Here is a 57,671-nt window from a genome sequence, read left to right as displayed (position 1 = left end):
TACTCGGTATGCAACTTTCGCAGCGCCTTCATCACTTTGCCGAACTGCCCCTGCATCCTCAGCGCACTGCGCAGCGCGCCGCCCTGCAGACCGGTCATCACGCGATAATACAGTTCACGCAGCATCGCTTTTCCCAGAATTTCTGCATCCTGCGGGCACGCCATTATCTGTAAAAAACGCAATACGGACGCGCGCATAGCTTCATCCATCGGGCTGGACACCATACTTTTTGGCGATTCCAGCGGCTGATACGGATATGCTTCCAGCTGCAACAAAATATCTGCCGCCAGGCTGAAATCGAGCCGCATGTAAATCGCCAGCATCGGCTCATCTTCACTGGCATCGGTTTCCATGGTAAACGGCACGGGCACCGCAACCATCAGATAATGCTGCGCATCATACAAATAGACATCATTCCCGAGAAATCCCCGTTTTCTTCCCTGCACCACAATCACAATTCCCGGCTCATATAAAACCGGCGTGCGCATCAGCGGGCGGTTCGAACGCAGAAAACGCACGTCGGGCAGAGACGTGAGATTGTAGCCCTCCCGCGGCGTCAGCTTATCGAGAAGCGCAACCATCTGGCATGCGGTTGCGGATGAAGGAATTGTCATAATGCCCCCGGAGGTGAACAGAAAAGTCACAACAGTGTGGCAGCGGGCGATATTCCCGTCCAGACGTCTCATAGGATCAGGCAAACATTCGAGAGGATCCGGGCTACGGATTTAACGCCCCGCGCCCTACTCTGGTTTCCCGTTACTGAGGAGCATTTTATGAGCCATTCAAAACTCTTTTTTATTACCGGCGTCAGCAGCGGCTTTGGCCGTGCGCTGGCAGAAGAAGCGCTGAAAGCCGGTCACCGTGTCGCTGGGACTTTGCGTAACCAGCAGGCCAAAGAAGAATTCGACACGATTGCCCCCGGGCGAAGCTTTGGACATATCCACGACGTGACTGATTTTGCCGGCATTTCGGCGCTGGCGGAGGCCATTGAAAGCGAAACCGGCCCTGTCGATATCCTCGTCAATAATGCCGGATACGGACATGAAGGAATCATGGAAGAATCGCCGCTCAGCGAGGCGTTACACCAGTTTGACGTTAACGTGTTTGGCGCGGTGGCCGTAATCAAAGCGTTTCTGCCTTACTTTCGTGCCCGCCGCCGCGGCCATATTCTCAATATCACGTCCATGGGCGGCTTTATTACGATGCCGGGGATCAGCTATTACTGCGGCAGTAAGTTTGCATTACAGGGGATTTCCGAGACGCTGACCAAAGAGCTGAAACCTTTTAATATTGCCGTCACCGCCATTCAGCCGGGATCTTTTCGTACCGACTGGGCGGGACGTTCAATGGTGCGTTCACCTCGAAACATTCCGGATTATGACGACACTTTCGGCCCGATCCGCGACACACGTGAAAAACGCAGCGGCCATCAGCCCGGCGATCCGCTAAAAGCCGCTGCGGCCATTTTGTCGCTGATTGACAGCCCCGCGCCACCGGCCTCATTGCTGCTGGGCAGCGATGCTGTCACGTATGTGAGGGAAAAACTGCTACAGATGAATGCGGATATTGATGCGTGGGAAACGCTCAGTCGCTCAACCGATGGCTGAAAAACCTTTTTCAGAATTCCCGATAAACGCATTTCCATCAGACTGCGCTATTCTGTTCAGACATTGAAAACAATCCTGCCTGCGGGCGGGATTTTCGTCTGAATAACAATCGGGTAAAAAATGAACGACATTTCTAACGAAGATAAAAAACCCAGCTGCGATTCAGTAATCAACAGCGTTGCCTACCGTGACGGCAAGCGGTTGCAGGATGTCACCGTCGAAGACATCAGCGAAGTGCTGAAAGAGCCGGACACCTTTGTGTGGCTCGGTTTGTGGCAGCCGGAAGATGCGTACATGCGCAGTATTCAGGAGGAATTCGGGCTGCATGACCTGGCGATTGAAGATGCGCTGACCGCCCATCAGCGGCCGAAAATCGAGCAGTACGGCGAGTCGCTGTTTATTGTCACGCACACCGCACAAAAGGTGAATGAAACGATCGAGTACGGCGAAACGCATCTGTTTCTCGGCAAAAATTTCCTGATCACCATCCGCCACGGCGCGTCGTCAAGCTACAAACAAATCCGCAAACACGCCGAAGAACGCCCGGACATGATGAGCAAGGGACCGGCTTACGCGCTGTATTGCGTGCTCGATTCCATCGTTGATAACTATCTGGAAATTCTGCACCGCTACACCGAAGAGTTCGACGCCATCGAAAAGCTGATGTTCCAGAACACGTTTAACCAGCAAGCCGTGCAGCAGGTGTATAAACTGCGCCGCGATCTGCTCTCGCTGCGCAACGCCGCCGTGCCGATGGAGGATATCTGTAACCAGCTCAGCCACCATTATGAAGAACTGATGCCGAAAAGCCTGCGTGCCTATGTGCGTGACGTGCAGGATCACGCGAATCAGGTGATCCGTACCACTGACGATATGCGCGAAATGCTCTCGAACGCCATGCACGTGAATCTGGCGCTGGTGTCGGTGCATCAGAATGAAGTGGTGCAACGTCTCGCGGGCTGGGGGGCAATTCTGGCGATCCCGACCGTGGTATTCAGCCTGTACGGCATGAACTTTAAAAACATGCCGGAGCTGGACGACTGGTGGGGATATCCGGTCACGCTGGGTGTCACGATCGCCGGTTGTGCATGGTTATACTGGAAACTCAAAAAATCGGGCTGGCTCTGATATTATCACCTGAAGCCACACGTTAATTAACATGCGAATAACAGAAGCCGCTGTTATTCGCTCTCTTTAATTATCCTGACAAATTTACCGCAGACTTATTCTATTTCCCCTTCCCTCTGTGCGTTATTTCCTTATATACTCCTTCGCATCTTTCCTTTACGGAAATAACCTTAATATGTCAGTGCGTTCCGCGATTTCACAGTTTATGCATTCACTGCGCTTGCCCGGCAAGCGGATCAGTGCGTTGCTGTTCGCCTTGTGCTGGCTGCTGTTGAATTCTCAGCTGGCCCTCGCCAGCCATCAGTGCGACATGCGCCCGCCGGTAGAAAACACCACGATGTCGCACAATGAATATATGCAAATGCCTGATTCACCTGAGCATATGCAAAGTCAGTCAGTGCTGTGTGAAAAGCACTGCGTACCGGAAAGAACCCAGACAGACAACGGAAATGTGCCCATTTTAGCGCTTCCGGTTGTCCCGGCACTCGCCGTCATTACCCTCGATGCCAGCGTGGCGGTCACCACCGCCGACTGGGTAGCTCCACAAGTCACAGCCCCCCCTGCTGAAGTTCAGTTCTGCCGATACCGGGAATAGCCCCTGCTGTCAGAGGATGCATCTCCTTGCATCTGAATAATCTTATTTATCTGCCGTAATAACGGCTTTTATCTGATATGACAGTATTGGAGTTATTCCCATGCGTACAATTTTAAATAGTTTTGTCTTTAGTCTTTTCTTTATTTCCGCTTATTCCTTTGCAGAAACGATGCAAATGGATGGCCACACTATGGCGATGGAAAACGTTCAGACCTATGAATCTGAAGGTGTGATCACGCAATGGCAATCCGACCGCGTGGGAATTTCTCATCACGCCATTCCTGCCCTTAAATGGCCCGCCATGACCATGAATTTCCGGTTACCACCGGAAATCGCCGCGAACTCCCTGCCCGCCGGTACGCCGGTGGCGTTCAGCTTTATCAAAACGGACACGGCTTATCAGTTGCAGACACTGACACCGCTGAAACGCTAACCGGGAGAAACACCATGTTGAATTTACCGCGTCACCCTTGGGTGACGTGGCACTGGCTGCTGGCTTTTATGCCGGTCAGCGCCTTTGCCACACCCGTTTCTCTTCCGCAGGCGCTGGTGGCCGCGCAGGGATATTCGGCTGAGCTTTCTGCCAGCCGCCATCAGATTAACGCGCTGGAAAACCGGGCGGATTCCGCCATGCAATTGCCGGATCCGAAGCTGAAATTCGGGATTGAAAACCTGCCCGTCGGCGGCAGTAACGACCAGCGTTTCACCCGCGAAGGCATGACCATGGAGCGGATTGGCATCATGCAGGATTACGTGAGCAGCAGTAAGCGCGAGCGTAAGGCCGGTACATTGCGCGCCGAATCCCGGCAGGCGGCGGCGAACGGCCAGAGCATTCGTGCTCAGCTACAGCGCGATACAGCGCAGGCCTGGATGGAACTGGCCATTGGCAATGAAACCGTAAAGCAGCTGAAGGCGCTGGTGGATGAAAGTCAGCGGCAAATTGGCGTGCAGCGCGGCGGCGTCAGCAGTGGCAGCGCCTTGCCTGCGTCGGTGCTCGACGCACGTCTGACGCTCCTCAGCATGCAGGACAAACTCACCGAAGCCGGACGCGACGTGCAGCTGGCACGCACACGGCTGAGCCAGCTGACCGGCATCGATCAGCCCGAAATTCTCGGTGCCATTCCACCGGTCAGCGAACTGCCCGCCGAAGCCACACAGGCCGACAGCATCAGCCAGCATCCTGAAATTCTCCAGGCGCGGCGCGAGGCGGAAGTGGCGCAGGCAAAATCGTCAGAATCAGCGATTGCAGCACTGCCGGATATCGGCGTTGAAGTCTATTACGGTCGCCGCGCCGACAATTATGACGACCTCGCGGGCGTGATGGTCACCGTTGATTTGCCGCTGTTTACCGCATCACGTCAGGACAAAGATCACGCCGCCGATCAGTCGATGGCTATGGAAAGTAATGACCGGCTGGCGCAGCTCATCCGCACGCATCAGACGCAACTGACCACGCTGCTCGCGCAATATCAGGCGGCCAATACCCTGTGGCAGCGGCAGAAAAATGATGTTGTTCCGCTGCAACAACAACGCGTCAGCGTGATTCAGGCGCAATACCGCGCCGGAAAAAGCAGCCTGAATGACGTACTGGAAGCCCGCCGCAGCCTGCTCGACAGCCAGATTACCCAGCGGAATGCCGAACTGGACGTCGCCCGCTATTGGGTCGCCCTGCGCTATCTGGCACCTCAGGAGAAAAACTGATGACTACCGTTAAAACTTACGGCCTGCTGGCGCTTTGCGTCGTGGCCGCGCTGGCCGTGGGTTACCAGGCCGGACGTTATAATCCACCTGCTGAATCAAAAACGGCGACTGCGCCTGCCGGACGAAAAGTGTTGTACTGGTACGACCCGATGACGCCGGATCAGCGTTTTGATAAACCGGGCAAATCGCCGTTTATGGATATGGATCTGATGCCCCGTTACGCCGACGAAGTGGCCGGCGACGGCGGCGTTACGGTCAGCGCCCGTCAGCAGCAGAATCTCGGAATGCGCAGCGCGAAAGTTGAGCGCCGCGTCATTTCCTCCCCGCTGAATGTTTACGGCACGGTCACAGCCGACGAACGCAGCCTGCGCACGGTGGCAGCCCGCGCAGGCGGTCTGGTGGAAAAACTCTACGTTGCCGCCAGCCAGCAACAGGTGAAAAAAGGTCAGAAACTGGCGACGTTGTGGATCCCCGACTGGACCGCCGCGCAGCAGGAATATCTGGCGGTACGTCAGCTCGGTGACCGCAGCCTGAGCGCCGCCGCCCGCCAGCGTCTGGCACTGCAATTTATGCCGGAGGATATTCTCAGACGTATCGATAAAACCGGCCAGCCACAGACGCGCATTGACGTCGTGGCACCGGAAGACGGATATCTCAGCCAGCTGAGTGTGCGCGAAGGCGCGCAGGTGGCCGCCGCGCAGCCGTTGTTTGAGCTGACCAGCCTGAAACAGGTGTGGATTGTGATGGATTATCCGCCGTCAGCCGCCGGGCAGGTTCAGGTCGGCAGCCGGGTCAGCGGCAACAGCGACAGCCAGCCGGGCGACGTATTTCGCGGCGTGGTCAGTGAATTACTGCCCGATGCCGACGCCGTCAACCGCACGCTGAAAGCCCGCGTGGTGATTGATAATCCGCAGCAAAAGCTGCGCCCCGGCATGTATCTCACCCTGACGCTGGATGCACCGGCACAAACGCCGGTGCTGGCAATCCCGCAGGAAGCGCTGATTCAGACCGGCACCCGCAATACCGTGTTGCTCGACGACGGCAACGGGCATTTCACGCCGCAGACGGTCACCGCAGGGGCAACGCGCGACGGCTGGACGCAAATCCTTTCCGGCCTCAGCGAAGGCCAATCTGTCGTGACCTCCGGCCAGTTCCTGATTGATTCAGAAGCCAGCCTGCGCAGCGCGCTCCCCGCCGCTGCCGGTGCTGAAACCACACCAGACGCCCATCAGCACGGGAGCCATTTATGATTGCCACCGTGATCCGCTGGTCGCTGCGCAACCGGCTTCTGGTGCTGCTCGCCGCCCTGATGATGGCGGGCTGGGGCATCTGGTCTTTACAAAAAGCTCCGCTCGACGCCCTGCCGGATCTCTCCGACGTACAGGTGATCGTGCGCGTCAGTTATCCGGGCAAAGCACCGCAAATCATTGAAGATCAGGTGACGTATCCGCTGACCACCACTTTGCTGTCGGTGCCCGGCGCGAAAACTGTGCGCGGCTTTTCGATGTTCGGCGATGCCTACGTTTATGTGCTGTTTGATGACGGCACGGAGCCGTACTGGGCGCGCTCCCGCGTACTGGAATACCTCAGCCAGGTGCAGTCCTCGCTGCCACCGGGTGCAAAAGCATCGCTGGGGCCAGATGCTACCGGCGTCGGCTGGATTTATGAATACGCGCTGGTCGATAAAACCGGTAAACACAGCCTGGAACAGCTGCGGGCGTTACAGGACTGGACGTTGCGTTACGACCTCAAAACGGTGCCCAACGTTTCTGAAGTTGCCAGCATCGGCGGCATGGTGCGACAGTATCAGGTGGTCGCCGACCCGCAGCGGATGCGCGCACGCGGCGTGACGCATCAGCAACTGGTCAGCGCCCTGCAAAGCGCTAATCAGGAAAGCAGCGGATCGCTTCTGGAAATGGGCGAAGCCGAATATATGGTGCGCACCTCCGGTTACCTGAAAAGTCTGGGCGATTTCAACAACGTGGTCGTGGCCGTTAACAGCGGAATTCCTGTGCTGCTTTCTGACGTCGCGACCGTGCGCACCGGCCCGGAACTGCGGCGCGGCGTAGCGGAACTCAACGGTGAAGGCGAAGTGGCGGGCGGCGTTATCGTCATGCGCTCGGGAAAAAATGCGCTGGAAACCCTGAAAGCGGTAAAAGTTCGCCTGAACGCTCTTGCCCGCACGCTGCCCGCCGGTGTGGAAATCGTGCCGGTGTATGACCGCCAGCCGCTGATCGAACACGCCGTCGAAACGCTGTCGCACAAACTGGTGGAAGAGTTCATCGTCGTGGCGGTGGTCTGCGCACTGTTTCTGTTCCACTTCCGCTCGGCGCTGGTAGCGATCATTACGCTGCCTCTCGGCATTCTCGGCGCGTTTATCGTCATGCATTATCAGGGCGTCAGCGCCAATATTATGTCGCTCGGCGGCATTGCGATTGCCATCGGAGCCATGGTGGACGCCGCAATCGTAATGATTGAAAACATGCACAAAGTGCTCGAACAATGGCGGCATGATCACCCCGGCCTGAAGCCGACATCCGCGGATTACTGGCAGGTTTCTGAACGGGCTGCCATCGAAGTCGGGCCTGCACTGTTTTGCAGTTTGCTGATCATCACGCTGTCGTTTATTCCGGTGTTTTCGCTCGAAGCGCAGGAAGGCCGGATGTTCTCGCCGCTGGCGTTTACCAAAACCTACGCCATGGCCGTTTCCGCCGGCCTTGGGATCACGCTGGTACCGGTGCTGATGGGCTATTTTATTCGCGGCAAAATCCCGGATGAAAATGCCAGCCCGATCAACCGCTGGCTCATCAGCGCTTACCAGCCGGTGCTTTCTGCGGTGCTGAAACGCCCGAAAACCACGCTGGTATGCAGCGGCCTGTTTTTGCTGGTATCGCTTTATCCGCTGTCAAAACTGGGCAGTGAATTTATGCCGCCGCTCGACGAAGGCGATTTGCTGTATATGCCGTCCACGCTGCCGGGGATTTCCGCCCGCGAAGCGTCGAGATTATTACAGCAAACCGACCGGCTGATCAAAACCGTGCCGGAAGTCGCCAGCGTGTTTGGCAAGGCCGGACGCGCCGACAGCGCCACCGACCCCGCGCCGCTGACCATGATTGAAACCACGATCCGCTTCAAACCGCGCGACCAGTGGCGGCCCGGCATGACGCCCGACAAACTGGTGACGGAGCTGGATAACGCGGTGAAATTACCGGGCATTGCCAACGTCTGGGTGCCACCCATTCGCAACCGGCTGGACATGCTGGCGACCGGCATTAAAAGCCCGGTGGGAATTAAGGTGAACGGTAATAATATCGCGCAAATTGAGCAGGTGACGCAGCAAATCGAGCATATCGTGAAGCAGGTTCCCGGCGTGACGTCGGCGCTGGCCGAGCGTCTCGAGGGCGGACGCTACGTGGACATCGACATCAACCGGCGTGAAGCTGCGCGTTACGGTGTCACGGTTGCCGAATTGCAGTCACTGGTTTCAACGCTGGTCGGGGGCGAAAATATCGGTGAAACGCTGGAAGGCCGCGAACGGTATCCGATCAACCTGCGTTATCCGCGTGAACTGCGTGACAACGTGCAGGCGCTGCGTGATCTGCCGGTGCTGACCGCGTCCGGCGCCCAGGTGCCACTGTCAGCGCTGGCTTCGGTCAATGTCACCGACGGGCCGCCGATGCTGAAAAGTGAAAACGCGCGCTTGTCAGACTGGATTTATGTCGATTTGCGCGGACGTGACCTGAAATCTGCGGTGGAAGATATGCAGCAGGCGGTGAATCAGCAGGTGAAATTACCGGAAGGCGTCACCGTCAGCTGGTCGGGACAATTTGAGTATCTGGAACGTGCGACGGCAAAGCTGAAAATCGTCCTGCCGGTCACGCTTCTCATCATTTTTGTCCTGCTCTATGTCACCTTCAGCAGCGTGCGCGATGCGGCACTGATCATGGCGACGCTGCCGTTTGCGCTGACCGGCGGGATCTGGCTGCTGTATCTGCTTAATTACAATCTCTCCGTCGCCGCCGCCGTCGGCTTTATCGCGCTGGCCGGCGTCGCCGCTGAGTTCGGCGTAATTATGGTGCTGTATCTGAATCAGGCCGTGCAGCGCCAGCAAAAATCCGGCCAGTCGCTGACCGAGGAAGAACTCTGTGACGCTATCCACCACGGCGCGGTTCTGCGCGTCCGGCCAAAAGCCATGACAGTTGCGACGATTATGGCGGGCTTACTGCCCATCATGTGGGGCGGCGGCACCGGTTCAGAGGTCATGCAACGTATCGCTGCGCCGATGATTGGGGGGATGCTGAGCGCACCCTTGCTGTCGATGCTGGTGATCCCGGCGGTGTATTTGCTGTTGCATCGGAGGAGACGTGGGAAAACTTCGGTTTCTCACTTGCAGTGAGGTGCTGATAGCGGATCGGGAAAATTTCGGTTTTTCATGTGCAGTGCTCACCTGACGCACTACGCCGAAACCGCCCAAAGGAGGAAAGTGCTTTTCCTCCTTTGGATTCCTCCTCGCTTTTTTACTTCGCGCTTCGCCCGCTGGCCATGTTTCAGTTACCTCTCTGACAGGCTGGAAATCTTGCCGCTGCGCGGTGCCTTTATTTCGGGATTGCAGCCTCAGGCCTGCAACCTCTCATTCAGCAAGCTTTCTGAAACGCCCGCAGGATCTTAAATTCAAAAAAACGATGATTTTAGTCTTTTAGAAAAGTTGATTGGCGTGCTCAAAATTCAGCTGAACGGAGCGGCTTCGAGACCTATGGCTCGAAGACCGAGAGAAGGCAGTGCGAAGCACCTGGATTTGCGCCACTCACCAATGTGCCGGAACATGTCCATCGTCCCGGCGATAGCGCGCAGTGAGGAAGCGGGAGTCCAGAGGGCGCGCTTACGCGTCCTCTGGGCCAGTTTGGGCGGCGAGCCCAAGGTGTTGAATTTGAATTTGAATTTGAATTCGAATTTGAAGTTAAAACAGCAAGTGGGACCGTAATCCCACCCCGGTCACTCCTCTAACGGAGCAGCTCTCTCCGCCGGTTTTTCCAAAATCATCGTCTGAGTCTGACTAAGACTGATCCCCGCTGCACGCAGCATTTTGAGGATTTCATACAACAAATCACTCCGCGTCCCGCTCACAATGCGCGGGCTGCTCACGTAGCCGGTCACGCTCAGGATGATGCCGGTCGGTCCCAGTTCTTTAAAGCTGACGGACGCCGCAGGCGTATCGAGGATTTGTTCGTGCGCGTTGTAAGCGTCGAGCAGCAAACTGCGTACCTGTTCCGGGTCGATGTCGAGCGGGAATGTCAGCGCGATGGTCGCCACGCCCTGCGCGTTACCCATAGTGGCGTTACGCACGTTCTGAGAAATCAGCTGGGAGTTCGGCACAATCACGGTGGATTTATCGCTGAGCTGGATTTCAGTCGCACGGACGTTGATCCGGCGGATATCCCCTTCCACGCCGCTGATGCTGATTAAGTCGCCTACCTTCACCGGACGCTCGGTCAGCAGGATCAGGCCGGAGATAAAGTTCTTCACAATCTCCTGCAAGCCAAAACCGATACCGACCGACAAGGCGCTCACGATCCACGCCAGTTTGTTCCATTCGATACCCAGTGACGACAGCGTCAGCAGGATGATCAGTACGTAACCGACGTTGGTAAAGAGCGTCACCAGAGAGGCGCGCATCCCGCGATCCATCATGGTTTTCGGCAGGAAATCATTATCCAGCCAGCGACGGGCGGAACGCAGGACGTACCAGCCGATCACCAGACACAGCACCGCGTTTACCGCGTGCGCCGGAATAATGTTGACCCCTTCGAGACCTTTACCGCCCCAGATATCGACAATTTTCGCCAGCAATTCCAGCGGTGTCGTGGAGCCGAACGTCCCGTTGAGCAGTGCAACGGCGGCAAACAACAGCAGCGCGGTTTTCCCGATGGCCGAGAACAGCGTGGCCGCCAGCGACAGATGGCGGTCATTGACGCTCAGGGTGCTTTTGATGATTTTGCCGCTGTGCGTACCCGGCGCGAACAGGCTTTCGAAGAAATCCACCACGAAGTGGATCAGCAGATACAGGCAGCTCAGCACCAGCCCGATCCACAGCAGTTCGAAGGTGACGAAACGCGCCAGCGGGATATAACCAATCAGCAGCGCGAGCATGATAACGACAGCGGTAATGCTGATCACCAGATGGATCAACCCGGCCAGCGTGGAGCGGGCCTCGGTTTGCTCGCCATCGGCTTTCATTTTACGACGCATTCTGTTGACGCGAACCGGCGCAATCAGGCAGTTCAGCGCCACCAGTAACGCAGCCAGACCGTTACCGAATAACGTTGCGGCAACGCTGGCACCGACCAGGTTATTCAGTTGCTCGATAATGCCGAACAGGAAAATAAAGGTCGCCAGCAGCACCGGAAACGAGGCCAGCGTTTTGGCCAGCGGATCGGCAATGCCCGGCAAGCGCCAGGACGGATGGTTGTTCGACAGCAGCGCAATCCCCAGCCCGGCAATCAGCGCGGAGAAGTACGTCAGCTCGACCAGCTGTTCGGCGAACTCATTCACCCACGCGGAGGTATCCGGCAGACGGGTAAAGATGTAACCGATGAGCTGAACGCTGAAACCCAGCGTGAGGGTGGTGCTCAGCGTGGTGAAACAGGCGAGGAAACTGCGGCGGAAGCGGCCCTGCGGCAACCAGCGCGGCAGGATCCAGTTCATCGGTTTATCCAGCACGCGGCGGCCAAAAATGCCCAGTACCAGTGCCAGCAGGAGATAAATGCCCGAGCCGGCGCGCCATTCCGGGCTCCACGCCTGCGTCCAGGCATCGCTCACCTGCGAGCCAAAATCGCTGAAGCGTGCAGAATCGTCATCGTTAGGCTTGAACAACGGTGCCCAGAAATTCCCGCCCAGAATGCTGCCGGTGTTCAGGGCAATCTGGGTTTTCAGCGCGTCACGGCGCAGCCCGGAAATCTGTGAAGACAGGTTCCGCGCGCCCACGCCGATGGCTTTGGTCTGTTCAATCTGCGTGGTGAGAAGGGTTTTGCTGTTGTTGAGTTTATTACGCTGGCTGATCACCTGAGGCGTTTCGGTCAGCGTACCTGGCGCAGGCGCGGGGCCAAGGACATCGAGCTGTGCCTGAACCTGCGTCAGATCGGGCGCGAGCGCCGCCGCCAGTTTATCGGCGTCTTCGGCCAGTGCCTGCGCGGCATCGGTCAGGCCGGTGAATTTTTTATCTGTTTTCGCCGAAGAGACCTGCTGTTTCAGCTGATCCAGACGTTTTTGCAACGCCGGCAGCGCGGTGCTGGCGTTAACTTTGACCGGCTGTTCGGTGGCAGATCGACCGGTGCTGTCATCGGCCTGACTCAGCGCAGGCGTTAACAGCAGACATGACAACAATGCCAGTAACAAAAACGGCACTCTAAACATTTTTTGCATAGAAGGATGGTTCCGGGAGCTCGTTATTTTTTACGAAACAAAAGTGTTTTAGATGAACGGCGTAAGAATACCCTTTCCTGTTAAGAAGAATAGTAGGGATTGTCTGTTTATGTTGCCGTCAGGCCGCGCCGGGCTGCACGTTCAGACGCGCAGCCCGGTGGGAAATTCAGGGTTTCGCACCCAGCATCTGTCGCAAGATTGCCGCCGAATCTGCCGGTTGCAGTGCAAGAATACCGGAATACAGGCTGATGGAAATCTCGCAAACTTTCTCGCGATCGACGTCCGGCTTGGTCAGGTCGCTGAACATCTGCAACTGCTCGCCGTACATGTTGCCCAGCGCCTCACGCACCGGGGCCATCATGGCGATCACGCGTTCAGTGCTGACCGCTGCGGGTTGTTCAGTCTGCCCGCTGCCGGTCGCCAGAAGCAGGTCATTCATGGTATTGAGATCTTTTTGGAACAGCTCCGGCGGCAGAACCTGCGCGGTATTAATACCACCGCTGACCTGCGGATACAGGAACTTAAAGCAGCTGCCGTCCTTGCGCGCCTGCAAGGTTTGCATCTCTTCCAGATTCACCTGCATCGCCTCGTTCACGTTGGCATCCGGCGCATGGCTGATGCGCTGCGTCAGCAACACGGAGACCATCGGTTTCACCGTATTAATGGCGTCCTGCTGCGATTTACCTTCTTTGCGAAGCTTGAGAATATTGCTGCGAATCTGCGCATAGAGCGCCGGTTCCTGCGCTTTTATCGTGGTGTAAAGCGGCAGTTCAGCCAGCGCCTGATCGACCTTTTGCTCTTCACTGTTGCTGACAAGATGCGGCTTTACGACCGCGCTCCACAGCAGATTGCCACCGATAAACAGCACCAGAAACACGATCACCGCAGGCACACGGCTCAGCACGCCTTTTTTATGCAGCAGGCCGATCAGTAAGCCTGTTACGACGGCACTGACGCCCCACACCACCCCTTCAGTCCAGTTCATTCCTGTTCCTTTTTATAAACGGTTAAAGACCGATTTGTGCGACCGCATCACGGCTGGCGTCGGCGCGCTCCTGCCCGTGCAGTTCTTTCAGTTTGCCCTGACGCATTTCCAGCAAACGATCGGCGTGTTCAAAATAGTGGTCATCGTGGCTGATTGCCAGCACGGTTTTGCCCATATCGCGCAATTGTGGCAGCAGTTCGCGGTAGAACGTCCGGCGGAATTGCGGATCCTGATCTGCCGCCCATTCGTCGAGCAGCAGGAAGTCGCGCCCTTCGGCCGCCGCCAGCAGTAAGGCCACGCGTTTTCGCTGCCCGGCGGAAAGCTGAAGGTTGGTCACTTCGTTGCCGGTGAACTGAAGTTTTTCTTTCATGTTCAGGCGTTGCAGCCAGTCTTCCACCAGCAGCGGATCTGGCTGTTTGCCCTCCGGGCCGATAAGCTGGCCGAACAGGTGGAAATCGGTAAAGACCGCCGAGAAAAGCTGGCGATACTGTTCGGCGGTTTCCGCCGTGACCGGCACACCGTCCAGCAGGATTTGCCCGGAGCGCGGCTGATACAGCCCGGTCAGCAGCATCGCCAGGGTGGATTTTCCGCTGCCGTTACCGCCAATCAGGAAGACCAGCTCGCCACGGGAAATCCGGAGGTTCAGCGGCCCGATCCCAAAACCCGCCCCTTCTTCTTTTCCGGCATAGCTGAACGTCAGGTCACGCAACTCCAGCGTCTGCCAGTTTTTCGCAGCAACCGCAGGCGTGAATGCGTCATGGTGTTCGGCCAGTTTCAGCGCTTTCAGTTTGCCAAAAGCCACCTGCGCGCTGAGCAGCGTCGGCAATGCGCCCACGGCCTGCAACATCGGCGTACGCAGAAACAGCAGCGTCAGCGAATAGGTCGCAGCGACGTCCGTATTCGACCAGCCGAGCGTGTTCGCCATGAAAAACACCAGGCCAATCGCGCCCAGCATCATAATATTCGACCAGTTCACGGCGCTGAGATGGAAGGTATCGGCGCGGATAATATGATGGCGGTATTCTTCGGCGTCCTTGCGGTAGACGTCGTCAAAAAGATGGCGCGCACGTTCGCGGTTCAGAGCCAGCTCTTTGCGCCCTTCAATCACTTTTTGGTAATCCGTTTGCAGCTTGTCTTCGGCATCACGCACTTTCGCCAGATGGCGGTAAACGTGTGAGACCAGTTTGAAACCACCGAAAATGGTGATCAGCAGCCAGATAACGGTGACCAGCAGCATTTCCGGGGAAAGCCAGGCCAGATAGCCCGCACAGCCGATGGTCAGAATGATGCCCTGCACCAGTTCCGGTAAACGCACGAAGGCCAGCGTGATATTGCGGATGTCGCTGCCGAGGCTGGCGAGCAGTTGCGCATTACCGATTTGCTCGATGCGTTCGATGTCCGTATCCAGAATACGTTTGATGAATTGCCCGCGCAGGCGGTAGATAAAGTGGTGTCCGAGCACGGTGAGCGCCAGCTGAGAGCCGAGCGTAACAGCCATCAGCAGCAGTAATAATCCGAGAAACTGCGGCAAAACCATCAGGGAACCCTGCGTAGTTTCAATCAATTTAAGATTGATGAACGCGATCAGGCCGATGCCCAGTACGGCGCTGAGCAGACTCAGCGCCATTACGCCTAAAAACGGCCAGCGATATTGTTTAAATACAACGCGTAACAACTCCATGAATTGGTCTCATTCTGAATGCAGGGGAATAATGCTGCACGCAGTTTAATGACACACCTTGTCATATCAAGAACAATTCTCATTTTAGGCGCGGTTCCGGCTTCATTCCGAAATAAAAGCCGCAGACAAGAAAAAAGCTGACAGCCTGCCTGACGCTTCCTAAACTGAGCTAATGGATAAAGAACAAGAACTTCGCCGAAGTAAACGTAACGCGCTCGGGCTGCTGCTGATTGCCGCCGCCCTGTTTGTCATCACCCTTTTCCTGCCGCCTAACTTCTGGGTTTCCGGCCTGAAAGCCATTTCCGAAGCCGCGATGGTCGGCGCAATGGCGGACTGGTTCGCCGTGGTGGCCCTGTTTCGCCGCGTGCCGGTGCCGTTTGTGGCGTCACACACGGCCATTATTCCCAGGAACAAAGACAAAATTGCCGACAATCTGGCGGTGTTTGTGCAGGAAAAATTCCTTGCGCCCGCGACGCTCATCAATCTTATCCGCCAGCACGATCCGGCGCGGATGCTCACGGACTGGCTGAACGCCCCGGACAACGCACAGCGTTTCGCGAAATACGCGGTGAAGATGATCCGCGGTTTTCTCGATGTCACGGACGATCAGCGCATCGCGCAACTTATCCGCCGCGCGCTTTACCGCGTCATTGATAAAATTGACCTGTCCGCGTCGGTTGCCACACTGCTGGAAAGCCTGACCAAAGGCGGCCGCCATCAGCAACTGCTGGATCAGGCGATGGATCAGCTGGAAATCCTGCTGGCAAAAGACAGCACGCGGCAGTTTATTTCCGCGCAAATTGTCGGCTGGATGAAACGCGAACATCCGCTGACCGCCAAACTTCTGCCCACCGGCTGGCTGGGGCGAAACGGTGCCGATCTGGTGTCGAACGCGGTGAATTCAGTGCTCGATGATATGGGCAATGACAAAACCCATGCTTTCCGCAAAGGCTTCGACCGTTCGGTACAGAACTTTATCTGGAAGCTGCAAAACGACCCGGAAACCGCGCAGAAAGCCGAAGAGATTAAGCAGTATCTGAAAGATGACGAGAAGCTGAATGTTTACGTGTTGCAGTTGTGGGGCGACATGCGTAACTGGCTGAAAGAAGATCTGGAAAGCGAAGATTCGCGGGTATTTGCGAAAGTCACTGAATCCGGCCAGTGGCTGGGAAACGCGCTGGCGCAGGACGAGAAATTGCGCAGTTCGCTGAATCAGCAAATGGAAACCATCGCAGAGAAAATGGCACCGGACTTCGCGCAATTCCTGACGCGTCACATCAGCGACACGGTAAAAGGCTGGGATCCGCGGGATATGTCGCGGCAAATCGAGCTTAATATCGGGAAGGATTTACAGTTTATCCGCATCAACGGCACGCTGGTAGGTGCGTTTATCGGGCTGGCGTTGTATCTGCTGTCGCAGCTGCCGGTGGCAATCCCGTGGGTGATGGCGCGGATTTAGGGGCAAAATCAGCGCGTAAAAAAGGCCGGATAACCGGCCTTTTTGCTTTGCGTAACCTTATTTCACGGTTTTACTGAACGCGTCCACGGCCAGAATCGCATTCGCGACATCTTCGGCAGACAAGTTGCGGTTCAGGTTGCCGAGGGTATCGCCCTCGCCGCCTGCCAGCGCACCGATTTTCACCAGACTGGCGAACGATTCGTTTTCCAGATGCATCTCTTTAAGCGTGGTCGGCATTTTGATGGAACGGTAGAAACGCACATACCGCGCGATTTCTTCGTCCGGACGCTGCTCAAGCACCATCTGTGTCAGCGTGCCATACGCCACCTTTTCACCGTGCGTCAGGTGGTGAATGTCACCGGAAATCGCCGTGAAGCCGTTATGGATGGCGTGCGCACCTGCCAGACCGGCGTTTTCAAAGCCGAGGCCGGAAAGCAGCGTGTTGGCTTCCACGACGGCTTCCACGGCCGGTGTCACCAGCTTCTGCTCAACCGCCGTGTACGCGCTGTAACCGTACGTCAGCAGCGTTTTCTCACAGGCTTCGGCAATCGCCATACCGGCAATTGTCGGGTCACCGCCGACCATCGATTGCGAATGAGAACGCAGCACCGCCTGCGCTTCCACAAAGGTCGCCAGACCGTCGGCAATGCCGGAAGCAAACAGACGAACCGGTGCCTGTGCGCAAACGTGGGTATCGACCAGCACCAGATCCGGGTTTTTGTGGTAGAAACGGTAGGATTCAAAAACGCCGTTGTCAGAATAAATCACCGACAGCGCACTGCACGGCGCATCCGTAGACGCCACGGTCGGCACAATTACCACATTCTGTTTCAGTTCATCGGCAATGGCTTTGACGGTATCGAGCGTTTTACCCCCGCCCAGACCGACCACGACGTGTGTTCCGGCCTTACGGGCAATTTCCGCCAGACGGGTAATCTCGCTGGCAGAGGCTTCACCGTTAAAACGTTCGAAATGGAATTCAACCTGGGCTTTTTTAAGCGACGCTTTCACGCGATCGCCGATAATTCCCCAAACGACATCATCAGCTATCAGAAATGATTTTCCGCCTAACGCAGGCAGATAATCACCCAACTCATCCAGAACACCGCTGCCCTGAACGTATTTTCCTGGCGAAGAGAAGATAAATTTACTCATGATAAAAACCTCTTTTCGTTGATAATGATCCGTGGATAACTTCCCTGAGGGTACCCCAGCAGGTTGTAAAGCCCAACCCTTTTAATTCACATTAACAGCATGACTCGCAAAGAAATTTTATCTTTCATAAGGTTGAACCTTTCGCCACGCAAAGTAGCCATCCGATGAATTAATCACCAGAAATGACTATTCAGATAGGCAATCAAAAACCCCTTACTAAGTTAGGTTTTAACTATTGAATGCATAAACAACACCAACTTTCACTTATCAATCTTTTCCGTAGAATGCATTGCATTGGCAGCACGTCGTAAGCAGTGGTTATAAGCCAGCTCGCTGTTCGCCATCCCGTTAATATTTTTTTGATTAATAAGGAACTGACAGCATGTATAACTTCCAACGTTACAACGCCAAAGAACTGGCCCTGGCCTACATGAGCGGCAAATCACACGATTTCTCGCCACAAGAATTCTTACAACAGTTGAAAGAGATCGAGAGATCCTTCGACGCGGCGCTGAAAAATCCTCAGCAACAACCGCAAAACGGAATGCTGGTGAAGGCGTTTTGATTGCCATCTTGGCCTTCAGCAGTTGAGTACCGTGCGTTACCCTTGCTTTACCCTTTGAAGTATTTTGCAAGTTCCTGTGTCTGGTTAACCTGCAAATGACAGATAAACAGAAAAGTAAGAAAGCAAAAGCCCCGACGAATCGGGGCTTTTTGTTTTTTGATCTTTCGATCCTCAAAATCCTTCAAGTGGCAGGCAGGCGGCAAGCGAGTGAGCTGATATACGTCAGTGATTCGGGTGAACGACGGCAGCCGCCCCCCCCTGCGGCCTGAAGGACGAAGAAGATTATTTCGTCATCTGACGGTCATCGATATATTTGCGTTTATCGGGCGCTGGCGGGAAATACTGATACAGCCAGGTTTCCGACAACGCTTTCTGGCCGGAACGCAGGAACATGCGCAGTTCAACCGGCGCGACGGAATCGCTGTCCGGATACCAGTCGAACAGGATCCGGTAACCGTCGAACGGTTGCACATACAAAATTTCGATGTTTTTGATCTTACCCGCCGAGACGTTAATCACCGGCTCGATGCCTTTATCGGCAAAGGCTTTCAGCTCGCCGCCGACAAAATCAATGGCGAAACGACGCGCCCAGACTTGCGGATAATTCTCGCCCGGTGCCCAGCCTTCAGGGAAACCGCCCATACCAGTGCGGGTCGCCAGTACGTTAGCCATCGGGCTGCGGTGCGGTGGCTCGCCACTCCAGTAAAGTTTGTAGCTGAAATTGAATTCAGAACCGGCCTTCACCGGGGTTTCCGGCTGCCAGAAGCAAACGACGTTATCGAGCGTTTCGCCGGTGGTCGGGATTTCCATCAGATTGACGGCCCCTTTCCCCCAGTTTCCGGCCGGTTCCACCCACAGGCTCGGTCGTTTGTTATACCAGCCAATCACGTCCTGATAATTATTGAACTCATGGTCGAGCTGCAACAGGCCAAATCCTTTCGGATTGTTATCGCTGTAGGCGTTAAATTGCAGACGCTGCGGGTTATTCAGCGGACGGCAAATCCATTCGCCGGTGCCAGTCCACATTTGCAGGCGGTCAGAGTCGTGGATCTGCGGATGAATCGTGTCGCAGCGCCCACGTTCGTTGGTGCCACAGCTGAACATGCTGGTCATCGGAGAGATACCCAGCTGTTTGATGTCCTCACGGGCATGGAGGTGGTTTTCGATTTCCATCACGACGCGGGTCGGTTCGCAGTGGATCACGAATTTATAGGCACCGGTAATGCTCATGCCGTCCAGCAGCGCATACACAATAAAGGTGGTATCGCCGGGTTTCGGCGTATCAAACCAGAAAGCGGTGAAATCCGGGAACTCTTCCGGCTGGTCGGTGAAGGTATCCACCGCCACGCCGCGCGCGGACAGGCCGTACTGATAAGTGTCGTCTACCGCACGGAAGTAGCTGGCACCGAGGAATGACACCACGTCGCGGCGCGTCAGTTCCGGGGCTTTGTTGACTTTGAAACCGGCGAACCCGAGATTCGAGAAGCCTTCCAGCTGTTTGGTATCAACACCGGCGTCGTGATAATTGAACAACTCCGGGCGGAAATGAATTTCGCGCGCAAGATGTTTCACGGGATCGACAGAGTACATGCGCACACGGCGGCGGAACCCCATGCCGACGTGGAATAATTCGACGTCAAGCTGGCGGTCCGGCAGGCCATTCCACAGGGAATGCGCGTGATCGTACTGAATGGCGTTGTAAGCCTGCGGCGTCAGTTCAGCCAGCGTTTTAGGCAAAGGTTGCGGCGCGCCACCATAGGGCTTATCCGCGAGATCTTTCGCCATTTTCTTCAGCGCATTGAAATCAAACGGCAATTCGCCGCCGTCTGCCACATTCGTCTCTGCCGCTTCTGCGGAACGGGTGAACAGTGTGGACATAGCCGGCACACCACACCAGGCGGCGAATGCCATTGATGCTTTAATAAATGCTCTTCGTTCCATGCCAGAATCGTTTCCTGTACTGGGCAAAAAAATCTGGGGACTACGTCACAAAAACGCAGTCCCCGCGTATTCAAAATTTTCGACCCCAAGGCTAACGTAAAATTCACAAGCCGAGTACCAGAAATTGAAAGCATTCAGCTAATATTTTACTTGAAAAAGTCAACGCATATGACTGCGCTCATTCCCCGCGTGACAGGGGCTGAGAGGGTTTTTGGAAAGAAGGGATTGCGCGGTAATGGTTCCCCTGATGGCGTGACTAACGCTGAACGGACTTTAGGAGCATTCTGTTACCAGTAAGTAGCACAACACTGCGTGACAGTGTCACTCATCGATTTCCTACATTGCCTCAGAGATGTTATAAATTTGTGAAGCTTTGATGCCTCACACCGGAGTTAACGCATGTCAGATGATCCTATCCAGCAGAAAGCACGGGCACTTTTCGTTCAGCTCACCGGCGGGATTTCACTTCCCTGCCCGCTTCATATTGAGAGTGCAGGGAATTTGCCTTCCTATTATCCGGTCACACCGCTAATCACCGCGTCAGTGGCGCTAGCCGGAATGACTTTGTCGCGATTACTGGCGATAAAACATGGCGAGTATGAAACGGTTACCGTTAACCGGCGGCTGGCGTCGCTTTGGTGCAAAACGAGTATTAAACCAGAAGGTTGGGAAATCCCGCCTGCGTGGGACAGTCTGGCAGGCGACTACGCCACGGCCGATGGCTGGATCCGTCTGCATACCAATGCACCTGCGCACCGCAAAGTGGTGGAATCTCTGTTTGGAAAAGCGGTAAGTCGCGAAATTCTTGCACAGCAGGTGATGACCTGGAAAAAGGCAGAACTGGAGCAGGCGGTGGTACAGGCGGGGGGATGCGCCGCGCAGATGCTCAGACCGGATGAGTGGCAGCAGCATATGCAGGGTAAATCCCTGCACAATGAGCCGTTATTTCAACGCGCATTGACGTCGCCAGCAGCAATACCTCAATGGGCGTTATCTCGCGAAAAGCCGCTGGCTGGCATAAGAATTCTCGACCTGACACGGATTATTGCCGGGCCCGTCGCCACGCGTTTTCTGGCCGGACTGGGCGCCGATGTGCTGCGTATCGATCCTTACGGCTGGGATGAAACCAGTCAGGAAGCCGATGTCACGTTGGGGAAACACTGTGCGCGGCTGAACCTGCATAACCCTCAGGACAGACATCGTTTCGAGGAATTATTGCGTGATGCAGATGTGGTCGTGCACGGCTATCGTGCCGGTGCGCTGCATAAACTCGGCTATGGCAGCGAGCAGCGTCGTGCCATGGCGCCGGGTCTGGTGGATGTTTGCCTCAATGCCTACGGGTGGAGCGGTCCCTGGCGCGAGCGGCGCGGTTTCGACAGTCTGGTGCAGATGAGTTGCGGTATTGCCCAACAGGGAATGGCACTTTCAGGCAGCAACAAACCGGTGCCGCTGCCGGTACAGGCGCTCGATCATTCCACCGGATATCTGATGGCAGCTGCGGTGTTGCACGGTTTAGCACAGCGTGTGGAAACCGGTCAGGGCAGCGAAACCCGTCTGTCACTGGCACGTACTGCCTCAGAACTTATGGCCGGTGGTGCATCCGCGCCCCAACACGAACCGCTGATTGGATCCGCAGAACAAACAGACTTCTCAGCACAAGCGGAAATCACAGTCTGGGGAAATGCCCGGCGTTTACTTGCGCCCGTCTGGCTGGAAAACACGACAATGCACTGGCATTTACCGGCGTCGCCGCTCGGTTCAGGTGCAGCCAGCTGGCAGTCAGACCCGCAGGAAAAATGAATTTAGAAATGAAAATATGTCAGTTTGTTGCTTGTGACTGATCAGGTAAGTTAATCAACCTTTACAATCTTTTGAGCGATAACGGAATTCTATGCACCCACTGCTTCAGCACGATCTGGATACCCTGCCTGAAATCCTGCGTCAGGCCTGCGACACGGCGGTTTCTTTCCTCGAAACGCTGCCGGAGCGTTCCACCTGCCCGCCCGCCAGCGCGCAAAATGTGCAAGACGAAGACGACCGGTTACCGGAAAGTGGCATCGGCGCGCAGGCCGCGCTGACGCATTTCTGGAACCGTTACGCCAGCGGAATGTCTGCCAGTGCGGGCCCGCGTTATTTCGGTTTTGTGACCGGCGGCGGCACGCCCGCAGCACTGGCCGCTGACTGGCTGGTCAGCACGGTGGATCAGAATGCGCAACTGAATTTCGACACCATTGCTCCGGCCATTGAACTGGCAACCGTTGCACAACTGAAACAACTGTTCGGTCTTCCGGAGTCGCTGTGCGGTACGTTTGTCAGTGGCGCGACGATGGCAAACTTTGTCAGCATGGCGATTGCCCGTCAGTGGCTCGGCGAACAGCGGGGAATTGATGTCGCACAGCAGGGTTTGGCTGCGCTCGGCCCGGTGCGGGTGCTTTCTGCTTCCGCACATTCCAGCAGTGTGAAAGCCCTGAGTATGCTGGGTCTGGGTCGCGATGCGCTGGTTAGCGTCGCCACATTACCGGGCACCGAAGCTATCGATCCCGCTGCACTGGAGCAAATACTGTTAAGCGCCCCTTCGGTGCCGACGATGGTGCTCGCCAGCGCAGGGACGGTAAACACCGTGGCGTTTGATGATTTGCCTGCGCTGCTGAAATTGCGTGAAAAATACGATTTCTGGCTGCATGTGGATGCCGCATTTGGCGGCGTGGCGGCGGCATCAAAGCGTTATGCGCCGCTGCTTGCAGGCTGGGAGCAGGCTGATTCAGTTACCATTGATGCGCATAAATGGCTGAACGTTCCCTATGACAGCGCGCTTCAGTTCACGCAGCAAAAGCACCTGGCTCTTCAGGTTCAGGTGTTCCAGAATCATTCGCCCTATCTGGCGCTGCCTGCTGTCCGCCCTGACAATTATCTGCATCTGACACCCGAAAACTCCCGGCGTTTTCGTGCGCTGCCGGTCTGGATGGCGCTGAAAGCCTATGGTCGTGACGGTCTGGCAGAAGTCGTGGATCGTAATGTCGCGCTGGCCAGACTGCTCGGTGAGCAGCTGACAAACACGCCCGGATTTACCCTGCTCGCACCCGTGAATCTGAATGTGGTGTGCTTCGCGCTGGATACCACTGACAGTTCACCGCGGGCCCTTGAGCAGCGTAATCAGTTTCTGAAATTACTGGATAATGCGGGCGTGGTACGCTGTACCGCCACGTCACTTAATGGAAAGCCTGGCATGCGCGCTGCGCTGGTAAACTGGATGACCCGTGAATCGGATATTCGTCTGGCACTGGATTCCCTGAAAGCCTGCCGCGCAGAGGTTTGAGACGTTCCTGATCGTCTTATGACAAGAGTGAAAATGCCGCCTTGCGATATTGCAGCGGCGTTTTTCCGATCATTTTCTTGAACCGGGTGATGAAATACGGTGCATCTGAAAAACCGCATTGCAGCCCGATCGCTTCGACCGAACGGTCGGTTGAGCGCAGCAGTTCACAGGCACGTTTTACCCGCCGCGTGGCCAGATAATCCTGAATCGAGCCGCCCGTTTCCTGTCCGAAGACCCGCGACAGATAACTTTCCGAAAGCCCCAGTGCAGCCGAAAGATCGGCCAGCGCAAACTTCTGCACGTAATTTTCTTCGATCCACTGCATGACTTTGGAGGCCGTTGTGCGGCTGATAGTTTTCGGCTGACCGTCTTCCTCGGGCATAAACACCATCAGTTGCAGGATAAGCATGGCGATTTCTTCCCACTGATCCGCCTGCGGTTCCGGCAATTGATTAAACTTTTCCAGAATGAGTTCGATATGGCTGGCGTGGGCGCTCAGGTCAAAAATATGCGCAGCACGGTCAGCATCCCACAAACTGGCAAATCGCCGGCGACGCTGCGGGAAAGATTGCAGACAGCCGTCCAGCAACTGATGATCGAGATGAATGGTCGTACGCAGATAGGCATTTTTCTCATCGGCTTCGACAAACACTTTGTGCAATTTAAAAGGCGGGAAGACAAACATCCGGCCTGGCCGCAGCGTGTATTGCTGGTTATCGACAATCACAATGCCATAGCCCTGACTGACAAAAAGTAATTCCAGACACTGATGCCAGTGAAAATAATTGGCACTGCCGCGGTTCATCCGGTTAAACGAAACCTGACGTTCGTTAAGGGCAATACGTTCGAGATAATCTGATGCCGGCATTATGGCGGGTTCCTCTTAGTGTATTTCTGCGTCTTTTTTATCCAGGACAACAAAACACAATTTTCAGTCAGCTTTTTATAATTTAAGCCGTTTTACCGCCAATTTAATAATCACAATTTCAAAAATCACCGCATTCTGTGAAGCAGGTAACAATCAGAGATCGCCAGTTCTCTATATTTCATTCGCGACACAAAGAACTGAAATAATATTTCAAATTAATAAACCCTTATTTTCTGGTACCCATCACGTCACCGGGAGTCCCTTTATGACGCTGAAAAAAATAAATACCGGCAATCCGCTGCGTACCCGCGGCGATGTACAACACCTGCTAAACGATCTGCTGTCCGCCGTTTCGCCCTACACCGAAGAAGGCAAAAGTGGAATCGACCTCGGCAATACCACCACGCATTACGGTAAAGAGATTGCCAAAATGGAAGCACTTTCACGCATGCTGTGGGGGATTTTCCCGCTGCTGGCCGGTGGCGGTGAATGCCCGGATTTGCCGTTTTACATTAATGCGATCCGCTTCGGTACCGATCCGCAGCATCCGCAATACTGGGGAGAAATCCGCGATTGCGACCAGCGTTGCGTAGAAATGGCGGCGTTTGGCGTCGGGCTGGCCCTGATGGATAAGCGCCTGCTGACCCATTTCTCTGCGCAGGAACAGCAAAATCTGGCTGACTGGCTGAATCAGGGACGCGACGCCGTTATTCCTAATAACAACTGGAATTTTTTCCCGATCATGGTGCAGATGGGCTTCAGGCAGGCCGGAATGCCGTGGGATAAATCCGCCGTGGCTGCACGTTTTGCGCTGATGGAAACCTATTACCTCGGCGACGGATGGTATTCCGACGGACCGGGACGCCCGCGTGATTACTATATTTCGATGGCCTTTCATTATTACGGTCTGATTTACGCACAGAATATGGCCGACGTGGATGCCCCGCGCGCCGCCGTGCTCAGGGAACGCGCACGGCAATTTGCTCAGGATTTCATCACGATGTTTTCCGCCAGCGGTGCCGCCGTGCCGTTTGGCCGCAGCCTGACTTATCGGTTTGCCGAAGCCGCTTTCTGGAGCGCTGCCGCCTACAGCAAACTGGACGTGTTCACACCGGGCATCGTGAAAGGGGTGATTTTGCGCCATCTGCGGCACTGGCTGAAAGAGCCTATTTTTGACCGTGACGGCGTGCTGAGCATTGGCTATCACACGCCAAATCTGGTGATGGCCGAAGACTATAACGCGCCGGGTTCTCCCTACTGGGCCTGCAAACTGTTTCTGGTACTGGCCTTGCCGCAGGACGATGCATTCTGGCAGGCAGAAGAAGCGCCGCTGCCCGACATTCCGGCCACACACTGTATTGCGCACGCCAGCCAGATCCTGACGCGCGACGCACAGGGCCAGCATGTGGTGATGCTCACGTCCGGGCAAATCGAACTGAATAATTTCGTTAATACCGAAGCCAAATACACCAAGTTCGCCTACTCCAGCCAGTTTGGTTTCACCCTCGACCGTGGCCGCTACGGGCTGAATCACGCCGGTTGTGATTCGATGCTGATGTTCTCGGAAGACGACGGTTATTACCGCGGACGCCGCGACTGCGCAGAAACACACATCACAGAATCGATGATTTATTCCCGCTGGCTGCCGTGGCACGACGTCACGGTGTGCACCTGGCTGATCCCCTGTGGCGACTGGCATCTGCGCGTTCACCATATCGAAAACCGGCGGCCACTGTCCTCGGCGGAAGGCGGTTTCGCGGTGATTCAGGAAACGGCAACGCGCACAGAGATGACAGCGGACCAACGTGCCGTCACCGTCAGCGCACGCAACGGCGTCAGCCGGATTGTGTGTCTCGACGAGGCCACACCGCGCGACGCCGCCACCGTTATCACTCCGCCGAACAGCAGCATTATGTTTGCCGAAACAGCCTCCGTTCCGGTGCTGACCGGCGCACTTCCCGCCGGTTCACACTGGCTGATCACCGCCGTTTGTGCCTCCGCCACACAGGATATCTGCGCGCAAGGTGTACCGGAAGTGATCCGCGAGGGGCAGCAATTACGCTGGCACTATCAGGGGCACAGCGGGCAAATCACGCTGCGTTAAGAGCCACCGCGCTATACCGTCAGGGCTGCCAGTTCAGTCTTCAGGAGTCATTATGAAAGCGATAAAAACCGCCAGTAAACCGGCGTATTACAAAATGAGTGGCTTTTTATTTCTCTACTTCTTCACCTGGTCTTCCAGCTTCGGTCTATACGCCTTGTGGCTCGGTCAGAAAGCCGGGCTGGACAGCGTCACCATCGGCACGGTCTTCGCGGTCAACGGCGTGTTCGCGGTGATCATGAAACCGGTCTACGGCTACATCATGGATAAGATCGGCATGAGCAAATCCCTGCTCTATTTTGTTGTGCTGATCTCCGCCCTGATGGCGCCCTTTTTTATCTTCGTGTATCAGCCGCTGCTCGACAGCCATCTGATGACCGGGATTATCGTCGGCGCGCTGTATCTGAGCCTGGGCTGGTACGCCGGTGTGGCGGCGTCGGAATCCTACGCCGACCGCTTCAGCCGCCTGTATCACATGGAATTCGGCCAGGTACGTATGTGGGGCTCACTTGGCTGGGCGCTGGCTGCATCGTTTTCCGGCGTGTTGTTTAATTTGTCCCCGGCCTGGAATTTTGGCCTGAGCAGCGCGACATCGCTCGTGATGCTGGCGGTGCTGCTGTCACTGAAAATTGGTGATGAAGAACTCAAAGACAACGATGTGATTTCCCAGCAAAAAATCATGTTCAGCGATGTGATTTTACTGCTTAAAAACCGCAAGTTCTGGATGTTCTCGCTGTATGTCGCCGGTGTCGCGTGGATGATGTTTGTCGCCGAACAGCAGTTCTCGCGCTACTTCGTCACCTTCTTCGATACCAAAGAGCAAGGCAACGCGTGGTACGGCTATCTGAGCACCGTGCAGTCCGGTCTTGAGTTTCTGATGATGATGGTGATCCCGTTACTGGTGAACTATTTCGGTGCCAAAAAGAGCCTGCTGCTGGTCGGCGGACTTGTCGGGCTGCGCCTGCTTGCGTCCGGGCTGACCAGCGATCCGCTGCTGATTTCCATTATCAAACCCTTCTACGGACTGGAAATCGCGCTGCTGCTGGTGTCGGTGTTCAAATACATCGCAGAGCATTTCAGCAAACGCGTGAACGCCACCATGTACCTGCTCGGCTACCAGGCAATGATTTACGTCGGTTCCATCGTCGTCGCCCCGCCTGCAGGATATTTCTACGACCGCATCGGATTTGAACACACTTATCTGTTTATGGGCGGTATTGCGCTGTGCTTTACGCTGATCTCCGCCTTTACGTTATCCGCCTGCCAGAGCCTGCGTAACGGCTCACCGGCCCCCGCTGAAACACGTGAAAACAGCCCTGAACTGGCACCGTTAAAACGCTGAACACATTAAAAAGGAAGAACTGATGACACTGAACATCGCTAATGAAAAGTTACGCCCTGTAGAACTTAACCAGCTGGACCGGATTGCTTTCGTGCAAAAAATGCAGCGCGCCCGCGAGACTGTGCTGAGCAAAATCTCGCGCAATCTGGATAAATTCGGCGATAAATTCCCGGCGGAAAACTGCGAGAAAGGTCATTATCCGCTGACCGGCAATGTGGAATGGACCACCAGTTTCTGGACCGGACAGCTGTGGCTGGCGTGGGAAATGACCGGCGATGACCGTTATCGTGCAGCGGCCGAAAAACAGGTGACCTCTTTCGGCAACCGTATCGCCAACCGGATTGATACCGCGACGCACGATCTCGGTTTTCTTTACAGCCTCTCGTGCGTGAGCGCCTTTAAGCTGACCGGTAACCGTCAGGCGCGCGGTTTTGCGCTGCTGGCCGCCGAAGCGCTGATGGAGCGTTTCAACACAAGAGCCAAAATCATTCAGGCCTGGGGAGATTTGAACGATCCGGAACAGGCCGGGCGCATGATTATTGACTGCAATATGAATCTGCCGCTGCTGTACTGGGCCAGTGAACAAACCGGCGAACCACGCTTTGCCGAGGCCGCGCGGGCGCATGCGGAACAGGCGGCGAAGTATATCGTTCGTCCGGATGCCTCGACGTATCACACGTTTTATATGGACACGGTGAACGGCGAGCCGCGTTTCGGCAATACACATCAGGGTTATTCCGACGATTCCTGCTGGTCGCGCGGTCAGGCGTGGGGGATTTACGGATTCCTGCTCAGCTACCGTTACACCGGCGATGCGGAGCAGGTCGAGCTGTCACGCCGTCTCGCGCATTACTTTCTCAATCGCTTACCGGAAGATGATGTGTGTCACTGGGATCTGGCGTTGCTCGGCACCGATGCGGTGCGTGACAGTTCGGCGGCGGCGATTGCGGTTTGCGGATTGCTGGAACTGGCCATCGCCCTGCCCGCCACCGACGATAAGCGCGCTCATTATGAAGAGATGGCGCTGCGCATCATGGATTCGCTGACCGGGCGTTATCTGGCGGGGGATCAGGAAGATTGTGACGGATTGCTTAAGCATTCTGTCTATCATATGGGCAGCAGAAAAGGCGTGGATGAATGTTGCAGCTGGGGAGATTACTTTTACGTTGAGGCGCTGACACGCCTGACGCAGTGCTGGCAATCCTACTGGTGAGTTTTCAGACGCAGTGTTTACACGCTGCGTCTGGTTTTGTTGCCATTTTTCATTCGTGAATTATTTTAAAGGATAATGTGCCTCATCATTTTACTGCGAACAGTTCCCTCGTGTTACGGTAACACCCCTGTAAACAAACACTTCTTGTATGTCATTACATCCATTAGGAATAGTCTTAATTTGCGTTAAAATTTTGTTCAGTATCAAAATCAAACGTGACATAAATCAAATTAATCTAAGCGCATCTCCCCGTTAGTCCTCAAAAAATAAGACTTCCACACTGACGTTTTTCATGCAAAAAGTAGATTCAGCACGCTGTATGAAAAATTTGTGCTGACCCTATCGCGTCCAATCATTATGCAGAACAAGGACGTCCTATGAGGACTTACTATGCAAACGATAATCTTGGATCCATGCCGGTATACCCGACTCGGCCTGCAACAATTTCTCACCAGCGAACGGGAGATCACTGACGTTGATCGCTTCGATCAGCTTCAGGCGGGATGTGCAAAACTCAATCCCTCCGTGGTATTCATTAATGAGGATTGCATGTCTTCGCATCCGGACAGCAAAGAACGGCTGGGTGCACTGATCGCCGAATACCCTGATACGTTGTTTTTTATCTTTATGTCACGCACGCGTATTCATTTTGAAGAATATATTTTCGTTCGTAAGAACGTCATTATCACCTCGAAATCCATTAAGGCGGAAACGCTCAAACAGCTGTTAAATCACCCGTCACTGCCTCAGGCGCAAAACCCGGCCAGCTGTGCCGTGCTGGATATCCGGCCGGTCATGCTCAGCCGCTCTGAATCCGCAATGTTGAAAATGTGGATGTCAGGCGACGGGACCATTGAAATATCCGATAAACTACAAATCAAAACCAAAACGGTGTCTTCATACAAAGGAAATATTAAAAGGAAGATTAAATCACCGAACAAACACATTATTTATCACGTCGTCCGTTTGTGCGACCAGCTCAATAACGGCATCTACGCGATTTGATATTCCCACCTCTGGTTTTCGCTACAGGCTGAGCGCGCGCTTCGCCTGTAGCGCCCCACATAAACCCTAAAATGCGATCCAGCTCTCATATATAAATTGAATCCCTGCGGCGAAATGCCGATGTCCTTTATATGGCGTTTTCTTTTCGTCACGGCCGGACTTGCCCCGCTGGCAATGCCTTTATCGCTGTTTATCACCGCCGGGAACAGGCGGTATGCAGGATCAATTGAGCGGAACAAAATAAAATGGATACTCCTACATTCTCTACAACGCGCACCTCTTTTATCAGTAATATCCGACTTATCACCCTGATTAGTCTGATTCTCACCGGGATCCTCTTTCTGTTCGCCCTGTCCATCGGGTCATCCAGTTTCTTTTTAAAACAAAGTAATGCAGCGCTGGCGAATGCCACGCAGGAATTGCAGATCCGTCTGGCGCTGTCGAACAGTTCTAATCATTTGCGCACCGCAAGACTGTTGCTGATTCAGGCGGCAGCCGCGGCGCGGATCGGCGATCAGGACGTCTTCAAACAAAACCTGACGGATGCGGCCAGCCGGATTAAACAATCGCAGTCGAGTTTTGACAGTTATATCAACCGCCCGAATAAAACAGACAAAGATCTGGCGCTGGATGAACCACTGAAAAAAGCCTACACCGCCTATCTGACCAAAGGCATGGCACCGATGCTGGAATCCGCGCAGCAGGCGCATTTCGAAGAAGTGATTTCACAGGAAGCGGAAACCGTACGCGGGCTGGATCTGGCCAACAACGTTCCGCTGCTGGCGGCGATTGCGTACCGCACCGAAACGGCTAATGCGATTAATGACAAGGCGCAGCGCAATGCGGTACTCGGCTATATGCTGATGAGCGGAGGGTTTGTGATTGCGCTGGTGCTGACGTTCATCACTTATCTGGTGATGCGCAAAGTCATTATCAATCCGCTGAACCGTCTGGTGACGCGTATTCAGAAAATCTCTGAAGGCGATCTGACCCAACCGGCAGAAAGCTATGGCCGCAATGAAATTGGCGTGCTGAGCAGTAATGTCGAGCAGATGCAAAGCTCACTGTCTTCAACGGTCAGAACCGTGCGCGAAGGCGCGGTGTCGATTTATCAGGGTTCTACGGAAATTGCGTCGGGCAATACCGATCTTTCTTCCCGTACCGAACAGCAGGCCGCCGCGCTGGAAGAAACCGCTGCCAGCATGGAACAACTGACCGCAACGGTAAAACAGAACTCCGAGAACGCCCATCACGCCAGCAAACTGGCCGCGGATGCCTCGAACAAAGCGCAGAAAGGCGGCGATATTGTGGCAGACGTGGTGACGACTATGGATAAAATTTCGCGCAGCTCCTCTAAAATCGCTGAAATTACCAACGTCATCAACAGCATTGCGTTCCAGACCAACATTCTGGCGCTTAACGCCGCCGTCGAAGCCGCCCGTGCGGGCGAACAGGGCCGCGGGTTTGCCGTCGTCGCCAGCGAAGTGCGCAATCTCGCGCAGCGCAGCGCACAGGCCGCCAAAGAAATCGAAGTGCTGATTGAAGAATCGGTAGATTACGTCGGTGAAGGCTGCATTCTGGTGGGCGACGCCGGGGATACGATGTCAGAAATCGTGACAGCCGTTAGCCATGTGACAGATATTATGGGCGAAATTGCATCGGCGTCTGATGAACAAAGCCGCGGGATCAGCCAGGTAAGCCAGGCAGTTTCAGAAATGGACGGCGTGACCCAGCAGAACGCCTCGCTGGTGCAGGAAGCCTCGGCTGCCGCGGCCTCACTGGAAGAACAGGCCGCACGTCTGACGCAGGCTGTTGCGGTGTTCCGCCTCGACGCGCATGCACAAAATTCTTCTGCAAAGCGCCAGCCACCCACGCGCGCACTCACATCCCCTTCTGCCCGCGCGTCTAAAAATGTGAACGAAGAGCCAAACTGGGAAACGTTCTGATGTGTTATCACGCCGGTTAACCCGGTTTGAAGACAAAAAATACCGGTACATTGACTACCGGTATTTTTTTATTCAGGATTTGTGCGGGTATGCGGTTTACTCAGAACCTTCACGCGGTTCAACGAACGTGCCGTCTTTGGTATCGCCTTCATTGAAGAACCATATCCCTGCCGGATAATCTTCCAGCGACACCAGATACATGACGCCTTCGTAAAATTCCTCTACGGCTAACACTTTACCTTCACGACGCGGGCCGCCGTCGGTTTTCACTGTCACAAGATCATTAACTTTCATCAGGTTATCCCATGGTTTTCAATTATCTTTATTGTAGTACAGACCGCCCCACAAAGGCACCGCGCAAGCTGAAAGTCGGGCTGAAAATCAGAAAATGACCCTGCGTTACTAATTTGCATTTTCTTAACATTTTGATGCCAGAATCCTGACTTTCACTTCTTTTATACTGCCTGCGTGCTCACCCCCGAGGGAGTACATAATGAATGTCATAAGAAATATTTTTGCCCGCCTCTATGCGGGCATTTTTTTGCCTGCCATTCAGGGAATTTTATCGAGATGGGGATGATGCGGGGAGTTATGGCGGGCTTCAGAACGGATATTCACAAACTATAGTTATTCACAAACAACCTTTCACAAACAACAGACGTAAAAAAACCCGCGCATGCGGGTTTTTGTCATCTTTGCAATTATCGCTGAAACAGCGAGAAAGCAAGATTAGATAGCGGTAACGTTAGCCGCAGACGGACCTTTAGCACCGTTCTCGATAGTGAACTGTACGTTCTGGCCTTCAGCCAGGGTCTTGAAACCTTGATCCTGGATAGCGGAGAAGTGTACGAACACATCTTTGCTGCCGTCAGCAGGAGTGATGAAGCCAAAGCCTTTAGACTCGTTAAACCACTTAACCTGACCTTTCATCATTGACATAGGAATTACCTTTTAAAAATAAATTTCGCCACCATGGGCATGTTATAGCCGGATTTCAGTCGTTACTTATGGAGGCACTAAGAAGGAAATTCGTCAGAGCAGGGTTATCATGGATAACGCTTTAAATTGGAACAACTTTACTCAGGATGTCGTGCATAAATAGGTCTGTACCACAGGCCGGTATGTATTTACTCATGACTGCCCTTTAATAGCAACTCTTTTTAATGCAATGCGCGAGTAAAGTCCGAAATTAGCCAGTTTATGTACCATGTAGTACAATTTGCGTACAATTAACGGGCTATTTTTCAATAGGTTGAGAAGTTTCCGAGGACAGAACCGCGCCACAGTGCGCACAAAATTTAGCGTCAATTTCATGGCCGGAATGCAGACAAGTCTGACAAGAACGGGCGGCACGCCCTTTATCCAACTCTTGTGACATATAAGCCGTTAAAATCCCGGTCGGCACGGCAATAATGGAATAGCCCAGCAGGATGAGTACAGACGCCAGCATTCTGCCGATCGCCGTATGCGGCGTAATATCGCCATATCCCACCGTGGTCAGCGTCACTACCGCCCAGTAAACGGACGCGCCGAGCGAGGTAAATCCGTCCTTCCCGCCTTCTGCGGCAAACATCAGCCCGCCAAATAAACACAAGATGATCGCCACAAAGCCAAAAAAGATGCCCAGTTTGCGTTTCGCCCGCATCAGGCTGCGCCACAAAATCCCGGCGTCGCTCATATATCGCAGCAGTTTCAGCACCCGCAGAACGCGTAGAATCCTCAGCAACCGTATCAGCACAATCAGATCCGTGGCAGTGCCAAAGGACGGGATCAGCCAGATGATGTACATCGGCAAGATGGTCAGCAGATCGATAATGCCGAAAAAGCTCAGCGGATAACGCGTTTTGCGCGGGGATGAAAACACCCGCAGTAGGTATTCCACGGTAAACAGCGCAGTAAAGGCCGCTTCGGCCAGACCGAACCGCCAGAGAATATCCGGCGTATCGGGGAATAAATCGGTGGCGCTGGATTCGAAGAAAAGAATAAACACGCTGAGCAGCGACGCCACAATCCAGAACGTCTCCATCCGGCGGCCACTGCGTGTGCGGTGCTCAAATAAAAGCGCGTAACATCTGCGCCGTGGGGAAGCCAGAAAACGAAAGTCCTGTGACATAGTCAACACCCGCAATAAAGATATCCTGAAGAATAAACGCTTTTTGCCGCGCCGCCTATCGCAGCTGACGCCAAAAAAAACGCCGGTCACACAATGTCTTGTAAGACGTGGTGTGACCGGCGTTTGTTGAAACGTGATGTGCTGGTGGAATATTAATCCATCAGCTCAGAGACAGCATTGCGGACGTAAGCCGTAATCTGCGCGACGTCTTCGGCGTCAGCGCTGCCGCCGCCAATGGACCGCACCGTGCTCTCCAGATGGCCGATATCCTGCTCAACTTTCTTCGCAATCTGCACTTTAACAATGGTGTCGACTGAAGAGATAAAAGCCCGCATCACGGCTTTCAGGGCGAAAATTTCACCGAAAGAGTCGTACGCAGGTTTGTCAGCAGCTGTTGGTTGAGCTGCCCGTGGTGGCAAGTTTTTCAGCCTGTCCACATGTTCAATCATCAGATCCATGTCTCTGATGAGTTCATCAAAACTCTTAGCCACTGGTTTTCCTTCGCCCGGCGAAAGGCAGCAGGATACCACCGCGCTTACAAGCCGAGAAGCCACAGAAATGCGTAAAGAGTAAATTTCGTCACAATGCGCCCGCCCTGCCGTTCACAATGAACACCGGGAAAGGCGCATCAGGTCGCTATTTAATCAGATGGCTGATTATCCGGCGTTTTTCAGTGAGGCCATGTCAACAACAAAGCGGTATTTCACGTCGCTTTTCAGCATGCGTTCGTAAGCGCCATTGATGTCCTGCATGTCGATCATTTCAACATCACAAGAAATGTCGTGTTCAGCACAGAAATCCAGCATTTCCTGAGTTTCTGCAATGCCGCCGATCAGAGATCCGGCAACCGTTTTGCGGCCCATGACCAGTTTACCGCTGTGCAGCGCTGGTTCGATTGGCTCAATCAGGCCAACCAGAATATGCGTACCGTCACGTTTCAGCGTATCCAGATACGGGTTCAGGTCATGTGGATTCGGCACGGTATCAAGAATGAAGTCAAAGTGGCTTTTCACCGCAGCCATTTGTTCTTCATCGGTAGACAGCACAACGTGGTCTGCGCCCAGACGGTACGCTTCCTGCTCTTTACCTTTAGAACGCGTGAACAGGGTGACATCTGCGCCCAGCGCTTTGGCAAATTTCAGCCCCATGTGGCCCAGACCGCCCAGACCAACGACCGCGACTTTGTGGCCTTTACCGACTTTCCAGTGCATCAGCGGAGAGTACGTGGTGATACCGGCGCACAGCAGCGGTGCGGCAGATTTGATGTCCAGTTTTTCAGAAACACGCAGAACGAATTTTTCTGAAACAACGATTTGTTCGGAATAACCGCCGTAGGTCATCATGTTGTCATGACGATCATGGCTGTTATAGGTCATGGTCGCGCCTTCTTCACAGTACTGTTCCAGGCTTTCCGCGCAGGATTCACAGTGCTGACAAGAATCGACCATACAGCCTACACCGACGGTATCACCCACTTTGAAGCCGGTAACTTTCGCACCAACCTGCTTCACGCGGCCGATAATTTCGTGCCCCGGAACCATCGGATAAATGCTTTGATGCCATTCATTACGGGCCTGATGGATATCTGAGTGGCAAACGCCGCAATACAGAATGTCGACAACAACGTCGGTATCACGCGGGTCACGGCGAACAAAATTATGAGGCGCAAGAGGCGCATCCGCTGAAAGTGCAGCGAAACCACGAACGTTAAGAGTCATTTTTTTCTCCTGATAGGCTAACGGAATACAGCATGCCAGCAGAAACTGGCATCGCGAAAGTATGCCCCTTTACGATGACAGACGGGTATAACGATTCTCGCCATTACTTGCCTGAATCTGTTTTTTTCAGGATTTTTGGCGAATGGGAGAGAATGTTGCAAGGAGATGACAAAGAAAGGATAAACCGTGACACCGTGAGAGTACGGCGCCACGTTAGCGCAAACTCAGATCAGGCCCGCGTCTTTCAGTTCGCTTTTCAGATACGCGTAATAGATAGGTGCAGCGACCACACCGGGAATGCCAAATGCGGCTTCGAACACCAGCATCGCCAGCAACACTTCCCAGGATTTCGCCTTGATACGGCCGCCGACAATCCGCGCATTCAGGAAGTATTCCACTTTATGAATAATGATGAGATACGCCAGCACCAGCGCACCGACCCACAGTGACAGCGAAAGCCCGACGATAAAAATCAGCGTATTCGAAATCAGGTTCCCCACCACCGGCAGCAGACCACAGACAAACGTCACGACGACCAGCGTTTTCGCCAGCGGCAGATGAATACCGAACAGCGGCAAAATCCCGAACAGGAAAATGGCGGAAAGCACGGTATTAATCAGGGAAATCTGGAACTGCGCAAACACCACATTTCGGAAAGCGTCACTCAGTAAACGTACGCGCTGAAGCAGCTCTTTTTTCAGCGGCGCGTGGTGCTCGCCCTGCGTGTGATGCTGAAGTGAAATAATCGCGCCAAGGATCATCCCGATGAGCATGGTAACGAAAACGTGCGCGGCGTTTTTACCGAAGGTCTGGATCATCACGATATGTTCACGCAGCCATTGCAGGAAACTGCGCTGCAACTCTTCGATATTGGCCGGAAGGTAATGCAGGAGTACCGGCGACAAGCGGCTTTGCGCATCCGTCAGCAGCCGCGACACCATCGCGTTAAACGCCACCGGATTCTTCATATCCTCCATCAGGAAATCGGCCAGTCCGGCAACGGCAATAGTCAGGAAACTCACCACCACCGTGCTGATAAACGCCACCACCACCCAGCGCGCCCTTTCGCCGCTGATGATTTTCTGAAAATAAGGCGTCAGTCCGTTGACCAGTTCATACACCAAAAAACCGGCAATAAAACATGCCAGTAAATGAAGAGGAAGAACCAACAAGAGCCCGCCCATCACAATGAATACACTGAGCCAGCGAATCTGATTCGATCTCACTATTTGCATTGCCTGCATCCTTAATCCTTTGAGTACCGGTCATAACCCTGATGAATCACATCATAGCACCGAACGGCAGAGCACAATCCGCCACAAACTTAAACAGTTAACTAATTTTTGACAGTCCCGCAGGATCTTCTATTATCCCCGATGAACATTACATAAAGAAAATCTTAGAATCTGGTGAACAGTATGTCTGAATTACTCCGTGAAAAACTCGAACTTCCCAAAGGTCACGATAAGTTATTGCTGCACTCCTGCTGTGCGCCGTGTTCGGGAGAAGTGATGGAAGCCATTCAGGCGTCGGGGATCGACTACACGATTTTCTTCTACAATCCAAATATTCACCCGCAAAAAGAATATCTGCTGCGCAAAGAAGAAAATATGCGGTTTGCAGAGCAGCACGGCATTCCGTTTATCGATGCCGATTACGACACGGATAATTGGTTTGCGCGCGCAAAAGGCATGGAAAATGAACCTGAACGCGGCGTGCGCTGCACAATGTGTTTCGATATGCGTTTTGAACGCACGGCGTTGTACGCCTGGGAACATGGCTTTAGCGCAATGACCAGTTGTCTGGGTATTTCTCGCTGGAAGGACATGAAACAAATTACCGGCAGCGGCGAGCGCGCCGTCGCGCCTTATCCGGGCATGGTTTACTGGGATTACAACTGGCGTAAAAAAGGCGGCTCCTCGCGCATGATTGAAATCAGCAAACGTGAACGTTTTTACCAGCAGGAATATTGCGGCTGCGTTTACTCTTTGCGCGACAGCAACTTACACCGAAAATCCCAGGGGCGCGGGCTGATCAAACTCGGCGTCAAATATTACGGTGACGAAGACGACGAATAAACCCGGTTTATTCCTCCTCCTGCTTACCCGCTTTCTGTCGTTTGTTTTCATTATACCCGGCCAAATTGCCGGGTTAATTATTCTGATGTTCCCCGCCACGCCCCGTCAGATTCTCCGGAAATAAATCACCCGCCAGTGGTTTATTTTGTCCGATAACAAGGCCTCTGAATAATAGAATAATTTCCTATGACGCCCTTTTGCTTTGCATCTTGCGTTCACAGTTAACGCTTGTTACTTTCCGCCTCACGCATTTTTATGCTAATTAGCACTAACTTATTACACGCAGTAATTACCTGCGTATTTTTAACGCCGATATTCACCAAAAAAATAAAGCAAACACAACATTATTGAGGGACAAATCATGTGGGTTTTAATTGGCATTCCGATCGTCGTGCTGGGTTTTGCGCTGCGGTTCAATCCATTATTAGTGGTCACCGTGGCGGGTATTTCCACCGGCCTGGCGGGCGGTATGCAAACCGTCGAGATTATCAGTGCTTTCGGAAAAGCGTTCACCGATAACCGCTACATGGGCCTGATCTGGCTGACATTGCCGGTCATCGCCCTGCTCGAACGCAGCGGGCTGAAAGAACAGGCCAGACACCTGATTTCCAAAGTGCATGCGGCGACCACCGGCCGCGTGCTGATGTTGTACTTTTTCCTGCGCCAGATGACCGCCGCGCTGGGGCTGAACTCTCTGGGCGGACACGCGCAGATGGTGCGTCCGCTGATTGCGCCGATGGCCGAAGCCGCCGCTACCACCAAATACGGCGATTTGCCTAACGACGTGCGTCAGAAGATCCGCGCGCACGCTGCCGCTGCCGACAACGTCGCGGTGTTTTTTGGCGAGGATATCTTTATCGCCGTGCAGTCCATCCTGCTGATTAAAGGTTTTCTGGATCAGTACGGCATTAACGTCGAACCCCTGCACCTTTCCGTGTGGGCGATCCCAACCGCCATTGCGGCGCTGATTATCCACTTTATCCGGCTCTGGCTGCTCGACCGCTCGCTGGCAAAACGCTTTGATACCCAACACGGGAGTGCCGCGAAATGATCACTTTGCAAACCGTGTACATCCTTGCCGGGCTGATGTTCTGCACTTACGCCTTCTTTAACCTGCGCGATAAAAGCAATGCACGCCGTTATGTCAACGCGCTGTTCTGGGGCGTTTACGGCATCACTTTCCTGTTTGGCGGTGAGTTACCGCATTTCGTCACCGGCTGCATGGCCATTTTGCTGGCGGTCATTGCCGGAATCGGCAAGCTCGGCAAAGGTAAATCTGACAGCGAACAGCCGGAGCTGGTGGAAAAACGCGAAGCCGGTGCGAAGCGTTTCGGCAATAAGCTGTTTGTCCCTGCCCTGCTCATTCCGATTGTGACGCTGATTGGCACGCTGACGCTGAAATACACGCCGCTGGTGGAAGCCAAAAACGTCACGCTGATTTCGCTGGTGATCGGCACGCTGGTGGCGTTTATCGTCGCGCTGGTGATGCTGCGTGATTCGCCGGTAAAAGCCATTAAAGCGGGCGGTCAGACGATGGATACCGTCGGCTGGGCAGCCATTCTGCCACAGATGCTGGCCGCACTCGGCGCGCTGTTTGCGCTGGCAGGCGTCGGTGGCGTGGTGTCGGAGCTGGTCAAAAATATTATTCCGCTCGGTTCACCGCTGGCGATTGTAGTGGCGTATACCTTCGGCATGGCGTTGTTCACGATGATTATGGGCAACGGCTTTGCGGCATTCCCGGTGATGACTGCCGGTATCGGCCTGCCGCTTATCGTCAATCAGCTCGGCGGCAATCCGGCCATTATGGGCGCCATCGGCATGTTGTCCGGCTTCTGCGGCACGCTGATGACGCCGATGGCGGCCAACTTCAATATCGTGCCTGCGGCGTTGCTCGAATTGCAGGATAAAAACGGCGTGATCAAGGTGCAGTGGAAAACCGGCGTGTTACTGCTGCTGGTTAACACCGCGTTCATGTACCTGTTTGTGTTCCGCTTCTGATAAGGAAATGAGATGACGATGACAACTTCACTGACGCCGGAAATGGCGTCGCGCTTTGCCTCGCTGGCGCTGAATCATTTGACGCGTGAGTTTCCGAATAAACTGATGCACGCCATGAGCAGCGCCGCCGATGCGCAGACGCCACGCCAGCTGCACCCGATTTTTTACGGCAGCTACGACTGGCATTCCTGCGTCCACGGCTACTGGCTGTTATTACGTTTGCTGGATCGCTTCCCGGATTTACCGGAAGCCGGTGCGATTATTGCCGTGGTCAGCGCGCATTTCACCGACGAGAACGTAGCCGGCGAGATGGACTATCTGCGCCAGCCGCAGCACGCCGGATTTGAACGGCCTTACGGCTGGGCCTGGTTCCTGGCGCTGACGCAGCAGTTGAACGAAATGGCGTTGCCGCAGGCGGCGCAGTGGGCAAAAACGCTGGCACCGATGAGCCGGTTCTTTGAGAAAAGTTTTGCGAATTTCCTGCCGAAAGCCACCTATCCGCTGCGCGTCGGCAGCCACTTCAATACGGCCTTTGCGCTGGCACTGACGCTCGGTTATGCCCGCTGCGTGAAGCATCACAAACTGGCGGAACTGATTGAAGAAACGGCGCTGCGCTGGCATCTGGAAGATGTCCATTGTCAGGCGTGGGAACCGGGCGGCGATGAGTTTCTTTCGCCGTCGCTGATGGAAGCAGAACTGATGCGCCGCGTGCTACCGGGCGATGCGTTTGTGACATGGTTCGGGCGGTTCCTGCCGGACTTAGCGCACAGCCAGCCGGCGACGCTGTTCACACCGGCCACGGTCACCGACCGCAGCGACGGGAAAATCGGCCATCTTGACGGGCTGAACCTCAGCCGCGCCTGGTGCCAGCGTTCCCTTGCAGCGGCATTACCGGCAGGCGATCCGCGTGCGGCGCTGCTGCGTCAGACCGCAGAAGCGCATCTTCACAGCGCGCTGGATCACCTTGACAGCACCTATATGGGTGAGCACTGGCTGGCGACGTTTGCGCTTTTGGCACTCGAAGCCTGACGCCTTCATTTCACCCGTTCAGCGAATAATACCGCGCGCTGAACGGGTGAAAAATTCATTAAAATGGCGCAATAAAGGATATTCCTGACTGAGCCGTTCAATCTCCTGCTTCACCCCGTCGACCGCCGCCTGCTGGTGATACAGCAAATCGTACAAATGCCTGATCACCTTCTGCTGCATCACATCGCTGCCGAGATATGCTGCCGCCTGTTCATGAATGCCCTGCGGCACGGCGCGGTTGCCAGCGGCCAGCACGTAAGGCGGCACATCCTGCACCACGCAAGTACTTTGCAAAAGGCGTGCGCCCGCGCCAACAATACAGAACTGATGCACGGCGCACATGGCGTCGATCCGTGCTTCGTCGCCCAACGTGACGTGCCCCGCCAACCCGCTGTTTTCGCCGATAAACGTGTCGTTACCCACCTGGCAGTCATGCCCGATATGCACACCGCCGTCGAAAATATTCCGGTTACCAATCCGCGTGAACCCGCCGCCCTGCGCGGTGCCGCGGTGGATCGTTGCGTGACGGTCAATCCGGTTGTCGTCGCCGATTTCCAGCCCGGCGGCTTCCCCGGCATATTTCAGATCCTGACTGACTTCCCCGATTGAAGATTCCATTCCTATCATGTTGTTACGCCCGATGCGGGTGTTGCCGTTAATCACGACGTGGGAGGCAATGTGCGTCCCTTCACCGATGTGAACACCGGCGGAAATAAAGCAGAAAGGCCCGATAACCACCTGCGGGCCGATAACGACACCGGGTTCAATGATACTGCTGGCCGCAATGGAGGCCGAAGATGAAATCAACGCGTACATCCTTCTGATAGCTGAGGCGCTACCAGTAGTGAATTAAGCCTGTCGGGATTAATCAGGGAGGAAAGTCAAAATGAGCGGAGGAAACGCACCCAGAAAGGTTTAAACGAAGCGGTTGTTTTTTCGCCACATACTTCGCCATGCCGCACAGCATAAGGGTTTCAGGCCGCTAACCCTGCCTGTTATATTTTATTTATTTTCTGAACCTTTTCTATAAATGTAAACGGTAAGGAAAGGATCAGTATTTTGTTACAGCAGCATTAAGGCTTTCTTAAGCTTGCAGTTATATGATTCGCGCAAAATCATTTCTGCACGTTATGTTTCCATCACATTAACGCCCGCGACCTCAGCATGTTGGGAGTTTTCATTGCGCTATATATTGCCGAAGATCAGCTATTTCAAGCTGACTTTACTGTTGACACTGTATTTTACTTTTGTCGTTAATCTGCCGATTTTATTGCACTTTTACCGCATTCTTCATGCGTTGCCTGCCTACAATCTTTTGTTCGCGCTGACCATTCCGGTGGTGCTTTTTGCCGCGCTGAACTTTGTGTTCACGCCATTCACTTTCCGCCCGCTGCTTAAGCCTTTCTTTATCATTGTGCTGCCGGTCAGTGCGCTGGCCAGTTTCGCGATGATGACCTATCAGGTGGTGTTTGACCGCGGCATGATCGAAAACATTCTGGACACCCAGTCTGCGGAAGCGACGTCTTACCTGAATTTGAAAGTGGTGCTGTGGTTTGTCTTCACCGGCATCCTGCCCGCGATCCTGCTGTTTTTAACCCCCGTCACCTATGAAAAAACCGTGCTGCGCCGTCTGGGTGTACGTCTGGTGTCGATGGTGATTTCCCTGCTGGTGGTCGCGTCCATAGCCGGTGTGTTCTACAAAGATTACGCTTCCGTGGGCCGTAACAACCGCACGCTGAATCTGGAAATCGTGCCGACGAATTACCTGTACAGCGCCTTCCAGTACATGAATCACCGTTATTTCACGCCAAAAGTGCCGTTCCAGACGCTGGGTAACGACGCCAAACTGGTGCAGCAGCCGGGGCAGAAACCCAATCTGGTCTTCCTGGTCGTGGGTGAAACCGCGCGTGCGCAAAATCAGTCGTCGAACGGTTACGCCAAACCGACCAATCAGTACACGCAGGCAATCCCTGATGTGGTGTATTTCAACAAAATGACGTCCTGCGGGACGGCGACGGCAATTTCCGTTCCGTGCATGTTCTCGAATATGAAACGCACCCACTACGACGCCAACCGTGCGCGTAACAGCGAAGGATTGCTGGATATTCTGCATAAATCCGGGGTTTCTGTTTTCTGGAAAGACAACGACGAAGGCTGTAAAGGCGTGTGTGACCGCGTGCCGAACGTCATTATCGACACGAAAAAAGACGGCAAATATTGCGATGGCGATACCTGTTACGACATGGCGCTGATGCAAAATATCGACGACGACATCCGTCCGGACGGTAAAAATACGCTGATTGCGCTGCACCTGATTGGCAGCCACGGCCCGACGTATTACAAACGCTATCCGCCGGAATTCCGCAAATTCATGCCCGATTGCGAGCGCAGCGATATCGAAAACTGTTCGCAGGAACAGCTGGTGAATACCTACGATAACACCCTGCTGTATACCGATTATCTGGTATCTCAGGTGATTGAAAAGGCGAAGCAGTATCAGGATAAATACAACGTGGCGGTGATTTATCTTTCCGATCACGGTGAATCGCTGGGTGAAAACGGCCTGTATCTGCATGGTACGCCATACAGCGTGGCACCAGCCCAGCAGACGCATGTTCCGATGCTTTTCTGGCTGTCTGACGGCTACACCAAAGCGCAGGGCATCGATCTGCAATGCCTGAAGGCCAATGCGGCGAAAGACGAGGTGTCGCAGGATAATCTGTTCCACACCGTGCTCAGTGTCATGAATGTGCAGACTACGGAACGTGACCCGCAGCTGGATATTCTTGCAGCCTGCAAAGCCCCGCACGCCTGACCTTCGTTTTAACCTGAGGGTTTGCTGCCTGCTTCAGGGCAGCAAACCACATTCCGCCACAATGCTTTTTGCCAGCGCGCTGACGGTCTGATCAAACCGCTCCGACTCATTATCCAGCATCATATACAGCGCCGTTTGCCGCACCGTTCTGGCCGATAACGCCAGACGACTCAGTTGCCCGCTATCCAGCGCACTTTGCACACTTTCCAGCGGCAGCCAGCCGTATCCGACTCCCACCGCAATCGCCTCCATCGCTGCGCCAACGGTGGTAAATGTCCAGTTAGCAATCGTCCCGGAAGCGTGATTATCGGTGCGCGGCATAGGCCGGTCCGCGACGCTGATCAGCGGGAAGCGCGCCAGATCCTGCGCCGTCAGAGGAACGGGAAGTTGTAGCAACGCATGATCGCTTTTCGCTACCGGTACAAAATCGACATCCAGCAAAAAGCGCCCGTGGATTGCATTCTCCGGCGCCAGCGTGGTGATGTACAAATCCGCCGACCGCTCGTTAAGCTGTTCAATGCTTTCACCGCGCAGGATCTCCGTCAGATGGACGCGCGTATCGGGAAAAAGCTGCTGGAACACTTTCAGCGCACGAAACAGGCGATTTTTCGGAAACACGCTGTCCACCACCAGACTGAGTTCCGTGCGTACGCCGCCTTTCAAACCGGCGGCGCGATGCTCCAGTTGCAAAAACGCGGTGATCAGCGGGCTGGCCTGAACCAGCAACGCGCGCCCCTGTTCGGTCAGCACTGCCTTACGTCCGTGGATTTCCAGCAACGACAGCCCGAGGCGTTCCTGCAAACCACTCAGTGCGTAACTGACCGATGACTGGCTGCGGTTAAGCACCTGCGCCGCCTGAGCATAACTGCCCTGCTCGATAACCGTTTGTAAAACCACCCATTGTTCCAGCGTTGTACGCGGAAGTGCCATAAAGTTTTCCTTGCCGAATGCGTTTTTCAGCACATAACCGTTCTGATTTTCAGATGATTTACATCGAAAATCAGCGTTTTTACATCTGATTTATGAAGTGTAATCTTCTTCTCAACGAAACGAAACGTTTCATCCCAACACTGAGTTAAGGAGAATTACGATGAGCAGCTTCGATAAACATGACCTGAGCGGTTTTGTGGGCAAACACGTTGTTTACACTTACGACAACGGCTGGAACTACGAAATTTATGTGAAAAATGCCGAAACACTGGATTACCGTATTCACAGCGGCCTGGTCGGCAACCGTTGGGTGAAAAACCAGCGCGCTTATATCGTCCGCGTGGCGTCCGACGTCTACAAAATTTCATGGACAGAACCGACCGGCACCGACGTCAGCCTGATTGTGAATCTGGCCGACAACGTGTTCCACGGCACCATCTTCTTCCCGCGCTGGATCATGAACAATCCGGAAAAAACCGTCTGCTTCCAGAACGACCATATTCCGCTGATGAATTCTTACCGCGACGCTGGCCCGGCGTATCCGACCGAAGTGATCGACGAATTCGCCACCATCACTTTTGTACGTGACTGCGGTGCGGATAATGATACCGTCATCGACTGTGCCGCCAGTGAACTACCGGCCAACTTCCCGGATAACCTGCGTTAATTCATGTCATTAACACAATAAAAAAGCCGCAGCGCGTGATGTGCTGCGGCTTTTCTTTCTGCTGAGTTTCTTTAAATCAGCGCGCCAGCGTTTTCAGCAACGCGGCGTTGAATTTCTCCGGTTCTTCCATCTGCGGCGCGTGCCCTAATCCGGCAAACTCAATCAGCTTCGCGTGTGGGATCAGCTTCGCAGCCTGTTTACCCAGCACTTTGTAATTGCCGATTTTCGCTTTTACCGCAGGCGGCGCGATATCACTGCCAATCGCCGTGGTATCGGACGTCCCGATCATTAAGGTTGTCGGAACGCGGATATTTTTAAATTCGTAAAACACCGGCTGCGTGAAAATCATGTCGTAAATCAGCGCCGAGTTCCACGCCACCAGTTTATGCCCCGGCCCGTTATTCAACCCTGCCAGCATATCAACCCAGCGGTCATATTCCGGCTTCCACTTATTCACATAATAGGTTTTCAGCTCGTACTGTTTAATGCTGTCGGCCGAGGTTTTCAGCTCGCGGTCATACCACTGATCGACCGTGCGGTAAGGCACGCCTTTGGCTTTCCAGTCTTCCAGGCCGATCGGGTTAACCAGCACCAGTTTTGACACTTCCGGCGCAAACATCAGGCTGTATCGGGTCGCCAGCATCCCGCCGGTGGAATGCCCGACAATTACCGCTTTCTTAATATTGAGGCTTTTCAGCAGGTCATGCGTATTGTTCGCCAGCTGCTGGAAACTGTACTGATAATGCCCCGGCTTGGTGGAGGAACAGAACCCAATCTGATCGGGCGCAATCACGCGGTAACCTTTCACCGCCAGCGCGCGGATGGTATCGCCCCAGGTCGCGGCGCAGAAATTCTTGCCGTGCATCAGCACCACCGTCTGGCCATTTTTATGCCCGGTCGGCGCGACGTCGAGATAGCCCATTTGCAGCGGCGCACCCTGCGAGGTAAAGGAATATTGTTTGATCGGATAAGGGTAATCAAAACCCTGTAATTGCGGACCGTAGGAAGGCGCATCGGCCGCAAAAGCGGGCGCGGTGACACAAAGGGATAAAGCAGCAGTGCAAAAGAGCAATTTCAAACGGGAAAACATCGTTCAGTCCTATTGTCGTTTATCGGACAGGCGGCTTAAAGCCTTATGCTACAAACTTTAAGCCGCCAGTAAAACCCGATAAAACCGAAACAGCACGAACTGGTTTTAGTCTTTAGAGGCCAGAATACAGCGGTAAATCAGGCCGCCGGTCACACCGCCCACAATGGGCATCAGCCAGAACATCCACAGCTGATCCAACGCCCAGGTTCCCTGGAAAATCGCCACTGCGGTACTGCGCGCCGGGTTAACAGAGGTATTGGTCACCGGAATGCTGATCAGGTGTATGAGCGTCAGCGCAAGACCAATCGCGACCGGAGCAAAGCCCGCCGGTGCGCGTTTGTCGGTTGCGCCGTGGATAACGATCAGAAAGATAGCCGTCAGAACGCCTTCCGCCACCATCGCCGCCGCGAGACTGTAGCCGTCCGGTGAGTGTTCGCCGTAGCCGTTGGAAGCAAAACCGCTGGTCGTTGCGTCAAAACCAGCATGGCCGCTGGCGATAACGTATAACACCGCCGCTGCTGCAATCCCGCCAATCACCTGCGCGATGATGTAAGGCATCACGTCGCGGCCAGGAACGCGTCCGCCCGCGAATAATCCGAGCGTGACCGCCGGGTTAAAATGACCGCCGGAAATATGGCCGACGGCGAAAGCCATGGTCAGAACGGTCAGACCGAATGCCAGCGCCACGCCTGCAAAGCCAATCCCCAGGCCGGGAAAGCCCGCCGCGAAAATCGCACTACCACACCCACCAAATACCAAAACAAATGTGCCGATAAACTCGGCAGATAATTTCCTGAACATGACAAGATCCCTGTTAGAATAATCTGATAACTTCACCTTTAACCACACTAAATATCTTAATGTAAGGTGATCGGCGGGATAATACTCTTGGCAATTCGGAAAGACACTAATATTTGGAAACAGTGAAGCGTTCATGATTTACATCAAAGGCAGGTTAATTATCAGGGCGGCAAATATCTTAAAAGTGTGGTGTCACAGAGGATTGAGTCTTTATAGGTTATTATTAACCTAACGAAACTTCTCTCTGTGGCGCTCACTGGTGGAACTCCCTTTGGCCTTAAACTGGTTAAACCGACCGTATATCCGGATTTGCCTTTCCGTTCTGGCATTTTTCATTGTGGCTGCACTGGGTGTACTGGCCATTTCCTGGCAAACCTCACAGGGATTACGCCGCGATACCGCCGCCAGTCTGGCGCAATCTGTCCGCCTTGTGGACATGACGCTCAACAACGCCTCTACCGCTGCCGATTCCGTCCAGCATCTGGTCGGTCATGACTGCGATCAGGACGTCATTCAGGCCTTACGCTGGGAAGTCGCACGCGTGCCGAACGTCCGGACCGTCAACCTTTATCGCGGCGATACCATTTACTGCACCTCGCTGTTTGGTAAAAAGATAGACTACGTTTCCACCAACAAATACGCAGGCGAAACCTTACTCCTCATGAGCGGTAATCCTGTCACACCGGGCCATCCGCTGATTGCTTATCGTCGCAATATTAAGGGCAACGGCATACTGATTGGCGTGGATGGCTATTTCCTGCATAACATCCTTGAATTGCTCAGCACGCACGCTTACCTGATTCTGCAGGTCGGCGATCAGTGGATGGACAGCAAGGGCAAAATTCATCAGGGTGAAGGCTGGCCGGATGGAACAAAAATGGCGCTGGCGTCGGCGCGTTATCCCTACAACATGCGGCTGGTGATCCGTAACAGTGACCAGTGGCGATATGTGTTTGATTACGCGGCTGTCAGCCTGGTGTTGTTCCCGTTAGTCAGCATTTTCATCGCGTTGATGACTTACATGTTGCTTGGCCGCGTGGGTAGTCCGATCTCCACGCTGAAAGATGCGCTGGCGAAAAAGCAGTTTGTTCCGTTCCTGCAACCGGTGGTGGACGGCACAAATCACCGGCTTACCGGCGGCGAAGTGCTGATGCGCTGGCAGCATCCGCAATCGGGCCTGATCCCGCCGTATCAGTTCATTCCATTAGCCGAAGAGAGCGGGCTGATTGTGCCGATGACCCGCCTGATGATGGCGCAGGTGCGCGATCAGTTTGGGCCGATTGCCGCGCAGCTGCCGGATGATTTCCATTTCGGTTTCAACATCTGTGCCGGACATTTCAAAGACCTGACGCTGATCGAAGACTGCAAAGCGTTCCTGCATGCGTTCAAAGATAAACCGATCCGCCTGGTGCTGGAGCTGACCGAACGCGAGCTGATTGAATCGAGTGAAATCACCCACAGTCTGTTCAGTGCGCTGCGCAGAATGGGCGTGCTGATTGCCATGGACGATTTTGGTACCGGCCACTCCAGCCTGACGTACCTGCAAAAATTCCACATCGATATCCTCAAAATCGACCAGAGCTTTATTGGCCGCATCGGTACGGACGCGCTGGCCGGGCATATCGTGGATAACGTAATTGATCTGGCGAAGCGTTTGCAGATGATTATTGTGGCGGAAGGCATCGAGACTCAGGAGCAAATCGACTATCTGACGCCCTTCCACCTCGACTATTTTCAGGGTTATTTTTTCGGAAAGCCGGTGCCGGCAACAGAATTTATGGAAAAATGGCTGTAACGATAACAGGCTTATATTCTGCGACTAGAATAATAACGTGAGCTACGTCTTATAAGATGCGTGCGCTTTTTGCTAAAAATCCGCCGATGTGTAACATCCACACAGACTCAGCCCGGCAGAGCGGCTAACTTGTTGAAGTTACATGTATTGACGTAGTCAGTCAGTAAACTCTGCTGAAAATTCGAATGATCACTTTGCGAGCAAGATGATGATTAAGTGGCCGTGGAAAGCGAATGACCTGAAAATTGAAAAATCGGACGCGTGGAATGACGCTCTGAATATCCCGCTATTATCTTCCCTAAACGAGGAGGAGAAACAGCGGCTAATTCAGGTCGCCAGTCAGCTGCTGACGCAAAAGCGGCTGGTTCCGTTGCAGGGCGTCGAACTGACAGAACAGATGCAGGCGCGCATCGCCTTACTGTTTGCCCTTCCGGTGATGGAACTGGGCGCATCGTGGCTCGATGGTTTTCATGAGATTCTGCTTTACCCTTCCCCTTTCGTCGTCGATTCCCCGTGGCAGGATGAAAACGGGCTGGTTCACGCCGGTTCGCAAATCCACGCCGGACAAAGCTGGGATCAGGGTCCGATTGTGCTGAACTGGCAGGACATCGAAGATTCGTTCGACAACTCCGGTTTCAATCTGGTGATCCACGAAGCGGCGCATAAGCTCGATATGCGCAACGGCGGCGAAGTCAGCGGGATCCCGCCAATCCCGCTGCGGGAAGTGGTCGCGTGGGAACATGATTTGCAGGCCGCCATGCAAAATCTGCAAGATGAAATCGACACCGTCGGCGAAGAAGCCGCCAGCATGGATGCCTACGCCGCGACCGATCCGGCAGAATGCTTTGCGGTATTATCGGAATACTTTTTTAGTGCGCCAGAACTGCTTTCAGAACGTTTTCCGCTGGTATACGGTCATTTTGCCCGTTTTTATCAGCAGGACCCGCTGGCAAGGCAACTTCGCGGCCAGCGCTGCGATTGTTAACACGCGTGATACACGGCGATTTTCAGTGGAAAAGTCCTGTTTTATCGCCGCATTGATTAGTTGCTGAGCAGTCGGAAGGTTTTCGTGATTTTAGCGTTGACACTCCGCGCCCCTCTGGATAACATGCGCCCCGTTCACACGATTCCTCTGTAGTTCAGTCGGTAGAACGGCGGACTGTTAATCCGTATGTCACTGGTTCGAGTCCAGTCAGAGGAGCCAAATTTAGAAAAGCCCGCTTAAGGAAACTTAAGCGGGCTTTTTGGTTTTGTGGAAACAGGTTGCCGTAATGACTGGCGGCATACGCCGGAAGATCAGCACGCTAAACCGGTGCCGGCAGAACATCCAAGCGCGTTGTAAATCTCAACGATCACCTGCCTCGTTGCGTCTTCAATCGTTCCTTCATTACGGCATAAAACCCAGCCCTGACCAGCCATTTCCCGCTCGAACGCTTGAGTACAAGCGACATGTTCTTCCAGTTTATGAATCACCGTACTACTCAGCCCGCGCGTCCGCGCCGCGGCTCTCGCCCATGAAATATCCGGCGCAGTAACAACCCCGACATGCAGGTCTGGCGTTCTCACATTTCGTTCAATATTAAGCTGCAAAACCTCTGCGAATGGCACCATCCTGCGAAACGCGGCATCCGACGGGTACCAGCGATCCATCAAGATAATGCTGTCCGGTGGCTGTTTAGTCAGCACTTTCCGGGAAATCCATGCACGACTATCCGCAAAGCGCGCACAAACCTCCAATTCTAAATCCAGGGAGGGATTTCTTGCGAGCCGGTTAACGAGAGCCATTGTTTCCCCCCTGAAGGGATCACTTTTTTTCTCGCAAAGTCGGATTACCTTCTTGTTGTCTGCCCTGAGTACTTTCGTAATGGCTTCCAGCAGAGTGGTTTTACCGGTTCCCTTAGGCCCGTCCAGAGAAACAAACAGTTGTCGTTTCATGCTTGTGAAGACGATTGATATACGGTTTTTTTAAAACCTGAATCTGGCAAAAACATCTTATTTCCTTCATATAAATAGCGGGCCACCCTGTCGTTCATCAGCGATGAAGCAGATAAAGGGATTGTAGTGGTTTACTGAATTTGGCCACCTGAACAGAGGTGATATGCTCACCCCAGAACAACACAGGTGCTCCAATGAAAAGAAGAAATTTAGTCCTGAATTCAAACGCGCATCCTCTCAGTAGGTTGTCGACCAAAATTACACCGTCTTTGACGCTGCTGAGGGCTATGAAAGTTGGCCTTTCCACGATGACGAAATGGGTCAAACAACTGCGTGCTGAGCGTTAGGGTAAAACACCAAAATCTTCCCCGATAACTCCGGAATAAATCAAGATATGTGAGCCAAAGAAACTACATCGCATTAATAGTAAACAAAATATTAAACATGCTGATGATTGCAATCGATTTGAGCCGTTTGTCTGTCTCAGCACAAACGAATGAATACCCGCCCCTCCGCAAATACCCCAGCAGACCGATGGGGGAAATATCAACCCCCGGTCACAGTGATGAGCATGACAGGAAGCAACACAAGGCGTGTCAGCCCACCTCCTCGCTCAGTTTCTCACGCATAAATTCAATAAACACCTGAGTTTTCGCGGGTAGCAGCCGTGTTTCAGTCAGAGCATAAATCGTGACCGCGTCCGCCTTCCATTCAGGCAATATCCGGGTCAATTTATTGTCCGCAACGTCTTCACCGACAATTTTGTCAGGTAAAATCGCAATGCCTGATCCCATTGAGGCAAAACGACGCATCATACCAATGCTGTTCATCTGAAAGCGTCCGGAAATTCTAAGGCTAATCCGGCTTTCTTCGCGATGTAAGTGCCAGTAACCGGGCTTATCCTGCCGCATACCAATACATTCATGATCCGTCAGCTCATCTGGGTTACCCGGATTGCCATTCTGAACTAAATAGTCGGGGGACGCGTAAAGACTGCGCGAAAGCGACCCGAGCTTGCGCGCAATAAGTCCGGAATCGGGCAGACTCCCCATGCGAACAGCCAGATCATAGGGCTCCGATACCAAATCAACGTTTCTCGGCGTTAAGTCGAAATCGAAGCTGATACCAGGATAACAGTCTGAAAATTCTTTAATAAAGGGAGCAAGAATAATCACCGCAAAATCGGCCGGTAAAGAGACCCGCAGCATGCCCTGTGGCTGAGCCAGGAGAGAACCCAACTGTTCATGCGCCAGACGCGCTTCATCAATGATACGCCGGCTTCGTTCGTAATAAATCTGACCGGCTTCGGTCAGTTCAATCTTACGTGTCGTCCTGTGTAACAGCCTCAGGCCGATAAATTTTTCAAGCTCGTTTATTTTACGGGACAGCGTGGAATTAGGCATGCCGAGCGCCTCAGCAGCACCACGAAAACTGTGTGCTTTGACGACCTCGACAAAGTAAGACATATGGTTAAGTAGTTCCATGTTAATTGTGCCAATGATGGAATATTCAATTCTGATATTAGCTATTTATACCAAAAAGTAACAGGCTATACTTTAATCATTCGCAGGAGAAATGAATAAAACCCTGCCTTGATTCTGATAAAAGTTTCTATTTATCAGGTATTTAACCATAACTTACAGGATAGATATCATGAGCTTTGAAAAATTCACCGCTGAAAACGCTGCCATGCTGTTAATTGACCATCAGGTCGGCACTATGGGCTGGGCAAAATCCATGCCTTTTGAAGAGTTAAAACGTAATGCGCTGATGCTGGCCAAATCTGCTGCAATTCTGAATATGCCGGTGGTGCTGACCTCAAGCATGGAAGAGTATGCCCAGGGGCCGCTGGTTGAAGAACTGAAAACCATTCTGCCGGAAGAGTTTGAAGCACGAATCAAGCGCCTGGGCATCGTTAACGCCATGGACGATGAGAACTTTGCCGCCGCGGTTAAAGCCACCGGCAGAAAGAAACTGATTATTGCGGGTGTAACCAATGACGTCTGTACGGTATACCCGGCACTGACACTGGTTGCAGCAGGCTTTGACGTGCAGGTCGTTGCTGACGCCGGTGCCTCGCCAACCAAAATGGCTGATGACATTGCGCTGCGCCGCATGGACAAAAATGGCATTACGCTCACCACAACCAACCAGCTGATTGCTGAGCTGGCAGGAAGCTGGGCAACACCTCAGGGCGAGAAACTGGTGCAGGTATTGATGGAGTCCTTCCAGTAATGAATGAGCCAGCAGGCTCGTGCGGAAGCGATTTTACGCCTTCCGTGTGAGTCTGCCCTCCCGGACAGGAGAGTAACGACAATGTTTAAAATTGAAAACAGCAGTAAACATCAACATGGTTCTGGCGGTTTCGGCATCGATATCCTCTGGCCGGGTATGGTGCAGAATTCATACGACAGCGGTATTGGTGCAATTGGTCGTATTGACCAGGCGAACGTAAAAGCGGGAACGGTAATTCCAATGCATCCTCATAAGGATGATGAAATTCTCACTTACATGCGTAAAGGCAGAATGCTGCATCTGGACACGGTCGGTAATGAGGAAGAGATTACTGATACCCGACTGATGCTCATGAACGCCGGACATACCTTCCAGCATGAGGAACGCATTCTGGGTGAAAAAGGTGAATCAATGCAATGTCTGCAGATTTTCATTCGCCCCTCAGAAACCAACCTGACACCTCAGGTGCAGTTTCATGATTTCGGCACGCCTTACAGTGACAATAACTGGCGGCTGATTGCCGGCCCTGAAAATGCGCCGTTAACTTTTCGTTCTCAGACGTGGATACAGGACACACGACTTGCTGGCGGTGGTGAGCTGACGCTACCGGCGGTTCCGAACGATAGCGTAGTGCGCCTGTTATATGTATTTGAGGGCGCGGCCCGAATTGGTGAAACTGCCCTTAGTACGGGTGAAAGCATCCTTATCGAAGACAACGAAGTTCACACTCTCACCGCGATGGAAACCACTGATATGGTACTTTTCACTACTGACCCGGCTGCAAAAGTGTTTCGTGGCGGTATGTTCAGTGGAAACATGCGCCCGCGCCTGTAAGAGTATTTCTAAAATATTACGGGCTGAACAGTATTCTTTCCAATTACCGGAGAAATACAATATTTTAATTTTTCAAAAAACACGCCGGATGTTTTATCACCCTTTTATCGGGAATGTTTTTATATTAATTCGACATTATAAATCAAGTATCTTTGAATTTATTTATATATTTTGTCTGCACGCTGAATATCTACATTATTGTTGCTCTTTATTAACACAGCCTATTTTAACGACATGTTTTATTATTAGGCCACAGGAAATTAAAAATGGATAAATTATTTACATCATTCAAACTCGGGCAATATACATTGAACAACCGTCTGGTGATGGCCCCAATGACCCGCAGCCGTGCTGAATATGACGGCACACCGGCTGACCTTGCGGTTGAATACTATTCACAGCGCGCCGGGGTGGGGCTGATCGTTGCAGAAGGGACGCAGCCCAGCGATGACGGGCAGGGTTACTTAATGACTCCCGGTATTTACACCGAAGCACACGTGGCCGGCTGGAAAAAAATCACCTCAGCCGTTCACAATAAGGGCGGCCATCTATTCATCCAGCTTATGCATACGGGCCGCATGAATCATCCTGACAATACGCCACACCATCGTCAGGGTGTGGCGCCTTCAGCCATTGCTCCCGGCGTACAGATGTTTACTGCAAGCGGAATGCAGGATATTCCGGTGCCTCGCGAACTGACAACGGAAGAAATCCACAACACAGTTGCTGATTTTCGCTATGCGGCACGGCGTGCTGTTGAGGCCGGTGCTGACGGCGTGGAGATCCACGGCGCTAATGCCTATCTGATACATCAGTTTTTAGCACCGAGCGCCAACCAGCGCTGCGATGAATATGGCGGCTCCATAGAGAACCGTGCCCGTTTTGCGCTGGAGGTTGCGGCAGCCATTGCAGGTGAGATTGGTGCGGACAAAACCGCGATCCGTCTTTCCCCGGGCAGTCAGATTTGGGGTATTAATGAAGGTGAAGAAGGTCCGGCGCTTTATCGTTACCTGGTTGCTGAACTGAATAAGCTAGGACTGAGTTACCTGCACATTATGCATATGGGCAATGAGGTACTGCTGGGTGAGCTGCGGGCATTATGGACGCAGCCGCTGATATTGAATCGCCCTGGGAAAAGCAGAGAAAACATCGGTGATGATCTCCAGTCCGGACTTGCCGAACTGGAATCTTACGGCCAGATGATTCTGGCTAACCCGGATTTCACCTGCCGTATTAAAACAGGGGCCGAAATGAACAGTGCAGATCCGGCGACCTACTATGGCGGCGGCGTCGAAGGTTACACTGATTATCCTGTAATGCAGTAATTTATTATGCCAATAAAGAGGATAAACGTTTAGGTATATCCTCTTTTATTTTCATCGCCCTACCATACCTAAACCCCAGTTTAGAATGTTTCCAATTAATCATGCCCTGCCCTTAACCAATACGTTACTTAATATGTTGACGGTTTGAGCTATTGCTGACGACCGTTTTTGGCAAGGAGAGAATAGACTAACTTAACCAAGGTCTGCATTGAATGAAGAACGGAAATTATTCACATCGTTTGCATAATTGCCTAAGAGATTAACGCCCCTTTTTGGGTTTAGACATGTCGGTTTAGCAATCTTGCTCTGGCTAATTAGGACAAAGCCCTGTCGGGGCTTTTATCGGGCCACAATCACCAAAGTCATACACTTTGTATCCCTTTTGATTCATGCAGCTCAGAATGTGATTACGCCTGGCATCAAAACGCTCCATTGTCTCTCCGGGCTCTATGCGATTCAAGCTCCAGTGACCTCCATCAAGGTTTGCCTTGGGGTTAACACCACAGCTATACAGATCGGCTTTACGCTGCGCAACATTGGTTAAGCCAGAAGCCTCCGGTTTCTGAAATACCTGGACCCAGGGAACATAATCGTAATTAGAGGAGTCCATATCGGCAACCACACACCCTGTTAACACCACTACACTCGCTAAAACCATCTTTTTGATCTTCAAAATGTTCCCTCAGATAAAGTGACCACCGGATATCAAGTAAACACGATGTTCAACCAGCAGGCAACTTCAGCTCCTGGCACTCAGCTAACGTTCAGGCCCATCAAGGTTCCTGCTTTGTTGGCGGAAGCAATTTTTTAGCTTCATGAATGAGCTTTTCAATCTCTTTCAGAGGGATGCATCCTTCGTAGCAAGAAAAAGAGAACTCATGAGTTACATCGGAATAGAAGACTTCAGCAATTTGCCGGAAGGGGGATGTTCCAGCCTCAGATAGTTCGAGGTACATCCCATCACGGATGACATCGCTTCCACGGGTTAGGTTGTATTGGATCTTAGCCATAAATTTAATTTTCCATTTTTCCTATTAATGCCTCTGTTCGAGCGCAATAAAACGTAAAACATACCCCAGAAAGTAACTTGCACAGGTCCGCAAAGAGCGAAGAGCGGACATTCAGCCCATTCATATCCAGGCCGCCAATGAGTCAGACAGATGGCTGTTAAAAGCCGCCTCTCAATATGTGTGTGGAATTAAAGTTGATATCATTACAAGGGAGAAAACCATGTTAGTACAATCAGAGAGTTGTAAAATAGTGGGAGTTGAATACTGACATCACCTTCCCAACAGATATCAGGTGATGTCAGTATTAAGTTATTTTAAGCATCCTGTGTGATATCCGAAATATCCTTACGTACTTCACCTTCTTAACCTTGACCTAGTTTCAGGCCTCCATCACAGATAATCGTCTGTCCTGTAACAAACGTATTCGTAATTAAGAAACGAATCACTTCAGCGATATCATCAGAGTTGCCCACCCTGCCTACTGGTGTTGATCCTGCATATTCATTAAACGCAGTTGATTTATCTTCTTCTGAAAGAAAATCCCACCAGGGGGTGTCAATCACCCCCGGAGACACACCGTTAACCCTCAGTGGCCGTAATTCGGAAGCCAGGGTAGGCACAAGTGCTGCGACAGCTGCATTTGCTGCACCAATCCCCGCTGTACCGGGCATGGCGGCATGTGCAGTTACCGCACTGACAAAAGTCAGACTTCCATTCTTACGAAGATAAGGGATTGCGGCCTGGGCTGTGGCAAAATGCGCGTAAAATTTCTCCTCAAACCCGGCCCTTACGTCAGCCAGTAAAACGGATGGAAAAGGCCCGGCTCCTTTGCTGCTTCCCAGTGCCAGGACGAGGTGGTCAAAACTGCCAATACAGCTGAAAGCTTCCTGCAGTTCTTCCTCGTTAGCCGCATCGAGTCTCAGTGTATGAATTTCTCCTGTCAGCGATTTTTCTGCTTCTTCCAGCCGAGCAGAACTGCGTCCTGCGATGGTGACCTTATGACCCTCGCTGAGAAGCTGACGGGCTGTGGCAAGGCCAATCCCGGATGAACCGCCGATAATTACGATGTTTTGCTGTGACATACTGATACTCCTTTTTTAGGATATTACAGTTTGTTAACCCTGTTGTTGCATCGGGTCCTGCAGGTTGGTAAGGACGAAACTTGTAGCCCTTAATGCCGTGCGTGCGGCCATGTCAAACGCTTGTCGATGCGGATGACCGGGTAAAAACCGGTCAAAATAAAGACCTGTTTGTCCTTCGGCACTGGGTGA

At 53.4% G+C, this 57,671-nt stretch carries 50 protein-coding genes, 1 tRNA gene and 1 pseudogene (2 of these 52 only partly in view); 29 read left to right on the top strand and 23 right to left on the bottom strand.

The window, feature by feature from the left end; genetic code table 11:
* On the bottom strand, positions 1 to 614 hold the 5' portion of the coding sequence (locus GW579_RS02385; RefSeq protein ID WP_165057296.1) for an AraC family transcriptional regulator. The gene continues 328 nt to the left of window position 1, outside the view; only the first 614 of its 942 coding nucleotides appear in the window; the start codon lies at positions 612 to 614; its stop codon lies beyond the left edge, outside the window.
* A gap of 159 nt (positions 615 to 773) precedes the next feature.
* Here GW579_RS02385 and GW579_RS02380 point away from each other — a divergent pair, with 159 nt between their 5' ends.
* From GW579_RS02380 to GW579_RS02350, 7 genes are all read left to right on the top strand, one after another.
* Positions 774 to 1,607: an oxidoreductase gene (locus tag GW579_RS02380; protein WP_165057294.1), complete on the top strand. Its 834-nt coding sequence runs from the start codon at positions 774 to 776 to the stop codon at positions 1,605 to 1,607.
* Between the two features lie 120 nt (positions 1,608 to 1,727).
* Entirely contained in the window at positions 1,728 to 2,735 is a 1,008-nt protein-coding gene (gene corA / locus GW579_RS02375; RefSeq protein WP_152326052.1) for a magnesium/cobalt transporter CorA, read from the top strand.
* A gap of 175 nt (positions 2,736 to 2,910) precedes the next feature.
* The gene (locus GW579_RS02370) at positions 2,911 to 3,330 is read left to right on the top strand and encodes a hypothetical protein (protein ID WP_165057292.1); all 420 of its coding nucleotides are present in this window, start codon (positions 2,911 to 2,913) and stop codon (positions 3,328 to 3,330) included.
* Between the two features lie 175 nt (positions 3,331 to 3,505).
* A complete protein-coding gene (locus GW579_RS02365) occupies positions 3,506 to 3,763 on the top strand; it encodes a copper-binding protein (protein ID WP_235937307.1) in 258 nt (85 codons plus the stop codon).
* A gap of 14 nt (positions 3,764 to 3,777) precedes the next feature.
* Positions 3,778 to 5,031 carry a TolC family protein gene (locus tag GW579_RS02360; RefSeq protein ID WP_152326050.1) on the top strand — a complete coding sequence of 418 codons (1,254 nt, stop codon included), beginning with the start codon at positions 3,778 to 3,780 and terminating at the stop codon, positions 5,029 to 5,031.
* Positions 5,031 to 6,281, top strand: a complete 1,251-nt coding sequence (locus tag GW579_RS02355) for an efflux RND transporter periplasmic adaptor subunit (protein ID WP_165057288.1) — start codon at positions 5,031 to 5,033, stop codon at positions 6,279 to 6,281. Before GW579_RS02360 ends, GW579_RS02355 begins: the two co-directional genes overlap by 1 nt.
* Positions 6,278 to 9,427, top strand: coding sequence for an efflux RND transporter permease subunit (locus tag GW579_RS02350; RefSeq protein ID WP_165057286.1), 3,150 nt, complete (start codon positions 6,278 to 6,280; stop codon positions 9,425 to 9,427). Before GW579_RS02355 ends, GW579_RS02350 begins: the two co-directional genes overlap by 4 nt.
* A 596-nt stretch (positions 9,428 to 10,023) precedes the next feature.
* Here GW579_RS02350 and GW579_RS02345 read toward each other — a convergent pair.
* The 3 genes from GW579_RS02345 to GW579_RS02335 all read right to left on the bottom strand — a co-directional run bounded on the left by GW579_RS02345 (position 10,024) and on the right by GW579_RS02335 (position 15,116).
* A complete protein-coding gene (locus tag GW579_RS02345) occupies positions 10,024 to 12,450 on the bottom strand; it encodes a DUF3772 domain-containing protein (protein WP_165057284.1) in 2,427 nt (808 codons plus the stop codon).
* A gap of 166 nt (positions 12,451 to 12,616) precedes the next feature.
* Entirely contained in the window at positions 12,617 to 13,435 is an 819-nt protein-coding gene (locus tag GW579_RS02340; protein WP_165057282.1) for a hypothetical protein, read from the bottom strand.
* A 22-nt stretch (positions 13,436 to 13,457) separates the two neighbouring features.
* Positions 13,458 to 15,116, bottom strand: coding sequence for a multidrug ABC transporter permease/ATP-binding protein (locus tag GW579_RS02335; protein ID WP_165057280.1), 1,659 nt, complete (start codon positions 15,114 to 15,116; stop codon positions 13,458 to 13,460).
* A 172-nt stretch (positions 15,117 to 15,288) separates the two neighbouring features.
* Here GW579_RS02335 and GW579_RS02330 point away from each other — a divergent pair, with 172 nt between their 5' ends.
* Complete coding sequence (locus GW579_RS02330) at positions 15,289 to 16,575, top strand: DUF445 domain-containing protein (protein WP_152326044.1); 1,287 nt, start codon at positions 15,289 to 15,291, stop codon at positions 16,573 to 16,575.
* Positions 16,576 to 16,632: 57 nt separating this feature from the next.
* Here GW579_RS02330 and GW579_RS02325 read toward each other — a convergent pair whose 3' ends face one another.
* Positions 16,633 to 17,730: a glycerol dehydrogenase gene (locus GW579_RS02325; RefSeq protein WP_165057278.1), complete on the bottom strand. Its 1,098-nt coding sequence runs from the start codon at positions 17,728 to 17,730 to the stop codon at positions 16,633 to 16,635.
* A gap of 382 nt (positions 17,731 to 18,112) precedes the next feature.
* Here GW579_RS02325 and GW579_RS02320 point away from each other — a divergent pair, with 382 nt between their 5' ends.
* Entirely contained in the window at positions 18,113 to 18,295 is a 183-nt protein-coding gene (locus GW579_RS02320) for a hypothetical protein (protein ID WP_152326042.1), read from the top strand.
* A 282-nt stretch (positions 18,296 to 18,577) separates the two neighbouring features.
* Here GW579_RS02320 and GW579_RS02315 read toward each other — a convergent pair whose 3' ends face one another.
* The gene (locus GW579_RS02315; protein WP_165057276.1) at positions 18,578 to 20,236 is read right to left on the bottom strand and encodes a glucan biosynthesis protein D; all 1,659 of its coding nucleotides are present in this window, start codon (positions 20,234 to 20,236) and stop codon (positions 18,578 to 18,580) included.
* A 399-nt stretch (positions 20,237 to 20,635) separates the two neighbouring features.
* Between GW579_RS02315 and GW579_RS02310 the strand changes: the two genes are divergently transcribed.
* Together GW579_RS02310 and GW579_RS02305 are read left to right on the top strand one after the other, a co-directional pair.
* Positions 20,636 to 22,036 carry a CoA transferase gene (locus GW579_RS02310; RefSeq protein WP_165057274.1) on the top strand — a complete coding sequence of 467 codons (1,401 nt, stop codon included), beginning with the start codon at positions 20,636 to 20,638 and terminating at the stop codon, positions 22,034 to 22,036.
* 91 nt (positions 22,037 to 22,127) lie between these two features.
* Positions 22,128 to 23,552 carry a pyridoxal phosphate-dependent decarboxylase family protein gene (locus GW579_RS02305; RefSeq protein ID WP_165057273.1) on the top strand — a complete coding sequence of 475 codons (1,425 nt, stop codon included), beginning with the start codon at positions 22,128 to 22,130 and terminating at the stop codon, positions 23,550 to 23,552.
* A 16-nt stretch (positions 23,553 to 23,568) separates the two neighbouring features.
* On the opposite strand, the gene GW579_RS02300 is transcribed toward GW579_RS02305, so the two are convergent.
* Positions 23,569 to 24,420, bottom strand: a complete 852-nt coding sequence (locus tag GW579_RS02300) for an AraC family transcriptional regulator (RefSeq protein ID WP_165057271.1) — start codon at positions 24,418 to 24,420, stop codon at positions 23,569 to 23,571.
* 265 nt (positions 24,421 to 24,685) lie between these two features.
* On the opposite strand from GW579_RS02300, the gene GW579_RS02295 reads away from it, so the two are divergent.
* The 5 genes from GW579_RS02295 to GW579_RS02275 all read left to right on the top strand — a co-directional run bounded on the left by GW579_RS02295 (position 24,686) and on the right by GW579_RS02275 (position 32,027).
* On the top strand, positions 24,686 to 26,524 hold the full coding sequence (locus GW579_RS02295; RefSeq protein WP_165057269.1) for a DUF2264 domain-containing protein: 1,839 nt from the start codon (positions 24,686 to 24,688) through the stop codon (positions 26,522 to 26,524).
* Between the two features lie 52 nt (positions 26,525 to 26,576).
* Positions 26,577 to 27,863 (top strand): oligosaccharide MFS transporter, encoded by a 1,287-nt coding sequence (locus GW579_RS02290; RefSeq protein ID WP_152326037.1) that lies wholly within the window; start codon positions 26,577 to 26,579, stop codon positions 27,861 to 27,863.
* Positions 27,864 to 27,885: 22 nt separating this feature from the next.
* On the top strand, positions 27,886 to 29,076 hold the full coding sequence (locus GW579_RS02285; RefSeq protein WP_165057267.1) for a glycoside hydrolase family 88 protein: 1,191 nt from the start codon (positions 27,886 to 27,888) through the stop codon (positions 29,074 to 29,076).
* A gap of 390 nt (positions 29,077 to 29,466) precedes the next feature.
* Complete coding sequence (rcsA, locus tag GW579_RS02280) at positions 29,467 to 30,081, top strand: transcriptional regulator RcsA (protein ID WP_152326035.1); 615 nt, start codon at positions 29,467 to 29,469, stop codon at positions 30,079 to 30,081.
* Positions 30,082 to 30,326: 245 nt separating this feature from the next.
* Positions 30,327 to 32,027, top strand: coding sequence for a methyl-accepting chemotaxis protein (locus GW579_RS02275; RefSeq protein WP_152326034.1), 1,701 nt, complete (start codon positions 30,327 to 30,329; stop codon positions 32,025 to 32,027).
* A gap of 96 nt (positions 32,028 to 32,123) precedes the next feature.
* Here GW579_RS02275 and dsrB read toward each other — a convergent pair whose 3' ends face one another.
* From dsrB to GW579_RS02245, 6 genes are all read right to left on the bottom strand, one after another.
* On the bottom strand, positions 32,124 to 32,321 hold the full coding sequence (dsrB, locus tag GW579_RS02270) for a protein DsrB (RefSeq protein ID WP_015697634.1): 198 nt from the start codon (positions 32,319 to 32,321) through the stop codon (positions 32,124 to 32,126).
* A gap of 435 nt (positions 32,322 to 32,756) precedes the next feature.
* Positions 32,757 to 32,966, bottom strand: coding sequence for a transcription antiterminator/RNA stability regulator CspE (gene cspE, locus GW579_RS02265; RefSeq protein WP_013575246.1), 210 nt, complete (start codon positions 32,964 to 32,966; stop codon positions 32,757 to 32,759).
* A 298-nt stretch (positions 32,967 to 33,264) separates the two neighbouring features.
* The gene (locus GW579_RS02260; protein WP_420821532.1) at positions 33,265 to 34,053 is read right to left on the bottom strand and encodes an ion transporter; all 789 of its coding nucleotides are present in this window, start codon (positions 34,051 to 34,053) and stop codon (positions 33,265 to 33,267) included.
* A 239-nt stretch (positions 34,054 to 34,292) separates the two neighbouring features.
* The gene (locus GW579_RS02255) at positions 34,293 to 34,631 is read right to left on the bottom strand and encodes a hypothetical protein (RefSeq protein ID WP_152326032.1); all 339 of its coding nucleotides are present in this window, start codon (positions 34,629 to 34,631) and stop codon (positions 34,293 to 34,295) included.
* Positions 34,632 to 34,796: 165 nt separating this feature from the next.
* Positions 34,797 to 35,858 (bottom strand): NAD(P)-dependent alcohol dehydrogenase, encoded by a 1,062-nt coding sequence (locus tag GW579_RS02250; RefSeq protein ID WP_152326031.1) that lies wholly within the window; start codon positions 35,856 to 35,858, stop codon positions 34,797 to 34,799.
* A 224-nt stretch (positions 35,859 to 36,082) separates the two neighbouring features.
* Positions 36,083 to 37,093 (bottom strand): AI-2E family transporter, encoded by a 1,011-nt coding sequence (locus GW579_RS02245; RefSeq protein ID WP_152326030.1) that lies wholly within the window; start codon positions 37,091 to 37,093, stop codon positions 36,083 to 36,085.
* A gap of 183 nt (positions 37,094 to 37,276) precedes the next feature.
* On the opposite strand from GW579_RS02245, the gene GW579_RS02240 reads away from it, so the two are divergent.
* The 4 genes from GW579_RS02240 to GW579_RS02225 all read left to right on the top strand — a co-directional run bounded on the left by GW579_RS02240 (position 37,277) and on the right by GW579_RS02225 (position 40,963).
* Positions 37,277 to 37,936 (top strand): epoxyqueuosine reductase QueH, encoded by a 660-nt coding sequence (locus tag GW579_RS02240; protein ID WP_152326029.1) that lies wholly within the window; start codon positions 37,277 to 37,279, stop codon positions 37,934 to 37,936.
* Between the two features lie 361 nt (positions 37,937 to 38,297).
* Entirely contained in the window at positions 38,298 to 38,987 is a 690-nt protein-coding gene (locus GW579_RS02235; RefSeq protein WP_152326028.1) for a DUF969 domain-containing protein, read from the top strand.
* On the top strand, positions 38,984 to 39,934 hold the full coding sequence (locus GW579_RS02230; protein ID WP_165057265.1) for a DUF979 domain-containing protein: 951 nt from the start codon (positions 38,984 to 38,986) through the stop codon (positions 39,932 to 39,934). Before GW579_RS02235 ends, GW579_RS02230 begins: the two co-directional genes overlap by 4 nt.
* A gap of 12 nt (positions 39,935 to 39,946) precedes the next feature.
* The gene (locus tag GW579_RS02225; RefSeq protein ID WP_206738747.1) at positions 39,947 to 40,963 is read left to right on the top strand and encodes a DUF2891 domain-containing protein; all 1,017 of its coding nucleotides are present in this window, start codon (positions 39,947 to 39,949) and stop codon (positions 40,961 to 40,963) included.
* Positions 40,964 to 40,981: 18 nt separating this feature from the next.
* On the opposite strand, the gene lpxA is transcribed toward GW579_RS02225, so the two are convergent.
* Entirely contained in the window at positions 40,982 to 41,770 is a 789-nt protein-coding gene (lpxA, locus tag GW579_RS02220; RefSeq protein ID WP_235937306.1) for an acyl-ACP--UDP-N-acetylglucosamine O-acyltransferase, read from the bottom strand.
* A gap of 373 nt (positions 41,771 to 42,143) precedes the next feature.
* Here lpxA and GW579_RS02215 point away from each other — a divergent pair, with 373 nt between their 5' ends.
* Positions 42,144 to 43,778 (top strand): phosphoethanolamine transferase, encoded by a 1,635-nt coding sequence (locus GW579_RS02215; protein WP_165057261.1) that lies wholly within the window; start codon positions 42,144 to 42,146, stop codon positions 43,776 to 43,778.
* 33 nt (positions 43,779 to 43,811) lie between these two features.
* Here GW579_RS02215 and GW579_RS02210 read toward each other — a convergent pair whose 3' ends face one another.
* The gene (locus tag GW579_RS02210) at positions 43,812 to 44,708 is read right to left on the bottom strand and encodes a LysR family transcriptional regulator (protein WP_165057259.1); all 897 of its coding nucleotides are present in this window, start codon (positions 44,706 to 44,708) and stop codon (positions 43,812 to 43,814) included.
* Positions 44,709 to 44,868: 160 nt separating this feature from the next.
* Here GW579_RS02210 and GW579_RS02205 point away from each other — a divergent pair, with 160 nt between their 5' ends.
* A complete protein-coding gene (locus GW579_RS02205) occupies positions 44,869 to 45,375 on the top strand; it encodes a phenolic acid decarboxylase (protein WP_165057257.1) in 507 nt (168 codons plus the stop codon).
* Between the two features lie 76 nt (positions 45,376 to 45,451).
* On the opposite strand, the gene GW579_RS02200 is transcribed toward GW579_RS02205, so the two are convergent.
* Together GW579_RS02200 and aqpZ are read right to left on the bottom strand one after the other, a co-directional pair.
* A complete protein-coding gene (locus GW579_RS02200) occupies positions 45,452 to 46,465 on the bottom strand; it encodes an alpha/beta fold hydrolase (protein WP_152326022.1) in 1,014 nt (337 codons plus the stop codon).
* A 105-nt stretch (positions 46,466 to 46,570) separates the two neighbouring features.
* Positions 46,571 to 47,266, bottom strand: coding sequence for an aquaporin Z (gene aqpZ / locus GW579_RS02195; RefSeq protein WP_152326021.1), 696 nt, complete (start codon positions 47,264 to 47,266; stop codon positions 46,571 to 46,573).
* 259 nt (positions 47,267 to 47,525) lie between these two features.
* Here aqpZ and GW579_RS02190 point away from each other — a divergent pair, with 259 nt between their 5' ends.
* The 3 genes from GW579_RS02190 to GW579_RS02180 all read left to right on the top strand — a co-directional run bounded on the left by GW579_RS02190 (position 47,526) and on the right by GW579_RS02180 (position 50,265).
* Positions 47,526 to 49,061: an EAL domain-containing protein gene (locus GW579_RS02190; RefSeq protein WP_338105830.1), complete on the top strand. Its 1,536-nt coding sequence runs from the start codon at positions 47,526 to 47,528 to the stop codon at positions 49,059 to 49,061.
* Between the two features lie 208 nt (positions 49,062 to 49,269).
* Positions 49,270 to 50,046, top strand: a complete 777-nt coding sequence (gene mtfA, locus GW579_RS02185) for a DgsA anti-repressor MtfA (protein ID WP_152326358.1) — start codon at positions 49,270 to 49,272, stop codon at positions 50,044 to 50,046.
* A gap of 143 nt (positions 50,047 to 50,189) precedes the next feature.
* Positions 50,190 to 50,265 (top strand) — tRNA-Asn (locus tag GW579_RS02180).
* A gap of 92 nt (positions 50,266 to 50,357) precedes the next feature.
* Here GW579_RS02180 and GW579_RS02175 read toward each other — a convergent pair.
* Positions 50,358 to 50,996: a dTMP kinase gene (locus tag GW579_RS02175; RefSeq protein ID WP_165057255.1), complete on the bottom strand. Its 639-nt coding sequence runs from the start codon at positions 50,994 to 50,996 to the stop codon at positions 50,358 to 50,360.
* 163 nt (positions 50,997 to 51,159) lie between these two features.
* Between GW579_RS02175 and GW579_RS02170 the strand changes: the two are divergent.
* Positions 51,160 to 51,379 (top strand): annotated as a pseudogene (locus GW579_RS02170) (transposase); the annotation flags it as partial.
* A gap of 213 nt (positions 51,380 to 51,592) precedes the next feature.
* Here GW579_RS02170 and GW579_RS02160 read toward each other — a convergent pair.
* Entirely contained in the window at positions 51,593 to 52,462 is an 870-nt protein-coding gene (locus GW579_RS02160; protein WP_206738746.1) for a LysR family transcriptional regulator, read from the bottom strand.
* Between the two features lie 187 nt (positions 52,463 to 52,649).
* On the opposite strand from GW579_RS02160, the gene GW579_RS02155 reads away from it, so the two are divergent.
* The 3 genes from GW579_RS02155 (at position 52,650) to GW579_RS02145 (ending at position 55,390) form a co-directional block, all read left to right on the top strand.
* Positions 52,650 to 53,231: an isochorismatase family protein gene (locus GW579_RS02155; RefSeq protein ID WP_165057251.1), complete on the top strand. Its 582-nt coding sequence runs from the start codon at positions 52,650 to 52,652 to the stop codon at positions 53,229 to 53,231.
* An 81-nt stretch (positions 53,232 to 53,312) separates the two neighbouring features.
* Positions 53,313 to 54,065 (top strand): pirin family protein, encoded by a 753-nt coding sequence (locus tag GW579_RS02150; RefSeq protein WP_165057249.1) that lies wholly within the window; start codon positions 53,313 to 53,315, stop codon positions 54,063 to 54,065.
* 266 nt (positions 54,066 to 54,331) lie between these two features.
* The gene (locus GW579_RS02145; protein ID WP_165057247.1) at positions 54,332 to 55,390 is read left to right on the top strand and encodes an alkene reductase; all 1,059 of its coding nucleotides are present in this window, start codon (positions 54,332 to 54,334) and stop codon (positions 55,388 to 55,390) included.
* Positions 55,391 to 55,700: 310 nt separating this feature from the next.
* On the opposite strand, the gene GW579_RS02140 is transcribed toward GW579_RS02145, so the two are convergent.
* The 4 genes from GW579_RS02140 to GW579_RS02125 all read right to left on the bottom strand — a co-directional run.
* Positions 55,701 to 56,063, bottom strand: coding sequence for a hypothetical protein (locus GW579_RS02140; protein ID WP_235937305.1), 363 nt, complete (start codon positions 56,061 to 56,063; stop codon positions 55,701 to 55,703).
* A 100-nt stretch (positions 56,064 to 56,163) separates the two neighbouring features.
* On the bottom strand, positions 56,164 to 56,400 hold the full coding sequence (locus tag GW579_RS02135; RefSeq protein ID WP_165057245.1) for a hypothetical protein: 237 nt from the start codon (positions 56,398 to 56,400) through the stop codon (positions 56,164 to 56,166).
* Positions 56,401 to 56,762: 362 nt separating this feature from the next.
* Entirely contained in the window at positions 56,763 to 57,482 is a 720-nt protein-coding gene (locus GW579_RS02130; protein WP_165057243.1) for an SDR family oxidoreductase, read from the bottom strand.
* A 33-nt stretch (positions 57,483 to 57,515) separates the two neighbouring features.
* Positions 57,516 to 57,671, bottom strand: partial view of an SDR family NAD(P)-dependent oxidoreductase gene (locus GW579_RS02125; RefSeq protein WP_165057241.1) — the end only. 684 nt of this gene lie beyond the right edge of the window; only the last 156 of its 840 coding nucleotides appear in the window; its start codon lies off the right edge, out of view; the stop codon is at positions 57,516 to 57,518.

Source organism: Rahnella contaminans, from assembly GCF_011065485.1.
Classification (GTDB): Bacteria; Pseudomonadota; Gammaproteobacteria; order Enterobacterales; family Enterobacteriaceae; genus Rahnella; species Rahnella contaminans.
This window is presented reverse-complemented; position numbering and strand designations above follow the sequence as displayed.

Bases quoted from the DNA above. Each gene is read 5' to 3' on its own strand.
- GW579_RS02380 (WP_165057294.1), top strand. From the start codon at position 774: ATGAGCCATTCAAAACTCTTTTTTATTACCGGCGTCAGCAGCGGCTTT.
- corA (WP_152326052.1), top strand. From the start codon at position 1,728: ATGAACGACATTTCTAACGAAGATAAAAAACCCAGCTGCGATTCAGTA.
- GW579_RS02370 (WP_165057292.1), top strand. From the start codon at position 2,911: ATGTCAGTGCGTTCCGCGATTTCACAGTTTATGCATTCACTGCGCTTG.
- GW579_RS02365 (WP_235937307.1), top strand. From the start codon at position 3,506: ATGGATGGCCACACTATGGCGATGGAAAACGTTCAGACCTATGAATCT.
- GW579_RS02360 (WP_152326050.1), top strand. From the start codon at position 3,778: ATGTTGAATTTACCGCGTCACCCTTGGGTGACGTGGCACTGGCTGCTG.
- GW579_RS02355 (WP_165057288.1), top strand. From the start codon at position 5,031: ATGACTACCGTTAAAACTTACGGCCTGCTGGCGCTTTGCGTCGTGGCC.
- GW579_RS02350 (WP_165057286.1), top strand. From the start codon at position 6,278: ATGATTGCCACCGTGATCCGCTGGTCGCTGCGCAACCGGCTTCTGGTG.
- GW579_RS02345 (WP_165057284.1), bottom strand. From the start codon at position 12,450: ATGCAAAAAATGTTTAGAGTGCCGTTTTTGTTACTGGCATTGTTGTCA.
- GW579_RS02340 (WP_165057282.1), bottom strand. From the start codon at position 13,435: ATGAACTGGACTGAAGGGGTGGTGTGGGGCGTCAGTGCCGTCGTAACA.
- GW579_RS02335 (WP_165057280.1), bottom strand. From the start codon at position 15,116: ATGGAGTTGTTACGCGTTGTATTTAAACAATATCGCTGGCCGTTTTTA.
- GW579_RS02330 (WP_152326044.1), top strand. From the start codon at position 15,289: ATGGATAAAGAACAAGAACTTCGCCGAAGTAAACGTAACGCGCTCGGG.
- GW579_RS02325 (WP_165057278.1), bottom strand. From the start codon at position 17,730: ATGAGTAAATTTATCTTCTCTTCGCCAGGAAAATACGTTCAGGGCAGC.
- GW579_RS02320 (WP_152326042.1), top strand. From the start codon at position 18,113: ATGTATAACTTCCAACGTTACAACGCCAAAGAACTGGCCCTGGCCTAC.
- GW579_RS02315 (WP_165057276.1), bottom strand. From the start codon at position 20,236: ATGGAACGAAGAGCATTTATTAAAGCATCAATGGCATTCGCCGCCTGG.
- GW579_RS02310 (WP_165057274.1), top strand. From the start codon at position 20,636: ATGTCAGATGATCCTATCCAGCAGAAAGCACGGGCACTTTTCGTTCAG.
- GW579_RS02305 (WP_165057273.1), top strand. From the start codon at position 22,128: ATGCACCCACTGCTTCAGCACGATCTGGATACCCTGCCTGAAATCCTG.
- GW579_RS02300 (WP_165057271.1), bottom strand. From the start codon at position 24,420: ATGCCGGCATCAGATTATCTCGAACGTATTGCCCTTAACGAACGTCAG.
- GW579_RS02295 (WP_165057269.1), top strand. From the start codon at position 24,686: ATGACGCTGAAAAAAATAAATACCGGCAATCCGCTGCGTACCCGCGGC.
- GW579_RS02290 (WP_152326037.1), top strand. From the start codon at position 26,577: ATGAAAGCGATAAAAACCGCCAGTAAACCGGCGTATTACAAAATGAGT.
- GW579_RS02285 (WP_165057267.1), top strand. From the start codon at position 27,886: ATGACACTGAACATCGCTAATGAAAAGTTACGCCCTGTAGAACTTAAC.
- rcsA (WP_152326035.1), top strand. From the start codon at position 29,467: ATGCAAACGATAATCTTGGATCCATGCCGGTATACCCGACTCGGCCTG.
- GW579_RS02275 (WP_152326034.1), top strand. From the start codon at position 30,327: ATGGATACTCCTACATTCTCTACAACGCGCACCTCTTTTATCAGTAAT.
- dsrB (WP_015697634.1), bottom strand. From the start codon at position 32,321: ATGAAAGTTAATGATCTTGTGACAGTGAAAACCGACGGCGGCCCGCGT.
- cspE (WP_013575246.1), bottom strand. From the start codon at position 32,966: ATGTCAATGATGAAAGGTCAGGTTAAGTGGTTTAACGAGTCTAAAGGC.
- GW579_RS02260 (WP_420821532.1), bottom strand. From the start codon at position 34,053: ATGGAGACGTTCTGGATTGTGGCGTCGCTGCTCAGCGTGTTTATTCTT.
- GW579_RS02250 (WP_152326031.1), bottom strand. From the start codon at position 35,858: ATGACTCTTAACGTTCGTGGTTTCGCTGCACTTTCAGCGGATGCGCCT.
- GW579_RS02245 (WP_152326030.1), bottom strand. From the start codon at position 37,093: ATGCAAATAGTGAGATCGAATCAGATTCGCTGGCTCAGTGTATTCATT.
- GW579_RS02240 (WP_152326029.1), top strand. From the start codon at position 37,277: ATGTCTGAATTACTCCGTGAAAAACTCGAACTTCCCAAAGGTCACGAT.
- GW579_RS02235 (WP_152326028.1), top strand. From the start codon at position 38,298: ATGTGGGTTTTAATTGGCATTCCGATCGTCGTGCTGGGTTTTGCGCTG.
- GW579_RS02230 (WP_165057265.1), top strand. From the start codon at position 38,984: ATGATCACTTTGCAAACCGTGTACATCCTTGCCGGGCTGATGTTCTGC.
- GW579_RS02225 (WP_206738747.1), top strand. From the start codon at position 39,947: ATGACGATGACAACTTCACTGACGCCGGAAATGGCGTCGCGCTTTGCC.
- GW579_RS02210 (WP_165057259.1), bottom strand. From the start codon at position 44,708: ATGGCACTTCCGCGTACAACGCTGGAACAATGGGTGGTTTTACAAACG.
- GW579_RS02205 (WP_165057257.1), top strand. From the start codon at position 44,869: ATGAGCAGCTTCGATAAACATGACCTGAGCGGTTTTGTGGGCAAACAC.
- GW579_RS02200 (WP_152326022.1), bottom strand. From the start codon at position 46,465: ATGTTTTCCCGTTTGAAATTGCTCTTTTGCACTGCTGCTTTATCCCTT.
- aqpZ (WP_152326021.1), bottom strand. From the start codon at position 47,266: ATGTTCAGGAAATTATCTGCCGAGTTTATCGGCACATTTGTTTTGGTA.
- mtfA (WP_152326358.1), top strand. From the start codon at position 49,270: ATGATTAAGTGGCCGTGGAAAGCGAATGACCTGAAAATTGAAAAATCG.
- GW579_RS02175 (WP_165057255.1), bottom strand. From the start codon at position 50,996: ATGAAACGACAACTGTTTGTTTCTCTGGACGGGCCTAAGGGAACCGGT.
- GW579_RS02160 (WP_206738746.1), bottom strand. From the start codon at position 52,462: ATGTCTTACTTTGTCGAGGTCGTCAAAGCACACAGTTTTCGTGGTGCT.
- GW579_RS02155 (WP_165057251.1), top strand. From the start codon at position 52,650: ATGAGCTTTGAAAAATTCACCGCTGAAAACGCTGCCATGCTGTTAATT.
- GW579_RS02150 (WP_165057249.1), top strand. From the start codon at position 53,313: ATGTTTAAAATTGAAAACAGCAGTAAACATCAACATGGTTCTGGCGGT.
- GW579_RS02145 (WP_165057247.1), top strand. From the start codon at position 54,332: ATGGATAAATTATTTACATCATTCAAACTCGGGCAATATACATTGAAC.
- GW579_RS02135 (WP_165057245.1), bottom strand. From the start codon at position 56,400: ATGGCTAAGATCCAATACAACCTAACCCGTGGAAGCGATGTCATCCGT.
- GW579_RS02130 (WP_165057243.1), bottom strand. From the start codon at position 57,482: ATGTCACAGCAAAACATCGTAATTATCGGCGGTTCATCCGGGATTGGC.